53 protein-coding genes, 1 rRNA gene and 1 pseudogene (1 of these 55 cut by a window edge) are annotated in these 55354 nt (G+C 73.9%); 21 read left to right on the top strand and 34 right to left on the bottom strand.

The genetic code is table 11. From position 1 onward, the window contains the following. Nucleotides 1–1018: the 3' end of a DNA polymerase III subunit alpha gene (gene dnaE, locus ACZ3UD_RS09685; RefSeq protein WP_465584520.1), read on the top strand. 2549 nt of this gene lie to the left of the window's left edge; the window shows 1018 of its 3567 coding nt (coding positions 2550–3567); its start codon lies off the left edge, out of view; the stop codon is at nt 1016–1018. A gap of 87 nt (nt 1019–1105) precedes the next feature. On the opposite strand, the gene ACZ3UD_RS09680 is transcribed toward dnaE, so the two are convergent. Beyond that, the gene (locus ACZ3UD_RS09680; RefSeq protein ID WP_465585089.1) at nt 1106–2143 is read right to left on the bottom strand and encodes an aldo/keto reductase; all 1038 of its coding nucleotides are present in this window, start codon (nt 2141–2143) and stop codon (nt 1106–1108) included. 162 nt (nt 2144–2305) lie between these two features. Between ACZ3UD_RS09680 and ACZ3UD_RS09675 the strand changes: the two genes are divergently transcribed. Beyond that, complete coding sequence (locus ACZ3UD_RS09675) at nt 2306–2944, top strand: TetR/AcrR family transcriptional regulator (RefSeq protein ID WP_465584517.1); 639 nt, start codon at nt 2306–2308, stop codon at nt 2942–2944. 96 nt (nt 2945–3040) lie between these two features. On the opposite strand, the gene ACZ3UD_RS09670 is transcribed toward ACZ3UD_RS09675, so the two are convergent. The 3 genes from ACZ3UD_RS09670 to ACZ3UD_RS09660 form a co-directional block, all read right to left on the bottom strand. Further along, entirely contained in the window at nt 3041–3688 is a 648-nt protein-coding gene (locus ACZ3UD_RS09670; protein WP_465584514.1) for an SUKH-4 family immunity protein, read from the bottom strand. Nucleotides 3689–3886: 198 nt separating this feature from the next. Then, nucleotides 3887–4924, bottom strand: a complete 1038-nt coding sequence (locus ACZ3UD_RS09665) for a TerD family protein (protein WP_465584511.1) — start codon at nt 4922–4924, stop codon at nt 3887–3889. Nucleotides 4925–5050: 126 nt separating this feature from the next. Beyond that, a complete protein-coding gene (locus ACZ3UD_RS09660; RefSeq protein WP_465584508.1) occupies nt 5051–6235 on the bottom strand; it encodes a cytochrome P450 family protein in 1185 nt (394 codons plus the stop codon). Nucleotides 6236–6304: 69 nt separating this feature from the next. On the opposite strand from ACZ3UD_RS09660, the gene ACZ3UD_RS09655 reads away from it, so the two are divergent. After that, nucleotides 6305–7621 (top strand): pyroglutamyl-peptidase I, encoded by a 1317-nt coding sequence (locus ACZ3UD_RS09655; protein WP_465584505.1) that lies wholly within the window; start codon nt 6305–6307, stop codon nt 7619–7621. Between the two features lie 271 nt (nt 7622–7892). Here the strand turns inward: ACZ3UD_RS09655 and ACZ3UD_RS09650 are convergent, their stop codons facing one another. The 4 genes from ACZ3UD_RS09650 to ACZ3UD_RS09635 form a co-directional block, all read right to left on the bottom strand. Then, nucleotides 7893–8411 (bottom strand): inorganic diphosphatase, encoded by a 519-nt coding sequence (locus ACZ3UD_RS09650; protein WP_465584503.1) that lies wholly within the window; start codon nt 8409–8411, stop codon nt 7893–7895. A 155-nt stretch (nt 8412–8566) separates the two neighbouring features. Further along, nucleotides 8567–8992, bottom strand: coding sequence for a cupin domain-containing protein (locus tag ACZ3UD_RS09645; protein WP_465584500.1), 426 nt, complete (start codon nt 8990–8992; stop codon nt 8567–8569). A gap of 129 nt (nt 8993–9121) precedes the next feature. Further along, nucleotides 9122–9853, bottom strand: coding sequence for a Mut7-C RNAse domain-containing protein (locus ACZ3UD_RS09640; RefSeq protein ID WP_465584498.1), 732 nt, complete (start codon nt 9851–9853; stop codon nt 9122–9124). 82 nt (nt 9854–9935) lie between these two features. Further along, the gene (locus ACZ3UD_RS09635) at nt 9936–11195 is read right to left on the bottom strand and encodes an MFS transporter (protein ID WP_465584496.1); all 1260 of its coding nucleotides are present in this window, start codon (nt 11193–11195) and stop codon (nt 9936–9938) included. Between the two features lie 673 nt (nt 11196–11868). Between ACZ3UD_RS09635 and ACZ3UD_RS09630 the strand changes: the two genes are divergently transcribed. Continuing rightward, nucleotides 11869–13926, top strand: coding sequence for a xanthine dehydrogenase family protein molybdopterin-binding subunit (locus tag ACZ3UD_RS09630; RefSeq protein ID WP_465584493.1), 2058 nt, complete (start codon nt 11869–11871; stop codon nt 13924–13926). A 30-nt stretch (nt 13927–13956) separates the two neighbouring features. After that, nucleotides 13957–14421 (top strand): (2Fe-2S)-binding protein, encoded by a 465-nt coding sequence (locus tag ACZ3UD_RS09625; protein ID WP_465584490.1) that lies wholly within the window; start codon nt 13957–13959, stop codon nt 14419–14421. Between the two features lie 52 nt (nt 14422–14473). Here the strand turns inward: ACZ3UD_RS09625 and ACZ3UD_RS09620 are convergent, their stop codons facing one another. Both ACZ3UD_RS09620 and ACZ3UD_RS09615 read right to left on the bottom strand, forming a co-directional pair. Then, nucleotides 14474–14893 (bottom strand): hypothetical protein, encoded by a 420-nt coding sequence (locus tag ACZ3UD_RS09620; RefSeq protein ID WP_465584487.1) that lies wholly within the window; start codon nt 14891–14893, stop codon nt 14474–14476. Nucleotides 14894–15108: 215 nt separating this feature from the next. Beyond that, the gene (locus ACZ3UD_RS09615; RefSeq protein WP_465584484.1) at nt 15109–15507 is read right to left on the bottom strand and encodes a hypothetical protein; all 399 of its coding nucleotides are present in this window, start codon (nt 15505–15507) and stop codon (nt 15109–15111) included. A 266-nt stretch (nt 15508–15773) separates the two neighbouring features. Between ACZ3UD_RS09615 and ACZ3UD_RS09610 the strand changes: the two genes are divergently transcribed. Next, nucleotides 15774–17009, top strand: coding sequence for a hypothetical protein (locus ACZ3UD_RS09610; protein ID WP_465584482.1), 1236 nt, complete (start codon nt 15774–15776; stop codon nt 17007–17009). Between the two features lie 20 nt (nt 17010–17029). Here the strand turns inward: ACZ3UD_RS09610 and ACZ3UD_RS09605 are convergent, their stop codons facing one another. The 8 genes and pseudogenes from ACZ3UD_RS09605 to ACZ3UD_RS09570 form a co-directional block, all read right to left on the bottom strand. Further along, entirely contained in the window at nt 17030–17635 is a 606-nt protein-coding gene (locus tag ACZ3UD_RS09605) for a TIGR03086 family metal-binding protein (protein ID WP_465584479.1), read from the bottom strand. Between the two features lie 145 nt (nt 17636–17780). After that, complete coding sequence (locus ACZ3UD_RS09600; RefSeq protein ID WP_465584476.1) at nt 17781–18536, bottom strand: SDR family NAD(P)-dependent oxidoreductase; 756 nt, start codon at nt 18534–18536, stop codon at nt 17781–17783. A gap of 99 nt (nt 18537–18635) precedes the next feature. Then, on the bottom strand, nt 18636–18863 hold the full coding sequence (locus ACZ3UD_RS09595; RefSeq protein WP_465584473.1) for a hypothetical protein: 228 nt from the start codon (nt 18861–18863) through the stop codon (nt 18636–18638). A 173-nt stretch (nt 18864–19036) separates the two neighbouring features. Continuing rightward, a complete protein-coding gene (locus ACZ3UD_RS09590; RefSeq protein ID WP_465584471.1) occupies nt 19037–19786 on the bottom strand; it encodes a transglycosylase family protein in 750 nt (249 codons plus the stop codon). 554 nt (nt 19787–20340) lie between these two features. Further along, the gene (locus ACZ3UD_RS09585) at nt 20341–21009 is read right to left on the bottom strand and encodes a response regulator transcription factor (protein ID WP_465584468.1); all 669 of its coding nucleotides are present in this window, start codon (nt 21007–21009) and stop codon (nt 20341–20343) included. A 137-nt stretch (nt 21010–21146) separates the two neighbouring features. Beyond that, nucleotides 21147–22814 (bottom strand): sensor histidine kinase, encoded by a 1668-nt coding sequence (locus tag ACZ3UD_RS09580; protein ID WP_465584466.1) that lies wholly within the window; start codon nt 22812–22814, stop codon nt 21147–21149. A gap of 36 nt (nt 22815–22850) precedes the next feature. Beyond that, nucleotides 22851–25472 carry a SpoIIE family protein phosphatase gene (locus ACZ3UD_RS09575; RefSeq protein WP_465584447.1) on the bottom strand — a complete coding sequence of 874 codons (2622 nt, stop codon included), beginning with the start codon at nt 25470–25472 and terminating at the stop codon, nt 22851–22853. Nucleotides 25473–25606: 134 nt separating this feature from the next. After that, nucleotides 25607–26174, bottom strand: a pseudogene (locus ACZ3UD_RS09570) (Uma2 family endonuclease). 153 nt (nt 26175–26327) lie between these two features. On the opposite strand from ACZ3UD_RS09570, the gene ACZ3UD_RS09565 reads away from it, so the two are divergent. Both ACZ3UD_RS09565 and ACZ3UD_RS09560 read left to right on the top strand, forming a co-directional pair. After that, a complete protein-coding gene (locus ACZ3UD_RS09565) occupies nt 26328–27644 on the top strand; it encodes an outer membrane protein assembly factor BamB family protein (RefSeq protein WP_465584444.1) in 1317 nt (438 codons plus the stop codon). A 40-nt stretch (nt 27645–27684) separates the two neighbouring features. Further along, the gene (locus ACZ3UD_RS09560; protein WP_465584441.1) at nt 27685–28320 is read left to right on the top strand and encodes a nucleoside/nucleotide kinase family protein; all 636 of its coding nucleotides are present in this window, start codon (nt 27685–27687) and stop codon (nt 28318–28320) included. Nucleotides 28321–28366: 46 nt separating this feature from the next. Here ACZ3UD_RS09560 and ACZ3UD_RS09555 read toward each other — a convergent pair whose 3' ends face one another. Both ACZ3UD_RS09555 and ACZ3UD_RS09550 read right to left on the bottom strand, forming a co-directional pair. Further along, on the bottom strand, nt 28367–29173 hold the full coding sequence (locus ACZ3UD_RS09555; RefSeq protein WP_465584438.1) for a DNA-formamidopyrimidine glycosylase family protein: 807 nt from the start codon (nt 29171–29173) through the stop codon (nt 28367–28369). Nucleotides 29174–29240: 67 nt separating this feature from the next. Next, nucleotides 29241–29696: a universal stress protein gene (locus tag ACZ3UD_RS09550; RefSeq protein WP_465584435.1), complete on the bottom strand. Its 456-nt coding sequence runs from the start codon at nt 29694–29696 to the stop codon at nt 29241–29243. A gap of 75 nt (nt 29697–29771) precedes the next feature. Between ACZ3UD_RS09550 and ACZ3UD_RS09545 the strand changes: the two genes are divergently transcribed. Beyond that, nucleotides 29772–30062 carry a hypothetical protein gene (locus tag ACZ3UD_RS09545; protein ID WP_465584432.1) on the top strand — a complete coding sequence of 97 codons (291 nt, stop codon included), beginning with the start codon at nt 29772–29774 and terminating at the stop codon, nt 30060–30062. A gap of 1 nt (nt 30063) precedes the next feature. Here the strand turns inward: ACZ3UD_RS09545 and ACZ3UD_RS09540 are convergent, their stop codons facing one another. The 3 genes from ACZ3UD_RS09540 to ACZ3UD_RS09530 form a co-directional block, all read right to left on the bottom strand. After that, nucleotides 30064–31026, bottom strand: coding sequence for a zinc metalloprotease (locus ACZ3UD_RS09540; RefSeq protein ID WP_465584429.1), 963 nt, complete (start codon nt 31024–31026; stop codon nt 30064–30066). Between the two features lie 150 nt (nt 31027–31176). Continuing rightward, nucleotides 31177–31824 (bottom strand): AAA family ATPase, encoded by a 648-nt coding sequence (locus tag ACZ3UD_RS09535; protein WP_465584427.1) that lies wholly within the window; start codon nt 31822–31824, stop codon nt 31177–31179. A gap of 88 nt (nt 31825–31912) precedes the next feature. Beyond that, nucleotides 31913–32839, bottom strand: coding sequence for an LLM class F420-dependent oxidoreductase (locus tag ACZ3UD_RS09530; protein WP_465584424.1), 927 nt, complete (start codon nt 32837–32839; stop codon nt 31913–31915). A 141-nt stretch (nt 32840–32980) separates the two neighbouring features. Between ACZ3UD_RS09530 and ACZ3UD_RS09525 the strand changes: the two genes are divergently transcribed. Both ACZ3UD_RS09525 and ACZ3UD_RS09520 read left to right on the top strand, forming a co-directional pair. Then, nucleotides 32981–33334 carry a DUF6401 family natural product biosynthesis protein gene (locus tag ACZ3UD_RS09525; protein WP_465584421.1) on the top strand — a complete coding sequence of 118 codons (354 nt, stop codon included), beginning with the start codon at nt 32981–32983 and terminating at the stop codon, nt 33332–33334. 104 nt (nt 33335–33438) lie between these two features. Further along, on the top strand, nt 33439–34227 hold the full coding sequence (locus tag ACZ3UD_RS09520) for an alpha/beta hydrolase (protein WP_465584418.1): 789 nt from the start codon (nt 33439–33441) through the stop codon (nt 34225–34227). A 108-nt stretch (nt 34228–34335) separates the two neighbouring features. Here ACZ3UD_RS09520 and ACZ3UD_RS09515 read toward each other — a convergent pair whose 3' ends face one another. Both ACZ3UD_RS09515 and ACZ3UD_RS09510 read right to left on the bottom strand, forming a co-directional pair. After that, nucleotides 34336–35322 (bottom strand): ArsR/SmtB family transcription factor, encoded by a 987-nt coding sequence (locus tag ACZ3UD_RS09515; protein WP_465584415.1) that lies wholly within the window; start codon nt 35320–35322, stop codon nt 34336–34338. Between the two features lie 183 nt (nt 35323–35505). Then, the gene (locus ACZ3UD_RS09510) at nt 35506–36096 is read right to left on the bottom strand and encodes an isochorismatase family protein (protein ID WP_465584413.1); all 591 of its coding nucleotides are present in this window, start codon (nt 36094–36096) and stop codon (nt 35506–35508) included. 150 nt (nt 36097–36246) lie between these two features. Between ACZ3UD_RS09510 and ACZ3UD_RS09505 the strand changes: the two genes are divergently transcribed. Continuing rightward, entirely contained in the window at nt 36247–37290 is a 1044-nt protein-coding gene (locus ACZ3UD_RS09505) for a GlxA family transcriptional regulator (RefSeq protein ID WP_465584411.1), read from the top strand. On the opposite strand, the gene ACZ3UD_RS09500 is transcribed toward ACZ3UD_RS09505, so the two are convergent. Beyond that, complete coding sequence (locus ACZ3UD_RS09500) at nt 37265–38716, bottom strand: sensor histidine kinase (RefSeq protein WP_465585087.1); 1452 nt, start codon at nt 38714–38716, stop codon at nt 37265–37267. The genes ACZ3UD_RS09505 and ACZ3UD_RS09500 overlap by 26 nt on opposite strands. 62 nt (nt 38717–38778) lie before the next feature. Beyond that, complete coding sequence (locus ACZ3UD_RS09495; RefSeq protein ID WP_465584409.1) at nt 38779–39498, bottom strand: response regulator transcription factor; 720 nt, start codon at nt 39496–39498, stop codon at nt 38779–38781. Between the two features lie 232 nt (nt 39499–39730). On the opposite strand from ACZ3UD_RS09495, the gene ACZ3UD_RS09490 reads away from it, so the two are divergent. The 6 genes from ACZ3UD_RS09490 (at nt 39731) to ACZ3UD_RS09465 (ending at nt 44286) form a co-directional block, all read left to right on the top strand. Continuing rightward, entirely contained in the window at nt 39731–41098 is a 1368-nt protein-coding gene (locus ACZ3UD_RS09490; protein ID WP_465584406.1) for a ferredoxin reductase family protein, read from the top strand. A 51-nt stretch (nt 41099–41149) separates the two neighbouring features. Then, nucleotides 41150–41650: an FMN-binding protein gene (locus tag ACZ3UD_RS09485; RefSeq protein ID WP_465584403.1), complete on the top strand. Its 501-nt coding sequence runs from the start codon at nt 41150–41152 to the stop codon at nt 41648–41650. A 30-nt stretch (nt 41651–41680) separates the two neighbouring features. Continuing rightward, nucleotides 41681–42445, top strand: coding sequence for an FAD:protein FMN transferase (locus ACZ3UD_RS09480; RefSeq protein WP_465585085.1), 765 nt, complete (start codon nt 41681–41683; stop codon nt 42443–42445). A 164-nt stretch (nt 42446–42609) separates the two neighbouring features. Continuing rightward, nucleotides 42610–42765: a hypothetical protein gene (locus ACZ3UD_RS09475; protein ID WP_465584401.1), complete on the top strand. Its 156-nt coding sequence runs from the start codon at nt 42610–42612 to the stop codon at nt 42763–42765. Further along, nucleotides 42762–43382, top strand: a complete 621-nt coding sequence (locus ACZ3UD_RS09470) for a cysteine hydrolase family protein (RefSeq protein WP_465584399.1) — start codon at nt 42762–42764, stop codon at nt 43380–43382. The genes ACZ3UD_RS09475 and ACZ3UD_RS09470 overlap by 4 nt, the downstream gene beginning before the upstream one ends. A gap of 10 nt (nt 43383–43392) precedes the next feature. Next, nucleotides 43393–44286 carry an SAM-dependent methyltransferase gene (locus ACZ3UD_RS09465; protein WP_465584396.1) on the top strand — a complete coding sequence of 298 codons (894 nt, stop codon included), beginning with the start codon at nt 43393–43395 and terminating at the stop codon, nt 44284–44286. A 48-nt stretch (nt 44287–44334) separates the two neighbouring features. Here the strand turns inward: ACZ3UD_RS09465 and ACZ3UD_RS09460 are convergent, their stop codons facing one another. The 4 genes from ACZ3UD_RS09460 to ACZ3UD_RS09445 form a co-directional block, all read right to left on the bottom strand. Further along, nucleotides 44335–45348: a hypothetical protein gene (locus ACZ3UD_RS09460; RefSeq protein ID WP_465584394.1), complete on the bottom strand. Its 1014-nt coding sequence runs from the start codon at nt 45346–45348 to the stop codon at nt 44335–44337. 106 nt (nt 45349–45454) lie between these two features. Next, the gene (locus tag ACZ3UD_RS09455) at nt 45455–46876 is read right to left on the bottom strand and encodes a hypothetical protein (protein WP_465584391.1); all 1422 of its coding nucleotides are present in this window, start codon (nt 46874–46876) and stop codon (nt 45455–45457) included. Between the two features lie 181 nt (nt 46877–47057). Continuing rightward, entirely contained in the window at nt 47058–49571 is a 2514-nt protein-coding gene (locus ACZ3UD_RS09450; protein WP_465584389.1) for a DUF4132 domain-containing protein, read from the bottom strand. Then, nucleotides 49572–49967: a hypothetical protein gene (locus ACZ3UD_RS09445; RefSeq protein WP_465584387.1), complete on the bottom strand. Its 396-nt coding sequence runs from the start codon at nt 49965–49967 to the stop codon at nt 49572–49574. A 127-nt stretch (nt 49968–50094) separates the two neighbouring features. On the opposite strand from ACZ3UD_RS09445, the gene ACZ3UD_RS09440 reads away from it, so the two are divergent. Beyond that, nucleotides 50095–51678, top strand: coding sequence for a phytoene desaturase family protein (locus tag ACZ3UD_RS09440; protein ID WP_465584384.1), 1584 nt, complete (start codon nt 50095–50097; stop codon nt 51676–51678). A gap of 168 nt (nt 51679–51846) precedes the next feature. Continuing rightward, entirely contained in the window at nt 51847–52458 is a 612-nt protein-coding gene (locus ACZ3UD_RS09435; protein ID WP_465584382.1) for a TIGR03086 family metal-binding protein, read from the top strand. 68 nt (nt 52459–52526) lie between these two features. On the opposite strand, the gene ACZ3UD_RS09430 is transcribed toward ACZ3UD_RS09435, so the two are convergent. Next, nucleotides 52527–53237, bottom strand: coding sequence for a hypothetical protein (locus ACZ3UD_RS09430; RefSeq protein ID WP_465584379.1), 711 nt, complete (start codon nt 53235–53237; stop codon nt 52527–52529). A gap of 450 nt (nt 53238–53687) precedes the next feature. On the opposite strand from ACZ3UD_RS09430, the gene ACZ3UD_RS09425 reads away from it, so the two are divergent. Further along, nucleotides 53688–54347 (top strand): hypothetical protein, encoded by a 660-nt coding sequence (locus ACZ3UD_RS09425; RefSeq protein WP_465584377.1) that lies wholly within the window; start codon nt 53688–53690, stop codon nt 54345–54347. Between the two features lie 27 nt (nt 54348–54374). Here ACZ3UD_RS09425 and ACZ3UD_RS09420 read toward each other — a convergent pair whose 3' ends face one another. Together ACZ3UD_RS09420 and rrf are read right to left on the bottom strand one after the other, a co-directional pair. Beyond that, nucleotides 54375–55157 carry a phosphotransferase gene (locus ACZ3UD_RS09420; protein WP_465584374.1) on the bottom strand — a complete coding sequence of 261 codons (783 nt, stop codon included), beginning with the start codon at nt 55155–55157 and terminating at the stop codon, nt 54375–54377. A 105-nt stretch (nt 55158–55262) separates the two neighbouring features. Continuing rightward, nucleotides 55263–55354, bottom strand: a 5S ribosomal RNA gene (gene rrf / locus ACZ3UD_RS09415); the annotation flags it as partial.

Genomic DNA, 55354 nt, shown 5'->3' with positions numbered 1-55354 from the left:
CGCCGTCGGCAGCGACGTCCGCTTCGGCCTCAAGGCCGTGCGCAACGTCGGCGTCCCCGTCATCGAGTCGCTGGTGAAGACCCGCGCGGAGAAGGGCAAGTACACCTCCTTCGCCGACTTCCTCGACAAGGTCGAGCTGGTCGTCTGCAACAAGCGCACCGTCGACTCGCTGGTCAAGGCGGGCGCCTTCGACTCGCTCGGCCACACCCGGCTCTCCCTGAGCACCGTGCACGAGAGCGCCATCGACGCCGTCACCGGGGTGAAGAAGCAGCAAGCCATCGGCCAGGACGACCTGTTCGGCGCCCTCGACACGGGCGACGACGGCGGCCCCGGCATCGGGCTGGACTTCCAGCTCACCGACCAGGAGTGGCCCCGCCGCCAACTCCTCGCCCTGGAACGCGAGATGCTCGGCCTCTACGTCTCCAGCCACCCGCTCGACGGCGCCGAACACATCCTCTCCCAGAACCGCGATACCTCGATCGCCGAGCTCCTCGGCTCCGGCCGCTCCGAGGGCGAGGTCCGCCTCTCCGGCCTGATCACCGGCGTCGACCGGCGCATCAACAAGGCCGGCAACGCCTGGGCGATCATCACCCTCGCCGACCGCGACGGCTCGGTCGAGGTGCTGTTCTTCCCCGCGACCTACAACCTGATGGCCGAGCAGATGATCGAGGACAACGTGATCTCGGTCCGCGGCCGTCTCAACGAACGCGACGGCTCGCTGAGCGTCTTCGGCCAGGAGATCACCACCCTCGACGTCTCCTCCGCCGAACTCGGCACCAAACCACCGGTCCAGATCACCGTCCCGGCCTCCCGGATCACCCCCGAGACGGTCGCCGAACTCAAACTCGCCCTCCGGGCCCACCCCGGCGACGTCCCGGTCCGGCTCCTCACCACCAACTGGGACAAGAACACCCTCTACGAGCTCGGCTACCTGGTGAACCCCGACAACGGGCTCGCCTCGGACATCAAGACCCTCCTCGGGAACCGCGCCTGGGCGGGCTCGATCGTCCGGACGTGAGCCGCTCCGGCTCACGTCCATCCAGCTTCGCGACGCTCAAGCGTGAACTGCTCTACGGCTCACGCCGACTGACCAGATTTTCGCAGGTCAGCCAGCCATCGGCGGATTCAGCCGGGCGAAGCCCTCTTGACGGCGGTACGGAAAGTACGGGTACGGCGCGGTGCGGGCGCTCGCCGCGTCCAGCCGGGCGACCTGCTCCGACGTCAGCGACCAGCCGACCGCGCCGAGGTTCTGCCGCAGCTGCTCCTCGTTGCGGGCGCCGATGATGACGGAGGACACGGTCGGGCGGCGCAACAGCCAGTTGATCGCGACCTGCGGGACGGTGCGGCCAGTCTCGGCGGCGACCTCGACGAGCGCGTCGACCACCCGGTAGAGCAGTTCGTCCTCGACCGGCGGGCCGTAGTCGGCGGTGCCGTGCAGCCGGCTGCCGGCCGGGAGGGGATGTCCGCGGCGGATCCGGCCGGTGAGGCGGCCCCAGCCGAGCGGGCTCCAGACCAGGGCGCCGACGCCCTCCTCCTGGGCGAGCGGCATCAGCTCCCATTCGTAGTCGCGGCCGACCAGGGAGTAGTAGACCTGGTGGGCGGCGTAGCGGGGGCGGCCGTACCGGTCCGCGAGGGCGAGGGACTTCATCAGCTGCCAGCCGGAGAAGTTGGAGACGCCGGTGTAGCGGATCTTGCCCGCGCGGACCAGATCCTCCAGGGCGGCCAGCACCTCCTCGATCGGGGTGCCGGCGTCGTAGGCGTGCAGCTGGAAGAGGTCCAGGTAGTCGGTGCGGAGGCGGCGCAGCGCGTCGTCCACGGACCGGGTGAGCCGGGCGCGGGAGGTGCCGGCGTCCTGTGGGCCGTCGCCGAGCGGCAGTCCGGCCTTGGTGGAGATCAGTACCTGGTCGCGGCGGCCGCGGACGGCCCGGCCGAGCACCTCCTCGGAGGCGCCGTCCGAGTAGACGTCGGCGGTGTCGAAGAGGGTGACCCCGGCGTCGATGGCGATGTCGAGCAGGCGGCGGGCTTCCTGGACGTCGGTGGTGCCCCAGGCCCCGAACAGCGGGCCGCGACCGCCGAAGGTTCCGGTGCCGAGGCTGAGCGCGGGGACCTTGAGTCCGGACGCGCCGAGCCGGCGCCACTCCATGTCGGTGCTGCCGCCCATGCCGGTGGTGGCCGCTTCCGTGCCGGCCGTGTTCACGCTTGCCATGACAGTACTCCCCTCGAAGCCCCTAATGGGACTACCGTTCCGTTAGGATGCCTCGAAGCTAGCAGACTCCACCCAGCTAATGGAACAGGAATCCCGTTAATGGCTGCCGAACCCGTCGACCCCGTCGAGTCCTCCACACCCGGCACGCTCCGCCCCGGCGGCCGGACCGCCCGGGTGCGCGCCGCCGTCCTGCGGGCCGCCGAGGACGCCCTGGTCGAGCACGGCTTCGCCGGCCTCGACCTCGGCGACATCGCCCAGCGGGCCGAGGTCGGCCGCACCACCGTCTACCGCCGCTGGGGCAGCACCACCGCCCTGGTCGCCGACCTGCTCGCCGGCATGGCCGAGCAGTCGCTGCCGCGCACCCGCAGCGGCACGCTCGCCGAGGACCTGCGGGCCAACGCGCGCCTGGTCCAGCGCACCCTGGCCGACCCCCGGCAGGGCGCGCTGTTCCGCGCGGTGATCGTGGCGGCGAACGGCGACCCGGGGACGGCCGAGGCCCTGCAGCTGTTCTACCGGCGGCGGGTCGAGGAGTGGGCGCCGTGTGTCACCGAGGCCGTCGAACGCGGCGAACTCCCGCCGGACACCGATCCGTTGGAGGTGATCCGGGCCGTCTCGGCACCGCTCTACTACCGGATGCTCACCACCGCCGAGCCGCTCGACGAGTCCGCCGCCGACCGCGCCGCGGCCGCCGCCGAGGCCGCCTCCCGGGCCGGGGCGTACCGGCGGCAGGGCGGCTGAGGCACCCGGGAACATCCTGGAACGCCGGGGATCCCCGGGAACGCCGACGGCCGCACGACGCGCTTGCGTCGTGCGGCCGTTCGGGCCCGGGACCGGTCAGTCCTCGTCGAACTCCTCGTACTCCTCGCGCAGGTTCTCCAGCAGCCCCACCCAGAGGTCCGACTTGTCCGGGCCCTGGCCCAACTGCGCCACCAGTGCCTCGAATTCGTCCAGCGCCGCCTGCGCGTCGCCGTTGACGATCCGCTCCTCGAAGCCGGCCAGCAGCCCCAGCGCGCCGATCACCTCGGGCAGCGAGTCGGCCGCCCAGCCGCCGTGGCCCCGCCCGGTGGTCCAGCCGTCCGAGTTGTAGATCTCGACGACGCCGCACTCGGCGTCGACCATCAGGTGCCAGTCGTCGAACTTGCCGACGCAGTAGGCCAGGCCCGCCGGGGAGTCGTCCTCGGGGTCGCGGGCGTACAACTCGCCGGTGTCCGCCTCCCACATGCCGCGCTCGGGCAGGTCCGCCGAGTCGTAGCCGACGAAGTCCAGCTCGACGGCCGGGATGCCGACCTCTGCCAGGAACGCCCGGGCCGCACCCGACTCCAGCCCCTCGGGCAGCGTCTCGGGCCGCCACAGCGTGCCCTCGCCGAAGCAGGACTCCAGCCAGGCCGCCGTGGGGTTCCTCGCGGCGGCCAGCAGCTCGGCGTGCGGCCCGTCGGCCACGTCCCCGGCATCGGTGGCGGCGGTCGCGTCGGTCGCGGTCATCGGTACATCTCCCCCGGTCAGAGCGGCGCAAGGGCCCCATTCAAGCGCACCGCACCGAGAGCAGGTGTCACCGGGTCAGCTCCTCCGGAACGGACAGGACGGACGGGACGGCCAGGGCGCCTACGACGGGAGGAGCCGGCCGGAACCGACACAGCGGTTCCGGCCGGTCGGAGGACGATCGTCCGGGAGAACGATCTCCTAGAAGAACGAGTCGTCATCGTCCTCGTAGTAGTTGTTGACGACCACGTGGGGCTCGTCGTCGCTCAGCGCCTCGTTGAGCAGCATGCCGCCGACCAGGCCGGCCGCGCCCGCGCCGATCATCGCACCGGTGCCGAAGCGCCGGCCCTGGTCCTGCTGGCCGGGCACCTGCGGGTGGCCCTGCTGCGCGGGCTGGACCTGCTGGACCTGCTGCGGGTAGCCGGCCTGCGGCGGGGTGTAGAAGGGCGGGACGGTGGTCTGCACCCGCTGGGCGCAGGCGGCGCAGGCCTCGACCTGGCGCGGCACGCCCCACTGCGGCTGCCACAGCACGGCGGTCGAGCCGTAGCCGTGCGAGGGGTCGAAGAAACACGTCACCGGGGAACTCCCTGTTGCTGGCTGGGTCTTCGGAACGGCGGGCGCCACGGCGGGGACGGCAGGGACGGGAGCCGGGGCGGGCGTCGGCACGGCGGCGGGTGCGGGCTGGAGCACGTCGACGCCGAAGTCCGTGGCGATGCCCGCGAGCCCCGCGGCGTACCCCTGCCCGACGGCGCGGAACTTCCAGTCCGCGCCGTGCCGGTAGAGCTCGCCGAACACCATCGCCGTCTCGCTGCCCGCCTCCGGCCGCACGTCGTAGCGGGCCACCTCGGTGCCGCCGTCCGCGTCGCTGAGCCGGATGTACGCACCGCGGACCTGCCCGAAGGTCTGCCGCCGCTGCGCCGCGTCGTAGATCGCCACCGAGAAGACGATCTTCTCCACGTCAGCGGCGACCTCGGCGAGCCGGACCTCGATCCGCTCGCGGTCGTCACCGCCGCCGGCACCGCCCTGGTGGCGGACCGATCCGTCCGGGCTCTGCAGGTTGTTGAAGAAGACGAAGTGCTGGTCCGTGAGGACCTTCCCGGACGCCCCGCAGAGCAGCGCGCTGGCGTCCAGGTCGTACCCGCCGCCGGCCGTCCAGCCGAGGCCCACCCGGACCACCCGCAGCCCGGGGGCCTGCTTGCCCAGGGAGACGTTGCCGCCCTTCGTCAGGGCCACACTCATGGGGTTTCCTCCGCCACCGTCCGAAACACGCTGTTCGACCACGACAACGCTGTAGAGATCGAGCCGGTTCCCGGCCGTCGCGTCAAGGCCGTGTCAGCGCCGAGCCGGTACCCGCCGGTGCCGCGGTCAGTACCGCACCGGGAGCTCCAGCAGGCCACGGGCCCGCATGGTGGGCCGGTGGCGCAGCTGCCCGACCGGGACGTCCAGGGCGAGGTCGGGGAAGCGGCGCAGCAGCGCGGTCAGCGCGAGGGAGGTCTCCATCCGGGCCAGCGGGGCGCCCAGGCAGTAGTGGATGCCGTGGCCGAGGGCGAGGTGGCCGTTCTCCCGGCGGCGCAGGTCGAGCCGGTCGGGGTCGGTGAACTGCTCGGGGTCGCGGTTGGCGGAGGCGAGCGAGAGCAGCACGGTCTCCCCGGCCGGGACGGTGACGTCGCCGATGGTGACGTCCTCGCGCGGGAAGCGGCGGATGGACAGCGGGGCGGGGCCGTCGAAGCGGGCGAACTCCTCGACGGCGCTGGCGATCAGCTCGGGCTCGGCGCGCAGGGCGGCGAGCTGCTCGGGGTGGGTGAGCAGGGCGAGGACGGCGTTGGCGATCAGGTGGACGGTGTTCTCGTAGCCGGCGAAGAGGATCAGGAAGGCGAGCGAGGTCAGCTCGTCCTCGCTCAGGCGGTCCTGTTCGTCGCGGACCGCGATCAGGTCCGAGAGCAGGTCGTCGGCCGGTTCGGTGCGCTTGCGCTCGATCAGACCGGTGAAGAAGCCGAGCATCGACTTCACGGCGGTCCGGGCCTGCTCGGGGCGGGCCGGGTCCGGGGTGATCAGGGTGTCGGTCCAGGAACGGAAGTCGAGCCGGTCGTCCTCGGGGACGCCGAGCAGGTCGCAGATGACCGTGATCGGCAGCGGCGCGGCGTAGTTGGCCAGCAGGTCGGTGCGACCCAACGGCTCGATGGTGTCGAGGAGCTGCTCGGCGACCCGCTCGATCGGCGCGTGCAGGGCGCTGACCCGGCGCGGGGTGAAGGCCCGCGAGACCAGGCGGCGGATCCGGGTGTGGTCCGGCGGGTCCATGTTGAGCAGGTTGGCGTCCAGCGCGGGCGGCAACGAGAAGCCCTTGTAGTTCCCGGGCGCGGCGTGCGCCTTGTCGAGGGCGAGCCTGGGGTCGGCGAGCGCCTGGCGGACGTCCGGGTAGCGGGTCACCAGCCAGACGGGCAGCCCGTCCGGACCGACGATCCGTCGGACGGGCGCCTCGGCGCGCAGCTTGACGTAGGCGCCGTACGGATCGGCGATCAGGGACTTCACGGTCGGGTCGAGGGGTGTCACCCGCCCAGCCTACGGGTACCGGACAGGCGCTCTGGCGGGGCGTCAGCCCGGCACTTATTGTCGGTGGACATGACACAGCTTCGCCGTGCCACCAGACGTACCGCCGGCTGCTACGCCGACCGTGCCGGACGCGCCGTCGGCCGTGCCGCCACCCTGACCGCCGCCCTCGCCGGGACGCTCGCCGCCCTCCTGGCTCCGGCCACCGCCCACGCCGAACGGGCCGGCTGCCGGTCCGTCGCCACCGCGCCCGTGGACGCCGAACAGGCCCGCCTCCAGGACGCCCGGACCGCCGCCTTCACCGAGCACTCCGGCTTCGACGAGCTGCTCGCCGGCTTCCCCGCCGCGCTCTGCGCCGCCCGGAACGCCCACCGCGCCGAGCGGGTGGTGGACGCCTGGGGCCGGGCGCTCTGGCAGGCCGGCGTCGACCGCGCCCAGGGCCGCCGGCCGGGCGGCGCACTGCCCGCCCGCGACGACCGGCCGCTGTACTGGACCAGGCTCGCCATGACCGTCCAACTCACGCGCTGGCAACCGAAGTTCGACATCGACCACGCCGACCTGCGGGCCCGCTTCGAGGACGCCTCGCGCGGCCTGGACGACGGCTTCAGCAGCGACCCCGGCATCCGGCGGATCTTCGTCAGCGGCTTCGACCCGTACGGCCTGGACACCGAACCGCGCCGCGCCAACCCCTCCGGCGCGGCCGTCCTGCACCTGCACGGACAGCGGATCACCCTCGCCGACGGCAGCACCGCCGAGGTCCGGGCCGTCGTCCTGCCGGTGCGCTACGACGACTTCGACGACGGCATCGTGGAACGCGCATTCGGCCCGCACCTGGTGCCCGGCGCCCAGTCAGCCGACCTGATCACCAGCATCAGCCAGGGCTACCCCGGCAAGTTCACCCTGGAGGCCTGGGCCGGCCGCGCCCGCTCCGCCGACCCGGCCACCGACAACGTGGGCGCCCTCTCCGGCGGCACCAGCGACCACCCGGTCGACGCCCCGGGCCTGGCCGACGGCCCCCAGTTCATCCACACCACCCTGCCCACCGACGCCATGACGGCCGTCCAGCAGCCCTACCCGGTCCTGCTCAACACCCCCGTCACCGAGATCCCCGAGGGCGCCACCACCCCCGTCACCCGCCCCGACGGCCCCACCCCCGGCTCCCGCGCCGTCGCCGGAGGCGGTGGAGGCTACCTCTCCAACGAGGTCGCCTACCGCTCCAACCGCCTCCGCCTCGACCTCGCCCCCGACCTCCCCGGCGGCCACCTGCACACCCCGGTCCTCACCGGACTCCCGGCGGACCAGGCGCAGGTCACCTCGCCGGAGTTCGAGCGGAACGAGGCGGCGATCTCCGACCAGGTCGAGGCGATCCTGCGCAGCGCCCGGCTCTGAGGAGCGGCGGCGCGGCGGGAGCGTACCCGGCTCCGAGGCTCCCGGTTCCCGCCCCGCCCGGCCCGCCGGATCGCGGCGGGCCGGGCGGGGCGCGTCGCGTACGGGGCCTCGCATACGACACCACGGCACCGGCCGCACCCGCCGCGCGGCTGCGGCGAGCCTGCGGACGCGTCGGGCCACTGCCGGCCGGCCGGGTACGACGGCAAGACCCACCGCATCACACGGGACGGCCGCGTACTGGTCGGGTCCGGCTGGCAGCCCGGCCCGTCGTTCACCGGCGACACGCCGGGTAGGTGAAGCGTGTCCCCGCCGCCCGGGCGACCGACTGTGCGATCTCCCCGTACGCCGCCTCGCGCCCGGCCCAGTGCGAGCCCTCGACCGACTTGCCGTGTTCGAGGTCCTTGTACACCCGGAAGAAGTGGGCGATCTCCAGCAGGTCGAACTCCGTCAGGTCGTCGACGTCCCGCAGGTCGGCGTAGCGCGGGTCGCGGGCCGGGACGCAGAGCACCTTCTGGTCCGGGCCGCGTTCGTCCCGCATCACCGACATGCCGACCGCCCGGCAGGTGAGCACACAGCCGGGGACGGCCGGCTCGCCGCCAAGGACCACGGCGTCCAGCGGTTCGCCGTCGCCGCCGAGGGTGCTCTCGACGTAGCCGAAGTCGGTGGGGTACCGGGTGGCGGTGAACAGGGTGCGGTCGAGGCGGATGCGGCCCGCGTCGAAGTCCATCACGTACTTGTTCCGGGACCCCTGGGGGATCTCGATCACGACCTCGAACTCCGCGAACTCCACCGTCGCCTCCTCCTCTGATCCTGGAGAGATTGTCCGACGTCAGGGCCGGGACGGCGGGATCGGCTGCGTCGACACCACCGGCCGGGTCCGTTGGCGTCGGCCCTGCCCGGCCCGGCGTTCCCCGGCCCGGCGTTGCCCGGCTCAGCGGCCCCGCCTCACCGGCCCGTCGCCTTCCAAGGGCCTTCCTCGGGCCGCGCCTCGGTGTCCGTGCCCGGCCACGGTGGCATGGTGACGGCCGTGATCCGCAGCGGACCGTCGCCGTCCGCGTCGGCCCGGAACTGGAAGGAGGTGCCCAGCGGGATCGACACCGCCGTCCCGGGCGCGAGCCGGACGGTCTCCTCCCGGCCGTCCTGGCGCCGCCACAGCTCGCCGCTGCCCGCGGTGACCTGCCACAGCTCCTGCACGGTCGCGTGCGACACCGCTTGGCTGACCTGTCCGGGGGCGAGTGCGAAGACCGCGAGGCTGCCCTGCCCGTCCAGGACCAGCAGCGGGCGGACCTCGGCCCCGTCCGGGGCCGTCACCACGGGGACATCATCGACCTCGGCGGCCTCGAAGGGTTGGTGCACTGGCTGATCGCTCATCCGACGACCCGGCCTCTCTCCTCGTGCCAGAGTCCCTGGGCTCGTCCCCCACCACCGATGAGACCACGGCCGTCCGAGGGCCCGCCATACCCACTGGCGCGTACCCGCCCCTGCGGGGACCCCAGGTCGCTACCCCGGGACGCCCCCGAACTCCTGCACGGCGTCGGTGACGATGGCCTCCAGCCGGGCGTGGTGGGCGCCGCGCCAGTAGGCCTGTCCGCAGTCCTCGCACTGGGCGAAGGCGTCGTAGGAGCGCTCGGTGCCGTCCCGGAGCTGCTCGCGCACCGAGGTCTTGGTGACCGTGCGCAGCGTGCCGTTGCAGGTGGTGCAGCGGCTCCAGGGGGCGAGCGGCGGGGCGAAGCGGGAGAGCACGTCGCGCAGCTGCTCGGCGGGGCGGTGGCTGTAGACGTAGGCGCCGGCCCAGAGTTCGCGGCGGTGCAGCAGGCCGCGGTCGCGGGAGAGCATGACGCGCTGCTCGGCGGCGGAGCGGGCGGCCAGGGCGGCGTCGCCGATGTCCGGGTTCTCGTAGGCGGCGTCGACGCCGAGCAGGCGCAGTCGGCGGGCGAGGGTGCCGAGGTGGACGTCCAGCAGGAAGCGCGGCGGGGTGGGCGAGGGCTGCGGCCTGGTCACGGCTTCGACGGTGACGTGCTCGGCGTCGGCTGGGACGTACGAGTCGGGGACGGGCCGTCCGTCCACCAGCAGGGCGCCTACCTCGGTGCGCGGGATGCCCAGGGACTCGACCACGTGGCCGAGGGTGGAGGTGCCGTCGGTGCGCAGCGCGGTGCGGCCGGCCCGCCGGGGCGCGGAGACGAAGAGGCGCAGCTCAGGGGCGAAGTCGAGCCAGATCTGGGGCTTGTCCACGCGGCCAGCATGCCAGCGCGCGGTGGGCGGGGGCCAGCGGTTTCCGGGCGCCCGGCCGTTCTCCGGGCGCCCCGTCCTCCGGCTACCCCTGCGTGGCCGCGAGCGTCGGGGCGGCCACGGGCCGACGGTCGCTCGCCGCCCAGCGGGCGACCGGGCCCATCGCGTAGCCGGCGGCGAGGAACACCCCGCCGAAGACCAGCCAGCCCGCGAGCCCGCCGTCCAGCAGCAGGGTGGTGAGCAGCAGCGGTCCGAGGGTGCGGGAGACGGCGACGCCGGTGCCGAAGAAGCCCTGGTACTGGCCGATCCGCTCCGGCGGCGCGAGGTCGAAGCCGAGCTGCCAGGAGCCGGCCGACTGCCGCATCTCGCCGGCCACCTGCAGCACGGCCCCGCCCACCAACAGCGCGCCGACCGCCCACACCGGGACGTCCAGCGCGGACAGCCCACAGACCACGCAGGACAGGAGCAGCAGCACTCCGGCCGCCCGGACGGCTCGCACCGCCGAGTCCAGCCCGGTGACGTCGCGCGCCGCCCGGACCTGGAAGAACAGCACCGCCCCGGTGTTGAGCACGAACAGACCCGAGCCGAGCCAGCCCAGCCCGGGGGCCCGCTGGGCAATCCACAGCGGGAGGATCAGGCTGAGCAGCGGCATCCGGAGCAGCAGCACGGTGTTGACCAGGGCGACGGCGGCGTAGCGGCGGTCGTGCAGCACAGCCAGGCGCGGGCCGGTGCCCGACTCCGCTTCCGCGGGCGGGACTTCGGGCAGCCGGCGGAGCAGCAGCGCACCGGCCAGGAGACCGAGCACGGTGACGACGAAGGCGCCGAGGTAGGCGGTCCGGGTGCCGAGGGTGAGCGCGATACCGCCGATGGCGGCGCCAACCGCCAGTCCGCCGTTGAGGGTTGACTGGAGGTGGGCGAGCAGTCCGGTCCGTTCGGCGCGCGGCACCAGGCCGGCGACCAGCGCCTGCCGGGCGGCGGTGAGTCCGGACTGAGCGGTGGCGTACAGACAGACGGCGAGCAGGAACGGCAGGTAGGAGCGGATCGCCAGGAAGGCGGCGACCACGGCCGCCGCGCCGAGCGCGAGCGCCACCGCCGTGCGGCGCGGGCCCCGACGGTCGGCGACGTGCCCGAGCGGGACGCCCGCCACCGAGCCGATCGCCCAGCCGACGGCGAGGCCGATGCCGAGGGCCGTCGCCGACATGCCGACGACGCGGGTGAAGTAGAGCGCGGAGCAGGTGTAGTAGGCGCCGTCGCCCACCGCGCTCGCCAACTGGGCGGCGGCAAGGGTGCGCTGGGGCCCGGCGGGGGGCAGCAGGGCGGACCTGGCGACGCTCTGATTCGGCACTTCTCTCCTGTCGGACGGATGGCGCGCGGGCCGGACGTTCACATCCGCTCGGGGCGCCTCTCAGCGGGGCACCGCCCAGCCTAGGAAACAAGTGGACCGTCCGACAGGTCCATTGATCTTGAATTTTCCTGGTCCAATTGCGCGCTTCGCCGCACCATCGGGCGAGCGGTGAACTCCCGTACGACAGCGACCTGTTGACACTGACAGGCGCTTCAACCGCGCCGCGCCCGGGCCCGCCCGCGCGGCCGAAGCGCCGTCCGTACCCGCTCCGACTCCCCCGCCCCAAGCGGACGGAGCACCTCCACCACCCGACCGGAGGGACAAGATTGGCCGTGTTGACCCGTCAGTAAGGCCCTCCTATGCTCAACGGCGTTCGCGATCCGGCACCGGGGCCGGGGACGTCCGTGCCCGCCCGATCCGGCGCCGTCTCCCGCTCGAAGGGTTTCCTCCCATCAGCACCTCCATCGCGCCCTCGGACTCCGCCAACCCTGGCGAGGCAGCCGAACCGGCCGCCGCCGAGGCCACCGGTCGGCGCCGATTCCTCACCTACCTGCTGGCCGCGCCGACCCTCACCGTCGCCGCCCGGCTCGGCCTGGACGCCACCGCACCCGCCTCCGCCCAGGCCGCCGTACAGGCCGCCGCGGCCGCCCAGGACGCCGCCGCGCCGCCGCAGTTGCTCGGCCTGCCGGGCATCCCGGACGTCCTCGATCTCGGTGACGCGATGATCCTCGCCGGGCTGCCCACCTCGCACCTGCTGGTGCTCGAAATCACTCCCGCCGGGCGTGCCGCGCTCCACCTGCCGCGCCTGGAGGTCGGCCAGGGCCTCACCACCGCGATCGCCATGCTGGTCGCCGAGGAACTCGACGCCGAGCTCACCGACGTGGACGTCCCGCTCTCCGACGGCCGCCCCGAACTGCTCTTCAACCAGCTGACCGGCGGCTCCAACTCGGTGCGATCGCTGTACGACCCGGTGCGCGCCGCGGCGGCCGCCGCCCGCGCCCGGCTGGTGACCGCCGCCGCCAACCGCTGGAACGTTCCGGCGACCACCCTGCGCACCGCCGACTCCGCCGTCCTCGCCCCCGACGGCCGCCGCCTCGGCTACGGCGAACTCGCCGCCGACGCCGCCGCGGTGGTGCTGCCCGCCGTGCCCGGCACGCCCAAGCCAGCCGACCAGCGGCGCCTGGTCGGCACGCCCACCGGACGGATCGACGCCCGCGACATTGTCACCGGACGCGCCAAGTACGCCGGAGACCTTCAGATCCCGGGCGCCGCGCCGACCGTGGTCGCCCGCCCGACCACCATCAACGGCACCCTCAAGTCCCTGGACGCCTCGGTCGCCCGCGCCATGCCCGGGGTGCTCGCCGTGGTGCAGATCCCCAGCGGCGTCGCCGTCCTCGCCGAGACCTTCGACCAGGCGCTCAAGGCCCGCGACGCCCTGCGCACCACCTGGAACCCGGGTCCGGTCGCCGACCTGTCCACCGCCGACATCCAGGCCCGACTACGCGCCGCGCACGCGCCGTTCCTGCTGCCGCCGCTGCTCACCCCGTACCTGGACGGCGAGTTCGACTTCGCCTTCGTCAACCACGCCCCGATGGAGGTGCTGACCGCCGTCGCCGACGTGCGGCCGGGCCGCGCGGAGCTGTGGTTCGCCGCGCAGAGCCCGATCATCGCCCAGCAGACCATCGCCGCCGAACTCGGCCTGCCACAGAACGCCGTCACCGTCCACGTGGTGCGCGGCGGCGGCTCCTTCGGGCGCCGGCTGTTCTTCGACGCCGCCCTGGAGGCAGCCCAGATCTCCAAGGCCGCCGGCCGCCCGGTCAAGCTGATGTGGACCCGCAACGACGACATGCGCCACGGCCGGATGCGCCCCGCCAGCCACCACCGGATCCGCGCCACCTACGGCCTCGGCCAGGTGCTCACCTGGGAGCACCGCGCCGCCACCGTCCGCACCGACCTCTCGCACGGCCTCGGCGAGGCGCTCACCGGGGCCGGTTTCAACCTCTCGCTGGCCGGGCTCAGCCTCGCCCAGGCCTTCTTCCTGCTCACCGAGAAGAACCCGTACAACGTCGGCATCCCCACCCAGCTGCTCGCCGAACTGCCGCTGGCCATGCACACCGGCAGCTGGCGCTCGGTCTACTCCGGCATGGTCCGGGTCGCCGACGAGATCATGATGGACGAACTCGCCCGCCGGATGGGCCAGGACGAGGTCGCCTTCCGCCGAGCCCGGGTGCGCGACGCCGCCGGACAGGCCGTCCTGGACACCGTCGCCAAGGCCGGCAACTGGGGCCGCCCGATGCCGGCCGGCCAGGCCCAAGGCGTCGGCTACCACGACGAGAACGGCGGCCGGGTCGCCTACCTGGTCGAACTGGACGCCTCCGACCGGGCCAACCCCCGCGTCACCAAGGCGGTGGTCGCCGCCGACGTCGGCCAGGTCATCAACCCCCGTGGCCTGGAAGCCCAGTTGAACGGCGCGCTGATCGACGGCATCTCGGTCATCCTGCAGGCGGGCAACCACATCGACAACGGCGCGGTACGGGAGGGCAGTTACGCCGACTTCCACTACGCCCGACAGCGGAACACCCCGCCCGTGGTCGAGATCCACCTGATGCCGCCGAGCGGAGCCCCGGGCGGCGCGGGCGAGTTGGGCGTCCCGGCGGCCTCGGCCGCCGTCGCCAACGCCTACGCGCGCGCGACCGGCACCAGCCCGCGCTCCTTCCCCATCAACTTCTGATCACCCAGAGCCCGAGGATCACAACTCCCCATGCCCACCCACACCTTCGTCCTCAACGGGCAGCCCGTCACCGTCGAGGCCCCGGACGACATGCCGCTGCTCTGGGTGCTGCGCGACAAGCTCGGCGTCACCGGCCCCAAGTACGGCTGCGGGGTGGGCGTCTGCCGGGCTTGCACCAGCCACCTCGACGGCCAGGAGTTCCAGCCCTGCACCCGCTCCGTCAAGGACTGCGAGGGCCACACCGTCACCACCATCGAGGGCCTCGCCGACGGCGACACCCTGCACCCGGTCCAGGAGGCCTGGATCGAATGCGACGTCGCCCAGTGCGGCTTCTGCCAGCCCGGCCAGATCATGACGGCGGTCGCCCTGCTGCGCCGCACGCCCAACCCCACCGACGCGGACATCGACCAGATCCAGAACATCTGCCGCTGCGGCAGCTACCCGCGCATCCGCGAGGCGATCAAGCGCGCGGCGGCGGCCCAGCAGACGCGCTGACGCGGGTGTGCCCCGCCCGACGGACGGGCGGGGCACACCGGGTCAGCGCAGATCAGCAATGGGGCACGTAGCCCATGTGGAAGTTCCAGTTGCCGTCGGTGTAGGCACCGTACGTGTAGGCCACCGAGGTGCCCGACGACGGCCAGTAGCCGTAGCCGGCGGAGTAGACCTGGACCACCCGGTACCAGACGTCGCCCTGGTTGTTGATGTTCTCGCCCGTGGTCCAACACACCATGTTGACCGCGTCGCCCGACCACGAGTACGAGTACAGGTCACCGGCCACCTTGCCCGACCACGAGTACGGCTGCGAGTAGACGCCCACGCCGTGACCGGTCGGGTGGTTGTTGAGGTAGTACCAGCCGACGGCGTTGGCATCGCCCGCCGACAGGCCGACCCCGGCCGCCGCCAGCGCCACCGCGGCCACCGCGGTGCCGCCCCGGCGCCCGATCTTCTTGAGGATGCCCTTGACCATGCCGATTCTCCTGTCGGGTCGAACCGCTTCGGTGCCGTCCCGTTGACCTCGACGGCGGAGCCATCTGACCCGATCACCCCCGGTGTTCGGTACCTCCTGACAGGAACTGACAACAGCTGACACCGTCGGCCGAGCGCCCCGAACGGCCTTCTGACGGCCGACAACGCGAAGTGCCCCCGTCCGGCGGACGGGGGCACTTGCGGTTCAGCGGGACCTCAGCACTGCGGAACAACGCCCTGGTGCCACATGAGGCCACCGTCCACGGAGGAGGCGTAGACGTAGCCGTTCCCGAACCAGGTTTGGCCGGTGTAGGCGTAGTGCGCGGCATCCACCCGGTACCACACGTTGCCCTGGTTGTTGATGTCCTCACCCGTGGTCCAGCAGACCACGTCGACGGAGTCCCCGTAGTGCAGGTCTCCCGTGACCTTCCACGACTTGGTGGTCGGCTGCGCGTAGACGCCCACCGCCTGGCCGATGACCGGGCCGCCGATGGTGACCCACCCATAGGCGGACGCCTCGCCCGCCGAGAGGCCGACCCCGGCCGCCGCCAGCGCCACCGTGGTCACCACGGTCGCCCCGCGCCGTCCGATCCTGCCGAACAGGCTCTTGACCATGTCGATTCTCCCTTCCTGTCGAACCGTTGCGCCGTCCCGCCGCGTGACGTCGACGGCGGTGCCAGCTGACCTCACGGGCGGTGGTGTTCGATACGGGCCGCCGAGATCTGACAACAGCTGCCACGGGCGGCTGGCCACCCCGAACGCGCCATCCCCCAAGGAAAGTTGCCAGACCTCTGATCGTCGCTGTCATGCGCCGCTATGATCCGTACGCAACAAGCAAGCAGCGCCACCAAGGGATCTGACATCTGACAGCAGGGGGCGTCATGGCGGAGCACGAACGTGACCCGCGACCCGGGCAAAGGGCAGCCTCACCCACCGCCGCCGAGAGCTTCGCGGGCGAGCTGCGCACCCTCCGGCTGGACGCCGGCCAGCCCTCGTTCCGCACCATGGCCAAGAGGGCCGGCTCGATCTCGCACACCACGCTCTACGAGGCCGCCTGCGGCTCACGGCTCCCGTCCTGGGCCACCACCAGGGCCTTCGTCCAGGCCTGCGGCGGCAACGAGGAGGAGTGGCAGCGCCGTTGGAGCGCGGCGGTCAGCGGGGAGCCGCCCACCGACCCCGTGCTGCCCGTACCTGCGGTGACGTCGAACCCGGAACCGACGCCGTCCCGTCCCCCGGCCATGCCGGCCATGCCGTCGGTGCCGTCGGTACCGTCCGTGCCCTCGTTACCGCCGGCCGTACCGCACCCGCACCGCCGTCGGATCTGGACCCACGCGCTCAGCCTGCTGGTCGGCCTGCTGCTCGGCGTCCTCGGCACGCTGGGCCTGCTCGCGATCCGCGCGCCCGCCGCCCAGCCCGACGCGCAGAACTGTCCGTCCGCCGAGCCGGACACCCCCGACCCGCAGCCGACGCCCGCACCGGACGGCGCGACCCCGAGCACCGAGACCCGGTCCTGGATCGCCCGGACCGCCTACGACCAACAGGCCGTCTCCAGTGCGCGACTCGCGCTCCCCGTACGCGTCGCGGTCACCCCGGGGGACACCCTGGTCGTCGCGATGATGCTCACCGGCACCTGCCCCGGCCCGGTCAAGGTCACCGACAGTCGCGGCGACCGATTCCAGATCCTCGGAGACGTGACCGACTCGCTGCGCCACCGGGTGCTCGTCCTCGCCGCCTTCGGCGCCACCGCGCTGACCACGGCCGACTCGATCCGCGCCGACTACCCGCGCGCCGGCGAGTACCACGTGACCGTGGACGAGTTCCGGGGCGTCACCACCGTCCGGGCCGTCACCCGCGCCTCCGGCGACGCCGGTGGCACCACCTTCACCACCACGGCAACCGCCACCACCTGCGACCCGGGCGACCTCCTGGTGAGCACGGTCGGCAGCAACACCGGCACCGCCCCCGAGTTCGGCACCGGCTGGACCACCCTGCCGGTCCTCCAGCTCTCGTCCTACCGCCTCACCACCGCGCACCGGATCGCGGCCGACGCCGAGCACTGCATCGCCGCCGGCCGAACCACCTCCCAGTGGGGCGCCGTCCTGGCCGTCCTGCACTGACCCGGGGTCGCGGCCGGCCGTCACGAACCGGAGCCCGCCCAGGGGCCGCGGCCGAAGAAGGCGGCGAGCCGGTCGTACGGCGGGGCGTCCGCGGGGGCGGGGACCTCGGGGCCGAAGGGCTGGTGGTCGGACTCCTCTCCGCGGTACTCGGGTTTGAGCGCGCCGCGGGCCCAGGTGAGGGCGGCAGCCGAGACCTCGTGGTCCAGACCGTCCGTGGACTGGCCGGTGGCTCTGGCCAAGTCCCAGGCGTGGACCGCGAATTCGGCGACCTGCTGGTCCACCGGGAAGCGCGCCGGGAGGGCGCCGACGCCGGGGACCTCAACCGTCCCGGTGAGGTCGCCGGCCGCGCGCCAGGCCTCGACCAGCCGCTCCGCGCCGGCCTCGAAGGCGTGCAGCCAGTCCTCTTCCACCCGTTCGAACGGCTGCGACCAGTCCGGCTGCCCGCCCTGCGCCCGGACGGTGAACTGCCGCAGGTCGAACAGCAGATGGCTGATCAGGTCGCCGACATCCCAGGAGCGGCAGGGGGTCGGGTGCCCGGCCAGCTCGACGCCGGCGCCGTCGATCAGACCGGCGGTCTGCGCGAGGGCCCGGGCGAGCAGCTCGATCGGGTCGTCCACGGCGGTCATGGCACACCTCTCGGTCGGGAAGGGGGCACGGGTGGTCGTGCCGGGTGATCGTAAGCGCGTGCGCCGACGACCGCCCGGCACGACACCGGCCCCTGACCGGTCCCCTCAGCGACCCTGACCGACCCTGACCGACCCCGACCGACCGTCAGGCCGCGAACCCGCCGTCCACCGCGAGCTCCGCGCCGCTGACGTACCGGCCCTCGTCGCCGACCAGGTAGGCGACGGCGGCCGCCACCTCCGCCGCCGTGCCGTAGCGGCCGAGCGCGGTGAAGCCGCGCTGGAAGTCGGCGGACTCGCCGTCGGCCGGGTTCATGTCGGTGTCGATCGGGCCCGGGTGGACCAGGTTGGCGGTGATCCCGCGCGGACCGAGTTCCCTGGCCAGCGCCTTGGTGAGACCGATCAGCGCGGCCTTGCTAGTCGCGTAGAGCGTGCTGCCAGAGAAGGCGACGCGCTGCGCGATGCAGCTGCCGATGCCGACGATCCGTCCCCCGTCCGCCAGGTGGGCGGCCGCCGCCTGCGCGAACAGGTAGGGCGCCCGGACGTTCACGTCCAGCACCCGGTCGATCTCGTCCAGCGTCATCTCCTCGATCGGCCCTCCGGCGCCGACGCCCGCGTTGTTCACCAGGATGTCAAGCCGGCCGAACCGCTCGGCGACCGCCGCCACCGCGGCACGCACCGCCTCCGGGTCGGCGCTGTCCGCCCGGACGGCCCATCCGGTCCGGCCCATCGCACTGATCTTCGCGACCACCTCCTCGGCCCGGTCGGCCGCGCCCTGGTAGGTCAGCGCCACGTCGGCACCGTCCTCGGCCAGCCGCAGCGCGACCGCCGCTCCGATCCCCCGGCTGCCGCCGGTCACCAGGGCCACCTTGCCGTCGAGCGCCGCCGTACCGTTCATCGTCATATCTACAGAACTCCTTGTTCCGGTCTCGGACATGAAGCAATCCTGGACCGAAGCCCAGCCCGACTCCGGCGGTATTCAGACGTTGCGTTAAACGTTCAACTACGATTCCGTGCGCCCCCGGTAGTACGATCCGACCGCCGGCCGCCCGGTCCGGTTCGGCCCGGCCGACGGGTCGGCGCCCGCATGGTCGAAGGACGGTTCGACCGGCCGCCCGCCGTCGGGGAGCAGCAGGTGTCGCCGCGCCCGGTACTCGAACCCGGCCGCCCGCAGCGCGGCCACCACGGTGCTGGCCGTGAGCTCACTGTCGCTGATGAGTCGAACCATCATTCGACCCCACCGGCGCGGGAATCCGGCCCGAGAAGTCCGACGCGGCAACCCACGACGGGATCCCACGACGGGGAGCCCGACGCACGGACCCGGCGCGCGGAAGCCGCGAACGCGCCGAGCGGCCACCCCGCGCAGGGGTGGCCGCTCAGGCGGCGTCAGGACGCGGGAGGGCGTCAGACGGTCAGGGTCTGCCCCGGGAAGATCAGGTCCGGGTCGCCGCCGATGGTGCGGGCGTTCTTGCTGTACAGGCCGTCGGTGTCGACGCCGAACTTGGCGGCGATGTCGCTCAGCGTGTCACCGCTGCGAACGGTGTAGCTGCCACCGGAGGTGTTCTTCTCCGCGACCGGCGCGGACTGGGCCGGCTTGGCGGACGGCTGGCCCTTGGCGGCCTTCGACGCCTGCTTGGCCTTGGGCGCGGCCGACTGGGCGGCCTTCGGGGCCGCGGCGGGCTTCTCGGCCCGCTGGACGGGCTTGGCTGCGGCGGCGCCGCTGTCCGCCGAGGTGTCGACGGCCGCCGGGGCGCCACCCTTGCTCAGGCCCGCCTTCTGCGAGCAGACGGGCCAGGCGCCCGGCCCCTGCGAGGCGAGCACCTTCTCGGCGACGGCGATCTGCTGCGCCTTGGACGCGTGGTTGGCCTGGGGGGCGTACGCGGTCCCGCCGTACGCGGCCCAGGTGGACGGGGTGAACTGCAGTCCGCCGTGGAAGCCGTTGCCGGTGCTGATGCTCCAGTTGCCGCCGCTCTCGCACTGGGCGACGGCGTCCCAGGCGGAGGTGGTCGCGGCAGAGGCCGAGGTGGCCGTGACGAGGCCGGCCACCGGCAGGGCCGCGACGGCGGCACCCGCGACGACCGCCATCCGTACGCGGTTGCGCTTGGTGCTGGCGGTGGTGTCGGTGGCAGCGGCGGTCTCGTGACGGGAAGTCATGAAATTCCTCTCGACAAGCCCCGGGCGGGCAGCCGGAACCAGGCCCGGGACATGGGCCGGTCGGTCGCGCTTGCCTCACTCGTCGGGCGGCCGAGCACGTGTCGGACGTGCCGTACCGCCCCGGCCACCTCCGCTCGCCGACGGCCTGTTCGAGCCGGTCTCGTCGGCGGGCACCGCCCTCGCGCCGTGGGTCAGTCGGCGGGCAGTGCGTCGGGGTGAACCCGGGTGGCGCTCGTTGCGCCGCCAAGAAAGCTAGGGGCATGTCCGGGGCGCAGCAAGCAATTCTTGGTCATCGCAGGTCAGTTGACCGTTACCGGCGGTATCGATCAAGAAACTGCGCCCGACTCGACCGGGTTTGACCGCATTTTCGGAATGAAACGATCAATTTCCGTGCCCTCACTCACATCTGTCCAGCCGTGAACTCGGGCACACCGTCCACCCACCGCAATCGTGAATTGACGCGCAGTCACCGAGGAATTCGGAGTTCCCCGTTCGGCGACCCGGTCGGGTGGGATCCGCCACACCCGTCACCCGTCGTACCCGTGCGAACGCGCTCAGCTGCGACCGTCGAGCTCGGCGTCCCGCGCCAGCAGCGCCGCCTGGACCCGGTTCTCGCAGCCCAGCTTGGCCAGGATCCGGCTGACGTACGTCTTCACCGTCGCCTCGCTCATGTGGATCCGCGCCCCCGCGTCGGCGTTGGACAGGCCCTCGCCGAGCAGCGCCAGCACCTCCAGCTCGCGTTCGGTGAGCACCTCCAGCCGGCGCCGGGCCTGCGCGCTGCGGGCGGCCACCGAGCCGCTGCGGCCGGAGGCCAGCGAGTCGACGATGTGCCGGGTGGCCGCCGGGGAGAGGAAGGCGTTGCCGCTGGCCGCCGCCCGGACAGCCTGGATCAGCTCGTTCGGGGCGGTGTCCTTGAGCAGGAATCCGGCGCCGCCCGCGGTCACGGCGCGCAGGACGTTCTCGCGCTCCCCGAAGGTGGTGAGGATGATCGCCCGTGCGCCGGGTGCGACCCTCGCCAGCTCCCCGAGCGCCGTCAGCCCGTCCATCACCGGCATCTGGATGTCCAGCAGCACCACGTCCACCCGGTGCGCCCGGGCCAGCTCCAGTGCCTCCCGGCCGTCGACGGCCTCCGCGACCACCTCGATGTCGTCGGCCGAACCCAGGATCATCCTGATCCCGGCCCGGATGAGCGGCTCGTCGTCGGCGACGAGGACTCGGATCACTGGTGGTCATTCCCCTCGAACGGTGCTGCGCCTGCGGCACCATCCTCACATCCCGGTCGAACGCGCACCCCAGCCGGGCCCCGCCCCGGCCGGACCCCCGCCCGGGCGCCGGACGCCTGGGCCCCGGGGCCAGGCGGTCAGTTCTTGCTGACGTACTCCACCTTGTCCACCAGCACCCCGCCCTTGAAGCAGAACCGCGCCACGTGGCTCTCCGACCAGGACTCGTCCGAGTCGCCCTTCGCCAGCGAGTACCAACGGCACTGCGAGCCCTCCGGCCGGGTCGGTCCGTCGTGTTCGAAGCCTGAGGTGAAGAAGTCGTTGCCGGGCGGCAGTTGGCGCATCACCTCGGCCCTCGACTCACCCGGCCGGATCTGGTCGTAGACCGACATCTGCACCGTCGAGTCGGTGGTGCCGCGGACGAAGGCCATCACGCCCCAGACCACCAGGCCCACCACGACCAGCGTCACCGCACCGACCCCGGCCGCGCATCCGATCGCCGGGCTGCGCCGCCCGTCGCCCGTCCCGTCGGCCGGCGGCAGGCCGTCGAGGACCCAGTCCTCCTCGCCGACCAGGGCGGCGGCCCCCTCGCTCTCCGCCCCCTCGTACGGGAGGACGGCCGCCAGGCGGAAGCCTTCCTCGGGCGTCGTCCCGGCGTGCACCATTCCGCCGACCAGCCGGGCGCGCTCCCGCAGCCCGGTCAGCCCCTGCCCGCCGCTGACGACCGACCCCGTGCCGGCGCGCGCGCCGACGAGCTCCGGCGCGCGGGGGTTGGTGACCTCGACCACCAGCGCGTCCGGCTCGTACCGGAGCGCGACGGCGATCGGCGCGCCGGGGGCGTGTTTGTGCGCGTTGGTCAGCGCCTCCTGCACGATCCGATACGCCGCGTTGTCGACCACGGCCGCCAGCGGGCGCCGCTCGCCCTCGGTCGAGTAGCCCACCTCCGTCCCGGCCGCCCGGGAGGACTCCACCAGCTCCACGATCCCGTCCACCCCGCCGCGGACCGGCGCCGCGCACTGCGCCCCGACCGTCGGCGGCACCGCCGTCGACTCGTCGTGCAACACCCCGACCACCTCGCGCAGTTCGCGCATCGCCGCGACCGCCGCCTGCCTCAGCACGCCGACCGCCTCCCGCTGCCGGTCGGTGAGGGTGCGGTCCACCTCCAGCGCGCCCGAGTGCACGGAGATCAGCGCGAGCTGGTGGCCCAGGCTGTCGTGCATGTCCTGGGCGATCCGGTGCCGCTCGCGCAGCCGCGCCTGGTGCACCACCATGACCCGCTCGCGCACCAGCTGGTCGTTGCGCTCGCGCAGCGCGTCCAGCAGGGCGCGGCGCTGCGCCCGGTAGCGGCCGTAGAGCGCGGGCAGGACGACGAAGACCAGGAACATACCGAGCGACAGTCCGATGATCAGCTTGGGCGAGGCCAGGGCGCCGTCCTTCAGCGTCCCGGTCACGGTGAACAGCAGATAGCTCAGTACGAAGGAGCCGAGCAGCCGCCCGACCCGGCGGATCCGCGCCCCGGCGGCCCAGCCCGCGCAGACCAGCATCGGCAAGGGCCCGAGCGACCAGCCGGTCATCGCGCCGGCCAGCACCAGCACGGTGGCCGGGAACCCCCGCCGCAGCACCCACAGCACCGCGACGGCGATCCCGAAGGGGACCGCCAGACCGGTACGGCTGACCACCTCCAGCAGGCCGGCGACCACACCCATGAACAGGGCCTGCACCGCCTCGCCCACCACCCGCCGCCGGGGCCAGGGCCCGGGCAACGCCGTCCGTACCGCCCTCGACCAGGCCCGCGCGATTGCTTCCACCCATCGAGGCTAACCGTGCGGTCACCGCGCCCGCGGTCACCGTTCGTCGCCCTTCGCACCGACGAAAGTCGCCGGTCCGCAGGCGGTGAGCAGCAGCGCCACGTCGTCCACCCGCCCGGTCGAGCCGACCTCGCGCAGCAGCCGCTCGGCCAGCTCCTCCATTTCCTCCCCGGCCCGGCCGTGCTCCAGTGCGGCGCGCAGCCGGTCCACCCCCTGGTCGATCGCCAGCGCCGGGTCCTCCACCAGTCCGTCCGTGTAGAGGGCGAGCAGCGAGCCGGGCCGCAGCCGCAACTCGCTGACCGGGTACGCCGCCTCCTCGTCCACGCCCAGCAACGGCCCGCCGGGGACGTACAGCGCCTCGGCCCGCCCGTCCGCGTGGCGCAGCACCGGCGGCAGGTGCCCGGCGCGGGCGATCCGGGCGGTGCCGTCGGCGGGGGTGAGGCGGACCAGGCAGCAGCTGGCGAGCAGCCCGGGGTCGAGGTCCAGCAGCAGCCGGTTGGTGCGGGCGAGCACCTGGTCGGGCGGCTCGCCGCCGCTGGCGAAGGCGCGCACGGCGCTGCGCAGCTGGCCCATCGCGGCGGCGGCCCCGACGCTGTGGCCCTCGACGTCGCCGATCACCAGGGTGAGGTCCGCGCCGGTGACGATCGCGTCGTACCAGTCGCCGCCGATCTCCATGCCCTGGGTGCCGGGCAGGTAGCGGGCGGTGATCCGGATGCCGGGCACCTGCGGGAGGCGGTGCGGCAGCAGGCCCTGCTGCAGGCCGCGGGCCAGGGCGAACTCGGCGTCGTAGAGCCGGGCGCGCTCCAGGGCCTGGGCGATGAAGCCGCTGAGGCCGGTGAGCAGGCCGCGCTCCTCGGCGGTGAACGGGTGCGGAAGGTCGAAGCCGAGGATGCAGCTGCCGACCGGGCGCCCGGAGGCGATCAGCGGCAGGAAGGCCCAGGCGCCCATTTCGTCCAGGGCCAGACCGGGGTAGGTGGTGGCGAGTTCGCGCACCGACTCGAAGAAGATCGGGGTGCCGGTGCTGAGCGTCTCGGCGCCGGGCACGCGGGCGTCGAGCGGGGTGCCCTCGAAGCCGTCCAGGAAGCCGTCCGGGTAGCCGAACTGGGAGACCAGGTGCAGGCGCTGCTCGCGCACCCCGTAGATGGCGAGCTCCTGGCCGCCGAAGGCCGGGAGGATCTCCTCGGCCACCGCCCGGCACACGTCGCGCACGGTGACCGCCTCGGTGAGCGCGCTGGCGAGCTGGAGCAGGTGGTGGGTGCCGCCCACGGTGGTCGTGGGCGGCGGCGGGGCGGCGGGCGGTTCGGCCGCGCCCGGCGGGGCCTCGGCGGCGACCACCCGGCCGGTGACGCCGTGGGTGTCGGGGTAGAGCGAGAAGGCAAGCCAACCGTCCGGCGGGCGGGCGGCGAGGAAGGCGGTGGGCTGCTGGGAGATCAGGGCCGCGCGGTAGCGGTTCTCGTAGACGGGGTCGGTGAGCCAGGGCAGCGCCTCCCAGAGGTGGTGGCCGACCAGCTCCTCCCGGCTCGCCCGCAGCAGCGGCTCGCTGGCGCGGTTGGCGTAGGTGATCAGGCCGTCCGGGTCGAGCGAGAAGACGCCCTCGCGCAGCCGCTCGACAGCGGCCGCGGCGGCGGTGAGGGTCCGGACGTCCAGGACGGCGCCGACCAGGTGGGTCCGGCCGTCGACGATCGCGCCGGGCACCCGGGCCCACAGCTCCACCGGGTACGGGCGGTCGTTCGGCCCGAGCACCCGCACCCGGGCGGCCAGCACCTCGCCGCGCTCCAGGGCGGTGCGGGCGGCGGTCCGGAGCTCGGGCAGGTCCCCGGGGGCGATCCGGCGGGTCAGACAGCTCACCGTGCCGTCGAACTCGCCAGGCGCGAAGCCGAAGATCTCCCGGAACACCGCGTCGGCGGCGAGCGCGCCGGTGGCCGTGTTCCAGTCGAACAGCCCGACCCTCGTGCTGGGCACCGCCGGTGGCGGAAGCTCCACCACGGCGGCGTCCCCGGCCGGCTCGACCGGCTGCCCGGACCCGGCCAACTTGGCAAGCCCGGAGGCGAGTCGGGAGGCTATGGCGTCCAGCTGACCGGCCGCCTGCTCCGGCACGCCCTCGTCCGAGGCCGGCCACAGCACGCTGAGCACCCCGAACCGGTCCCCGCCGTACCCCACCGGCACACAGGCCGAGACGAAGTCGTACGGCAGGCCGACCGCGAGCTGCGGGAAGCGCCGCATGGTGTCCTCGGTGTCGGCCAACGCGATGGTCCGGCCGGTCCGGAAGCAGACCGCGACCGGCAGCGGCCCGGCGGCGGCGACCCGCCGGAACGAGCTCATGATCGACAGCGGCACCCCCGCGAGGGTGCACAGCACCAGCGACCGGCGGTCCCGCGAACGCAGGTACGCCATCGCCCCGTACGCCCCGGTGGACCCCAGCACCCGGCGGACGGCCTCCGCCAGCAGCTTGTCCCGCTCGCGGACCGCCTCCGGGGCCGACTCCAGGACCGCCTCCGGGGCCGACTCCAGGACCGCCTCCGGGGCCGACTCCCGGACCGCCCCCGGCACCGCGCCCGAGCCCGCATTCGGAGCCGTGTCCAGGACCGGTTCCGGCAGGGTTTCCGGGACCGCCTCGCGGACCGGCTCAGCGGCCCCGGTCGCATGCGGATGGCGCATGCTCCCTTGCTACGTCCGCCCCGGAACCGTGTCAAGGCGAGCCCCCACCGCCCCGGGCCGCCCGTCGACCTCACGCGCACCGGCCCGGACGCCCCGCACCGACCTCGCGAGCCATTCGCCGGGAGGATGACGCCCTACAGCTCGGTGAGGTCGACCTCCACCGGGTACGGCGCCACGGCCTTGACCAGCCCGGTGAACAGCTCGCCCGCCCGTTTACGACCGGCTCCCCGGGTCCAGCACAAACGTGTGGACGATCGGCACCCGGCCGGCCGCCTGCTCGACCCGCCAGTAGAAGGGGATGCCGGCCTTGGCGTACTGGTCGAACTCGACCACCCGGTCGGTGCTCTCCGAGCCCGGCGAGACGACCTCGACCAACAGCAGCACATTGCTCGGTCTAGCCGGGTTCTCGTGGACGGCGTCCCTGCGGTAGACCACCACGTCGGGCCGACGGTTGTCGAGCGGCACGTCCTGCAGCCGCACGTCGAAGTCGATGTCGGCGTTCCAGTCCTCGCCGCCCGCCTGGTCCAGAGCATTCGCCAGGAACCGCGCGAGCCGGTTGTGGAGGATGGAGGCGCTCGGACTCACAACCACCATCCCGTCAACGATCTCTACGCCCGCACACTGTTCCTCGGTCCAGGAGTCGTACTCCTCACTGGAGATCTGCCGGTGCATCCACTCGGGTGCGATCATCTCGGCCGTCACGGCGTACCTCCCCCGGTCTCCCGCGCGGGCCTGTGCCGTGCCACAGCCTGGCTAGTACGTCCACCGCCACTGCCGCGGATGGTTCGGGGACTGTTCGATATCCTCCCGGCGAGTGGCGGCGCCGAGGCCGCCGGGGGTGGAAGCGAGAGCGGGATGCAGTCGCCGTCGTCCGAGGGGGCCGCCCGGGAGCAGTCGTGGCAGTGGGACGGGGAGGCGGACGGCGCGGCCGAGGCGCCCGGGGACGTGATCGGCGCGGGCGGGGACGGGCCCCGGCCGAGTCGGCGCGGGCTGCTGTTCGGGGCCGGGGTGCTGGCGGCCGGCGGGGCGGCGTGGGCGTTCGCGCGCTCGGGCTCCGACCGGCCGGCGCCGGAGCCGACGAACCCGCCGCCGACCGCGCTGTCCGGGCCGACCCCGCTGTGGACGTACCGGGGCGCGCAAGCCATGACCCCCGAACGGCTGATCACCCCGCCGGGCCGCCCGGTGTTCCTGTCCAAGGCCGGGCTGCAGGTGCTCGACCCGGCCGACGGCGGCCCCCGGCGGCTGCTGGTCTTCGACCCGCCGCCGCCCCCGAACTGGCCGAGCGACCTCGACGTGCCTGCCGGGAAGGTCGCGGTCGGGCGCGAATACCTCTATTCGGCCACCTCCCGGGGCCACCTGGACGCCCACCACCTCACCGACCCCACCGCTGACTGGAGCGTCCCGCTGCCCGATGAGCTACCGGGCGATCTCCTGCTCAGCTGCATGGACGCCGGCGTCCTCTACGGCTGCGCCTGGGGCTGGCCCGGCGCGGACGGCACCGTGCCGAGCAGCCGGGTCTTCGCCCTTCAGCTCGAAGAACGCACCCTGCTCTGGTCCGTCACCGGAGACCACCAGGAGCAGCCGGTCGCCCCCGCCACCAGGGGCACTGCCCACCTGCTGGCCTGCACCCGCTCCCTGGGCGACCGCGCCGAGCTGGTGGTCCGGGACGCCGCCACCGGCCGCGAGCTGTGGACCGCCCCAGGCGCCGAAGGCCTGCGCTGGTGCGCCGCCGACGAGGAGGGCTTCCTCGTCCCGGACGGCAACGGCGGCGTGCGCCTGCTGGGCCCCGGCGGCGAGCCGCGCTGGACCCACTCCCCCGCCCGGGGCGAGTCCTGGCGGGCGTTGCCGCCCGTCCCGGACGGCGTCCGGGTGTTCGTCCCGCGCGACAACGGTCTCGTCACCTGCCACGACGCGGGCACCGGCGCGGTGCTCTGGTCCTACCGCCTGCCGTTCCTGCTGGACCGACGCAGCCGTCCGCTGGTCGTCGGCGGCACGCTGTACGTCCCGGGCCCGGCGGCGGGTGGGGTCAGCGCGATCGACACCGCGACCGGCGTGCCGACGTGGACCTTCCGCGACTCCGGCCCGGGCCGGGACGTCTGGACGGTCGCCGCCGACGGAAACCACCTCTACGCCGGCCACGACGACATCCTGCACGCCCTCCCGCTGTCCTAAGGCCTGTCCGGCGGACGGGACGACGCGGCAGGATGGCCTGATGCAGGTACGCCCGATCTCCCCCGACAAGCTGGCCGAACTGCTCGCCGACCGCATCACCGCGCTTCCCGGCGCCGGCGAGCGCTGGCTGCGGGTCGCCGTGGACGGCGCCGGGCCCGCCCGGCCCGAGGTGCTGGCCGACGCCCTGGTGGAGCCGTTGCGGCTGCGCGGCCGCCCCGCGCTGCGCGTGTCCGCGTCGGACTTCCTGCGCCCGGCCTCGATCCGGCTGGAGTACGGCCACCACGACGCGGACGCCTTCCACGACCTCTGGCTGGACGACGGCGCCCTGCTGCGCGAGGTGCTGGACCCGCTGGAGCCGGGCGGCAGCGGCCGGGTGCTGCCCTCGCTGCGCGACCCGGTCACCGACCGCTCCACCCGCGCCCCGTACACCCAACTCCCGCCCGGAGGCGTGCTGGTGCTGGACGGCGCGTTGCTGCTCGGCCGCTGGCTGCCGCTGGAGCTGACCGTCCATCTGGCGCTCACCCCGGCCGCGCTGGCCCGCCGCACCCCCGCCGACCAGCAGTGGACGCTGCCCGCCTTCGCCCGCTACGAGGCGGAGACCGGGCCCGCCGACTCCGCCGACGTCACCGTGCGGGTGGACGACCCGCGACACCCCGCCCTGGTCGAGCGGCCGTAGGTCCCGACCGGCGGATTTCGCCGCGGACCCGGCGGGGATCCGCCGGTCAGGCCCTGCCCGCCGGGGCCGGGCCGCGCTGGCAGTAGGGGCACCAGAACACCATCCGGTCCCGTGGGGGTTCGCCCTGACGTCCCGACCGGACGGGCGTGACGCAGCGCGGGCAGGGCCGTCCGGCCCGGCCGTACACCCAGTGCTGGTAGCCGGGCCGGGTGTCGCCGGTGGTGATGTGGCCGGGGCGCAGCTTGTTGGCCTCCAGCATCTGCCGGGCGCGTTCCACCAGCCGGTCGGGATGCGGGAGTTCGCCGATCGCGGTCCACGGCGTCAGGCCGGCCGTGAAGCACAGCTCGTTGGCGTAGACGTTGCCGATCCCGGCCAGGTTGCGCTGGTCGAGCAGGGCCTCGACGAGCGGACGGCCGGGGTGGGCGAGGAGTCGGCGGACGGCCTCGACCGGATCCCAGTCGGGGCCGAGCAGGTCGGGGCCGAGGTGTCCGACGGCCCGCTGCTCGTCGGTGGTGCGCAGCAGCTCGACGACGGGCAGGCGGTAGCCGACGGCGGTGCCCCGCTCGGTGTCGAGCACGGCGCGGATCTGCCGGGCCGGGCCGCCGGTCCAGCGCTCGCCGGGGCGGTAGACCTCCCAGCGGCCGTCCATCCGCAGGTGGGTGTGCAGGGTGAGGCCGCCTTCGAGGCGGGTGAGCAGGTGTTTGCCGCGCGGGCGGACCTCCAGCACCCGACGGCCGGCGAGGGTCGCGGTGGCGTGCGCGGGCACCCGCAGCTCGGCGCTGGTCAGCAGCTGCCCGGCGAGGGCCTCGTGCAGCCGGGCCGCCACGCGGTAGATGGAGTCACCTTCTGGCATGACTCCATTCTGGTCCGTGTGGCGGCCCGGCGGCGTGCCATCCCTGGCTGCCGGCCGGCCCTGGGCGCTACTCGGACTCGGCCGCGACCTGGCCCTCGCGGACCACGACCACCGGGCAGGGTGCGTGCTCGGTGAGGTGGCGGCTGACCGAGCCGAGCAGTACGCCGGAGAAGCCACCGAGGCCGCGGCTGCCGACGACCAGCAGCGCGGCGCCCTTGGCGGCCTGGAGCAGGGCCCCGGCCGCGTTGCCGGGCATCACCCTCTCGCTGATCCGCACGCCCGGGTCGTCGCCGACCACCTTGGCGACGCTCTCGGAGAGGGTCTTGCCGGCGAGCTCCTCCGGGTTGTAGACCTCGGCCGGCACGCTCGTCCCGCCCCAGCCGTAGAAGGCCGGGTACTCCCAGGCGGCGATCGCGTCGATGGTCCCGCCGACGGCCTTGGCGTAGTCGACCGCCCAGCGCAGCGCCTGCTCCGAGGCGGGCGAGCCGTCCACACCGACGACGATCCGGGGGTTGGCAGTCATGCCGTGTCTCCTTCGGTTGCTCCTGCTCGGCACCAACCAGCCAAACATAGGTCAAATCAGACAAATGGTTGGTAGTTGCCGCGCCGCATGCGGCCGGGCCAGGCGCCGGTAGCAGCCCTCGGCGCCCAGGAAGCCGCCCCGCTGGAGCGCCGGCCGGCCAAGCGGCTGGCGGTCGGCGCCGACGAGATGACGCCGGGCGACCGGGTCGGCCGGCGCCAGGACTTCCCGGACGCCCTGGTCCCGGTACTGCCGGCCCCCGAGGAGCGCCCGGCCGCCTGGCGGAGGGCCTCGGCCGAGGACCACCGGGTGTACGGGTTCCGCGCCGCCGGCGGCCGGACGCCGCTCTACCTCGACGCCTTCTGCTGACTCAACTGCGGTAGACAGCCCAGGAGTTCGCCATCCGCTGGGCCTGGCCCGGGGTGAACTGGCTCATGCAGGAGTCGTAGCTGTAGTCCATGAAGTTGTGGATCGGGTCGAGCCCGGAGCCCGGGCAGCTGTGGCGGCCCTCGGGGCAGCCGTAGCCGGGCGTGCGCTCGGGCGGGGTGTCGTCCACGTAGTCGCCCGGGGGCAGGCAGCCACCCTGGAAGGTGTGGAAGAGGCCGAGCCAGTGGCCGGTCTCGTGGGTGGCGGTGTTGCCCTCGTTGTAGTGGGTGGCGGGCCCGCCGGGCAGGGAGTCGTCGAGGACGACCACGCCGTCGTCGGTGGGGTTCGAGCGGTAGACGTTCGGGAAGGTCGACCAGCCGAGCAGGGACTGTCCGAGGTGGGCGGTGTAGAGGTTGAGGGTGCCCTGGTCGCCCTTGCGCAGGGCGGTCTTCATCGCCTGCTCGGTGGCGGCGCCCGGGGTCATGCCGTTGTACCAGGCGGCGTTGTCGGTCCAGTCGGTGCCGACCAGCTCGAAGTGGAACTGGGTGGGGGTGTTGCCCGCGCCCTGGCCGCCGTAGGTGGCGTTGAGGTGGTCGATCTGGGCGGCGACGACGCCCTGGTCCAGCCGCCCGGCGTCCCCGGCGTGGATCACGTGAACATACACCGGGACGGTGGTCGGGACGGCGGCGAGCGGGACGTGGGCGGAGCCGAGCTTGGCGAGCCGGTCGTCCAGGTCCGTCTGCATCGCCCGGGCCTCGGCGGCGCTGACGGCGTTCGGGTCCTTCCCCGCCCGGCTGTCGGCCGGCTTGCGGGCGGCGGCGTCGGTGCCGTCGCAGACCGCGGCGGCGGCCACCGCATGGTGCGGGGCCGGGGCCGCGAGCTGGCTCAGTCCGGCGGCGGCGACCAGCGCGGCGGCGCAGGGGAACAGGCGGGGGGCACGCGAGCGCGCCCGGGCAGTACGGCGCATCAGCGCTCCTGACGAGAAAGGAAGGTGACCGGGGGTCGCCCGCGCCACGCGCCCGCCCGTCGGCGACCGGCCGCCGACCACCGGGCGCCGACCACCGGGCGCAGCCGGTGACAAGGCCCACCGGCGGTGCCCGGCGCGGATTCGCCGAGACTACGACGCCGCGAAGTCGATCTCCCGCAGGGCGCGCGCGGCGGCCCGGTCGAGTACCACGGCCGACGCACAGCCCGCCGGCGGCCGCCCGGCCCCCAGCAGCAGCCGGCGCAGCCGCTCGGCGGCGGCCCGGTGCCGGGCGAAGGCGTAGCGGGAGACGCAGCGTCCGCGCCGCCGCTGGCCCGCCCGGGCCTCGGCCGGGTCGACGTCGAGCAGTAGCAGGTGCACCCGGCGGCCCTGCCGGGCGGCGGCACGGGTGAGCCAGGCCCGGACGAAGGGGAGCGTGCCGCAGTCGTGCACGGCGAGCGGCCCGCCGTCCAGGACGGCGCGGCGCAGTCGCCGGTAGTGGGCGAGCCGGGCGAGCGGGCGGTAGAACGCGTACGGGAGGCGGCCGGGCAGCCGGGCCGCGTACTCCTCGCGGACCTGCTGGGAGTCGACCAGCGGGGCGCGGACGCTGCGGCGCATCAGGGTGCTCTTGCCGCTGCCGGGCAGTCCGGTGACCACCAGCAGGTCACCGGCGGGGTAGTGCAGGGCGGCCGGGCCCGGGCCGCGAAGCTCGTGCAGGCCGGCCCGGATCGCCCGGCCGTCGGCGGTGCGGGGCGGCAGCACCGTGGGCACCGCCGCCCGCGCTGTTCGTGTCCCGGCCACCGGCCCTCCCCCCACCGTTTCCTGGTTCCTCCCCAGGAGCATGGCGCATTCCCAAGAACCAGTAAAGATCCGTGGTCAGAGGGGTACCTCAGCCCAGCTGCGGGGCGACCCGGGAGGCGATCAGCTCCAGGTGGTCCAGGTCGGCCAGGTCGAGCACCTGGAGGTAGACCCGCTCGCTGCCGACCGCCGCGTACCGGCCGATCTTCTCCGCGACCTCGTCCGGAGTGCCGGCCAGGCCGTTGGCCTTCAGCTCGTCGACCTCGCGGCCGATCACGGCGGCCCGGCGGGCCACCTCGGCGTCGTCCCGGCCGACGCAGACGACCAGGGCGTTGGAGTAGACCAGCTCGTCGGCCGGGCGCCCGGCCCGCTCGGCGGCCTCGCGGACCCGGCCGAACTGGGCGGCGGTGTCCTCCACCGAGGCGAACGGCAGGTTGAACTCGTCGGCGAAGCGGGCGGCCAGTGCCGGGGTGCGCTTCGGGCCGTAACCGCCGACCAGCACCGGGATGCGCTCCTGGGCGGGCTTGGGCAGCGCGGGCGAGTCGGTGAGGGTGTAGTACTCGCCGGAGAAGTCGAAGGTGTCGCCGAGCTCGGTCTTCCACAGCCCGGTGATGATCTCCAGCTGCTCCTCCAGCCGCCCGAACTTCTCCTTGGGGAAGGGGATGCCGTAGGCGGTGTGCTCGGCCTCGTACCAGCCGGCGCCGAGGCCGAACTCGACCCGGCCACCGCTCATCGCGTCCACCTGGGCGACCTGGATCGCGGTGACGCCCGGCAGCCGGAACGTGGCGGCGGTCATCAGGGTGCCGAGCCGGATGGTGCTGGTCTCGCGGGCGAGGCCGGCCAGGGTGATCCAGGCGTCGGTGGGGCCGGGCAGGCCGTCGGCGTCGCCCATCTTCAGGTAGTGGTCGGAGCGGAAGAAGGCGCTGAAGACGCCGAGGTCCTCGGCGGTGCGGGCGACCTTCAGGAGGGTGTCGTAGCTCGCGCCCTGCTGGGGCTCGGTGAAGATGCGGAGATCCATGCGGGCCATTCTGGTGCAGACCACCCGGCCGTGAGCGCAGGGAACCGGCCATGCACGGAACGTTCCGAAGGTGGCCAAGGTCTCAGCACGGAACCGTCACGGGTCGGCTTGCCCACTCGCCGGTTCGCCTACCTTGGACGGATGTTCGCGACCCCCGACGAATCGTTCCGGCCCTCCCCCGACGGGCCGGCCGACTGCCCGCTTCCCGGCATCGTGGCCTCCTTCACGCCCCGGCTGGCCGAGTTCGCCTTCGAGCCCGGCTTCGTCGCGGCGGTCGACCAGCACGCGGCGATGCTGCGGGAGCTGCTGTACGCGCAGGGGCCGGAGCTGGCGCCCCTGCCCCTGAACCGTGCGGAACTGGCGGACTACGCGCTGGGCTTCCTGGACGCGCTGGCCGAGATCGGCTGGCGGGAGCCGGTGGGCTACGACTACGCCGTCACCCGGCTGACCGCGATCTGCTGGCTGGTGCGCGAGCAGGGCCTGCTGGAGGGCTGAGCTCCGCTACCGGTTCTGAGCGCGCCCGGTTGTCCGGGATGCTTCCGTCGGGTGACCGCTCCGGCCGTCCGCACGCGTACAGTGACGGTCCGGAGGAACGGGCCATGTGGCGGGACGGTGCGCAGGTGATCGGAAGCGGTACGGACAGCCGTGTGGCCGCGCACCGGGTGCTGCAATGGCGGGTGCGGCCTTCCGGGGCCCGGGCCGCCGTTCTCGTCCTGCACGGGGGCGAGGAGCACAACCTCGCCCGGCCGGGCCGCCTCAACCTGCCGCTGCTGCGGATGCGCGGCTTCCTCCGCTCGCTGGGCCGGGACACCGCGGGCGCCGGGATCGCCGTCGGCACCGTCCGCTACCGCCACCGCGGCTGGAACGGCGAACGCGCCGACGCCGCCCGGGACGCCCTGGCCGCCCTCGACGAGGCGGCCGCGCTGCTCGGCCCGGTGCCGACCGTCCTGATCGGCCACTCCATGGGTGGCCGCGCCGCCCTGCGGGCCGGCGGCCACCCCTCCGTCACCGGCCTGGTCGCCCTCGCCCCCTGGTGCCCCGCCGAGGACCCCTGCGACCACCTGGCAGGCCGCGACGTCCTGCTGCTGCACGGCGACCGCGACACCGTCACCCCGCCCGCCGACACCCACGCCTTCGCCGCCCGCAGCCGCGCCGCCGGCGCCCGCGTCTGCGGCTACACCGTCACCGGCAGCGGCCACGCGATGCTCCAGCGCCTTCCCGACTGGCACCGCGCCACCACGCGCCTGACCACCGCGCTACTGGGCCTGCGCCCCCTCCCGGCCGAGACCGCCTCGGCGCTGGCGCTGCCGATCACCTCACGGGAGGCGCTGACACTGCCGCTGCCCCGGCAGCCCCGGGTCGCGCCGAACCTGCCGGCGAACGTCTGAGGCCGCCGCCCCGGCGCGGTGGCCACCTGTGCGGGTGAACCGTAAGCGGGTGAGCGCGTACCCGGGTGCACCCCTGTACGGATGCGGGTGCGGAACGCCCGAGGGGTGCTAGGAAGCGGCCGGGGGCGCGGGGAGGCGGCCGGCCAGGAGGGCGTGGCCGAGCGGGGTGGGCCGGTGGGTGACGGTGCGGCCGTCGCGCTCCTTGGCGGTGAGGCCGGATTCGGCGAGGACCGTGGCGTGTTCGCTCGCGGAGGCGGTGGAAATGCCGAGCAGGGCGGCCAAGTCCTTGGTGGAGCACGGGCCGTGGTCGGCGATCGCCTCCAGGGCGGCGGCCCGGGTCTGGCCGAGCAGGGCCGTGAGGGTGCGGCTGGGGGTGGGTTCGGCTTCGGCGAGCAAGGGGCCGTTGATCCTGGCGGGGTACAGGAGGACGGGCTGCTGCCCCGGGTCCTCGAAGCGGGCGATGACGGGGCGGCGGACGCCGAACACGCAGGGCTGGAGCAGCAGTCCGCGACCGTCCAGCCGCAGGTCGTGCCGACAGCCGCCGACCAGTGGGAGGGTGAGCACCGGGCTGCGCCAGGAGATCGCCGGGTGCAGCGAGCGCAGCACCTGGTCCGGCTCGGTGATCCTGCGGCGAAGGCCGTGCTCGGTGGTGACGATGGTCTCGATCTGTCGCCGGTAGGGGTCGATCGCCCGGGTCTGGTACTCGGCGGTGACGTTGCCGAGCAGCTTCCTGGCCCGTCGGTCCCCCGCCGCCACACCCCGGGCGAAGGCGCTCAACTGCCGTTCCCCGCCGACCGATCGCAGGTGCTCGCGGAGCGGCTCCTCGGGCGCCTCGGCGGTGGCGCTCTCGGTCGCGCCGGGGTCGCGGCGGACGGTGAGGAACTCCGGGATCGAGGAGCGGGTGTAGAGGTCGAAGAGCAGCGCGGTGCGCGGGTTCCAGGAGGCCCGCAGCCGGTCCCGCCAGGGCTTGAAGCGCGGATCGCGGTGCCCGCTGACCAGGGCGTGCACGCTCAGTGACAGCTCCATCGACATGTCCGGACGCGCGGCCACCCGGAGGCGTTCCAGGTCTTCCCTACCGAAGAGGATTCGCAGCACGGTGCTGATCGTCGTCCCGGAACCGCCCGGGCCGCAAGACAGTTCGGCGAGATCCGAATCGTTTGCGGGTGGTTCGGGACCCGGCCAGGCTCGTAGGGGGCGCCCGGGAGACGGACCGGACGTCCGCCGGGGAGCGGGCCCGGGGCGCGGGGGTGCGCGCCCGGGCCCGCTCCCCGGCTCGGGTCAGGCCAGCTCGGCCGCCGACTCCACCACCACCCCGTACAGGTCCCCGATCGTGGCCAGGGCGCTCCGGTGGACCTGATCGGCGGTCAGCTCCGCGCCGGCGGAGGGCAGCGGGCGGGTCGCGCTGGCGTCGGCGACGACGGTGGGGCGGTTGCCGCGCAGGAAGGCACCGGCGGTGGTGAAGGCGACGCACATGTGGGTCATGAACCCGGCGATCACCACGTCCTGGTGGCCGACCGCGTCGACCAGCGCGCCCAGCTCGGTGCCGACGAAGGCGTCCGGGGCCTGCTTGACCACCACCCGCTCGCCCTCCGCCGGGGCGACGGCCGGGTGGATCTGCCCGATCTCGGCGCGGATGTCGTACGGGGTGCCCTCGCCGCCGTCGTTGATGACGTGGATGACGGTGGCGCCGGCCGCCCGGGCGCGGTCGAGCAGGTCGGCGGCCGCGTCGAGGGCCGGCCGCCAGCCGGTCAGCTCCATCACGCCGCGGGTGTAGGTGTTCTGGTAGTCGATCAGGATCAGGGTCGCGGCGCCGAGCGCGGCGGGCTTCTCATCGAGGCCGGTGAGCGTGCGCAGGGTCGTCGTGGGCATGGCTGTACCGCCTTCGTCGGGTTCGGGATCGGGGCAGGTCACGCCGGCTGCGGCCTGCCGCTGGAACGCTACGGGCGGACTCCACATGGCGGCAATGTCACCTAACATGCAGATTCCGACATGCAGTTTCCGACATCGAGGGGGCCTGTCGTGGATACTGCGGACACCGCGCAGCGGCTGATCGTCATCGTCCTGTTCGAGGGCGTCGACCTGCTGGACGTCACCGGGCCGCCGGAGGTGTTCTCGCTGGTCCGGCGGGAGACCGAGGACGCGACCGGCTACCGGGTGGTGCTGGCCGCCGAGGGCCTGGAGCCGGTCACCACCGCCGCCGGGGTGCGCATCCTGCCCGACCTCACCTTCGGCCAGGCCGCCGAGGGCGGCATCGACACCCTGCTGGTGCCCGGATCGGTCGAGGTCGACGACGAAGGCCGGGTCCGGGCGCTCACCGACCCGGCGGTGGTCGAGCACGTCCGCCGGCTGGCCCCGCGGGCGCGCCGGGTCGCGTCCGTCTGCGTCGGCGCGCACCTGCTGGCCGCCGCCGGGCTGCTGGACGGCAGACGGGCGACCACCCACTGGTCGACCGCGGGCCAACTCGCCGCCGAGTACCCGCGGATCGAGGTCGACGCCGACCCGATCTTCATCCGCGACGGCGGGGTGTGGACCGGCGCGGGCATCAGCGCCTGCCTGGACCTCTCACTCGCCCTGGTCGCCGAGGACTTCGGCGAGGAACTCGCCCTGCGGGTCGCCCGGCAGCTCGTGATGTACCTCAAACGCCCGAGCGGCCAGAGCCAGTTCAGCGTCCCGCTGGAGCCGGTCTCCGCCACCCGGCGGATCGAGGAGCTGCGCCACCACATCCGGCGCCACCTCTCCGGGCGGCTCACCGTGCCGGATCTCGCCGCCCACGCGCACGTCAGCGAACGGCAGTTGATCCGGATCTTCAAGACCGAGCTGGGCACCACCCCGAGCGCCTACATCGAGTCGGCCCGGGTCGAACTCGCCCGCCACCGGCTGGAGTCCACCGACGACACCCTCGAACGCGTCGCCACCGCCTGCGGGTTCGGTACCACGGACACCCTGGTGCGCGCCTTCCGCCGCCGGCTGGACACCACGCCGACGGACTACCGCCAGCGCTTCCGTACGGTCACACCGGTCACACCGGTCACGCCGGTCACGCCCCCGGCAGCCGGACGGTGAACGACGTACGGCCGGGCCGGCTCACCACCGTCACCGTACCGCCGTGCGCCTGGACGACGGCGTGGACGATGGCCAGGCCGAGCCCGGTCGAGCCGGTGGCGCGCGAGCGGGCGCGGTCGCCCCGGACGAAGCGTTCGAAGACCCGGTCCAGCAGCTCCGGGGCGATCCCCGGGCCCTCGTCGGTGACGGTCAACTCGACGTGACCGTCGGCCGGTTCGAGGCTCAGCTCGACCCCGGTGCCGGGCGGGGTGTGGGTACGGGCGTTGGCCAGCAGGTTCGCCACCACCTGGCTCAGCCGGTGCTCGTCCCCGGACACCAGCACCGGTTCCTCGGGCAGGACGAGGCGCCAGCGGTGTCCGGGACCGGCCGCCCGGGCGTCGGCGACGGCGTTGAGCGCGACCCGGGTGAGGTCCACCTCCGCCTCGGCCAGCGGGCGCCCGGCGTCCAGGCGGGCGAGCAGCAGCAGGTCCTCGACGATCGCGCCCATCCGCAGCGCCTCGGCGTCGATCCGCTCCAGCGAGTGCCGCACCGGCGCGGGCACGTCCCCGGGGTGGCGCAGCGCCAGCTCGGCGTGGCCGCGCACGGTCGCCACCGGGGTGCGCAGCTCGTGGCTGGCGTCGGCGGCGAAGGCGCGCAGCCGCTCCTCCACCGCGTGCCGGCGGGCGAGGGCGTCGCCGACGTGCCCGAGCATCCGGTTGAGCGCCGCCCCGACCCGGCCGACCTCGGTGCGCGGGTCGTCGTCCGGTACCCGCTCGGCCAGCATCACCGCGCCGCTGGCCAGCGGCAGGGCGCTCACCCGCTCGGCCATGCCCACCACCCGCCGCAGCGGGCGCAGCGACCAGCCGACCCACACCGCCCCGGCGGCGCCGGCCCCGGCGACCGCGACCGCGAAGACGGTCAGCTCCAGGGTCTCCAACCGCTCCACAGTGTCCTCGGCCGGGCGCAGCGGCAGCCCGCTGACCAGCACGTCGCCGTCCCGGCCCGCCACCGCGCGGACCCGGTAGCGGCCCAGCGTCCGGCCGAGGTCGAGGGTGCCGGCCGGGCCGCCGACCGGCAGGGCGGCCAGGGCGTGCTGCTGGGCGGGCGAGAAGGCGACCCGGTCGTCCTCGTCGTCGGGGTTGTCGGCGTCGTCGGCGTCCCCGTCGACCACACCGGCGGCGGTGACCCGGCCGTCCAGCAGCCGCACGCCCAGGGTGCCGGGGGTCTGTGCCCGGGTGTCGGGGCCGGTGCCCGTGCCGGTGTGCTCCAGGCTCGCGGCGTAGCGGCCGCCGGCCTCGGTGAGCTGCTGGTCCAGGCGGTCGACCAGGAAGTGGCGCAGGAAGGCCGCGGTGGCCAGGCCGACGGCGGCGCAGGTGACCACCAGCAGCACCAGCAGGCCGGCGATCAGTCGGGCGCGCAGGGTGCGGGGCAGGAGCTTCCGGGCCAGGTTCACGGCGCGGGTCACGGCGCGGGTCACGGCGCGGGTCACGGCGCGGGTCACGGCGCGGTTCACGGCGCGGCCTTGATCAGGTAGCCCGCGCCGCGCACGGTGTGGATCATCGGGCTGCGGCCCGCGTCCAGCTTCTTGCGCAGATAGCTGATGTACAGCTCCACGATGTGCGCCTGCCCGCCGAAGTCGTACGACCACACCGCGTCCAGGATCTGCGCCTTGCTGAGCACCTGCCGGGGGTGGCGCATCAGGTGGGCGAGCAGCGCGTACTCGGTCGGGCTGAGCTCGACGGTCTCGCCGCCCCGGGTCACCTCGCGGGCCCGTTCGTCCAGCACCAGGTCGCCGAGCACCAGGGCGTGCGCGGGCACCGGGCGCGGCCCGGTGGGCGGGGCGGCGCGGCGCAGCAGCCCGCGCAGCCGCACCACCACCTCTGCCAGGCTGAACGGTTTGGTCACGTAGTCGTCGCCACCCGCCGCGATGCCCGCGATCCGCTCCTCGACGGCGTCCCGGGCGGTGAGGAAGAGCACCCGCACCTCGGGCTGCCCGGCGTGGACGCGGCGCAGCACCTCCAGGCCGTCGAGGTCGGGCAGCATCATGTCGAGCACCACGGCGTGCGGACGCCATCGGGCCGCCGCCGCCACGGCCTCCAGACCGGTGGTCGCGCCGCGGGCCTGCCAGCCCTCGTAGCGGACGGCGCCGCAGACCACCTCGACCACGTCCGGTTCGTCGTCGACGACCAGGACGCGCCAGTCCGGGCGGTCGGTGGCGGTGTCGTCCATGGGGCTCCTCTGGTCGGCGGTGGGCGCCGTTCATCCTGGCCTGCCGCGATGAGAAACCCGTGAGACCGCCGAGATCGGTTCGTGAGCCTCCGTATCGACTCTGACCTGCGGCGATGGTGTCACCGGCGGGTGTCGCAACGGCTCCGGTTCAGAGGTGGCTCAGAGCTTGCGGTGCGATCGTGGACCGCCTCGGCGGGGCCGCGCCACCGCCGGGAGCTGAGGAGGATCCCCGATGACCACTGCCACCGTGCCGAAGTCCCGGCCGAGCGCCGCCGGCCCGCGCCACCGGGGGGCGCCGCGCCCGCCGCTCGCCCTGCCGCCGCGCGCGGCGCTCGGCCTGATCGCCACCGGGGCGCTCGGCGTGCTCAGGTTGTGGTGGGTGAACACGCCGGAGGTGGTCGGCGCGGCCGGCTGGCTGACCGGCGCCGGGCGGATCACCGGACTGCTCGCCGGATACGCGGCGCCGGTGCTGCTCCTGCTGATGGCCCGGCTGCCGCCGGTGGAGCGCGGGGTCGGCGCCGACCGGCTGGCCCGCTGGCACGCCTTCGGCGGCCGGTGGCTGGTGTCCCTGGTCACGGTGCACCTGCTGACCGTCATCTGGGGCTACGCGCTCACCGACGGGCGCGGCCTGGTCGACGAGGGCGTGGAGATCGTCTTCCACTACCCCGACATGCTCAAGGCGAGCTTCGGCACCCTGCTGATGCTCGGCACCGGCGCCGTATCCGCCCGGGCCGCGCGCCGCCGCCTCTCCTACGAGACCTGGTACTACCTGCACCTGGCGACCTACCTCGCGGTGGCGCTGGCCTTCGCGCACCAGCTGACCACCGGCGCCGACCTGGGCGGCGGGCCCGGCCAGGCCGCCTGGTACGCGCTCTACTTCGGGACGGCGGCACTGGTCGGCTGGTTCCGCCTGCTGTGGCCCTGGCTGCTCGACTGGCGGCACGGGCTGCGGGTCGCCGAGGTACGGCCGGAGGGCCCCGGCGTGGTCTCGCTGTTCCTGTCCGGCCGGCGGCTGGACGAACTCCGGGCCGAGCCGGGCCAGTTCTTCCGGCTCCAGTTCCAGGCGCCCGGGCTGCGCTGGGCCGCCAACCCGTACTCGCTGTCCGCGCCGCCGCACCCGGGGTTCCTGCGGTTCACGGTCAAGGACCTCGGCGGGCACAGCGCGGCCGTCGCCGGGCTGCGCCCGGGCACCCGGGTACGGGCCGAGGGGCCGTACGGGGCGTTCACCGGGCGGCAGCAGCGCCGGCGCCGGGTGCTGCTGCTCGGTGCCGGCGTCGGGATCACGCCGCTGCGGGCGCTGTTCGAGACGCTGCCTGGCCAGGTCACGCTGGTCCAGCGGGCCCGGCGCGCGGAGGACGTGCTGTTCCGGGCCGAGCTGGCCGAGGTCGCCCGGCAGCGCGGCGCGGCGGTGCACGAGCTGCTCGGCACGCGGGAGCAGGTCGGGGACCTCGGGGCGGCGCTCGGCCGGCTCGTCCCGGACCTGGCCGAGCACGAGGTGTACCTGTGCGGGCCGGAGGCTCTCGCCGAGGAGGCCGTACGCGCCCTGCGGGCCGCCGGCGTGCGGCCGGGGCGCATCCACCACGAGTCCTTCGCCTTCTGAATCCCGCCTTCTGAATCCGCTGACGTTCGTTCCTGAGGAGTTGTTCCGCTCATGCGTCGAGCCATCGTCACCAGTGCCGCGACCGCCGCCGGGGTGGTGCTGCTGCTCTCGCTCAAACCGCACCAGGCGGCCGGGCCCGCGCCGGTGATCAGCTCGGGAGCGGGTTCCTCCGGATCCAACTCCGGTTCCGCCTCCGACTCCGGGTCCGGGTCCGGGTCCGCCGGTGTTTCCTCGGCCCCCTCGGCCGCGCCCGCGCCGGCCACCTCCGGCGGCAGCACCCGGAAGGTCAGCGGGGACACCGTGAACACCCGGTACGGCCCGGTGCAGGTGCAGGTCACGCTCGCCGGCGGCCGGATCACCACCGTCGACGTGGTCAAGTACCCCAACGAGGAACGCCGGGACCGGGAGATCAACAGCAGTGCCCTGCCCGTGCTCAACCAGGAGGCGATCTCCGCGCAGAGCGCCCAGATCGACGTGGTCAGCGGCGCGACCTACACCAGCGACGGCTACGTCCGCTCGCTGCAGAGCGCGCTCGACCGGGCGAAGAGCTGAGGCCCGGTGCTGCGCCACGCCGAGCCCGTAATGGGCACCGTGTTCTCGATCGCCGTCCGCGACCCGGGCCCGGACACGCCCGGAGCGCTGCGGCGGATCGTCGAGCGGCTGCACCGGATCGACGCGGTGTTCTCGACGTACCGGCCGGAGAGCCGGATCAGCCGGCTCGGGCGCGGTGAACTGGCCCTCGCGGACTGCGATCCGGAGGTCCGCACGGTGCTCGCCGCCTGCCGCGAGGTGGCGGCCGAGACCGACGGCTACTTCACCGAGCGGCCCGGCGGGCGACTCGACCCCAGCGGCTGGGTCAAGGGCTGGGCGGTCGAGGAGGCGGCCGCGCTGCTGCGCGCGTCCGGCGCCCGGCAGTACTGCGTCAGCGGCGGCGGGGACGTGCAGACCTCCGGCGGTCCGTGGCGGATCGGCATCGCCGACCCACGGCAGGACTCCACGGCCCCGGGCCGGCTCGTCGCCGTACTGAGCGGCCGCGACCTCGCGGTGGCCACCTCCGGCACCGCCGAGCGCGGCGCCCACATCCTCGACCCGCACACCGGCCGCCCCGCGGACGGACTCGCCTCGCTCACCCTGGTCGGCGCCCCGGGCACCGGCATCGCCCGCACCGACGCCTGGGCCACCGCCGCCTTCGCCATGGGCCCCGACCGCGCGCTGGCCTGGGCCGCCCGACGGCCCGGCATCGAGGCGCTGGCCGTGCTGCCGGACGGGACGAAGCGCTGGACGCCCGGCCTGCCGCAGCACCTCCCGCCGTCCGGTCCGGCCGACTGGCAGCTCGCGGCGCGCTGACCCGCCCGTCCAACGGCCGTATCGATGCACCGACTTCACTCCATCAGGTGAACCCCGCGATCATGCCTCGCCCGTCGCTCCACCATGGTCAATAGTGGGAGACCGATCGGGTACGGAACGCCCGGTCCTACCACACCCGAGCCGAGCTGGATCGAGGAGGCCATGTGACACCCGTCGTCGCACGCGCGGTCGGCCGGGGAACGGGCGCGCCCGCGACCGCCTTCGGGCGCGCCGCGCACCGGATCGCCGTCGTGGACGCCGCCCGCGACGCGCTCGCGAACCGCGCCCCGGTCGGCGCGCTGCCGGGCCCGGGCGCATGAGTGCCCCCGCGGGCGCCCCGACCGGCCGTACCGCACTGGTCGTCGTCGACCTGCAGAACGACTTTTGCGCCGGCCCGGTGGCCGCCGCCCGCTACCCCGGCGACCCGACCCGGCTCGCCACCGTCGCCGCCAACACCGCCCGGGCCGTCGAGGCGGCTCGGGCGCACGGCACCGAGGTGGTCTTCGTCCGCTTCATCGGCGATCCGGTCCACCAGGGCGCGAGTTGGCGCCACCGCGACGCCGTGCTCGGCAAACGGCCCAAATGTCTGGACGGCAGCTGGGGCGCCGAGTTCCACGCCGTGACCCCGGCTCCGGAGGAGGCGGTGTTCACCAAGGCGGCCTGCTTCGACGCCTTCCTGAGCGAGGGCTTCGAGGCGCACCTCGTCCGCGGCGGGCTCCAACACCTCGTGCTGGCCGGAGTGTTCGCGGACGTCTGTGTGGACAGCACCGCCCGGACCGCCTTCCAGAAGGGCTTCCACGTCACGCTGCTCACGGACTGCACGGCGGCGCTGCACCTGCCGGACGAGGCGATCCTGGACTTCATGCGCCGGGTCTACGGCGCCCGCGTCACCACGCACGACCGACTCGCCGTCTGGACACGGCATCCCGAGACCTGAGGAGCAGCCCATGGGTGTTGGCGTAGACGCGATCACCAATGTGAACGAGGACGTAGCACTCACCGCCCTCCTGGTCGCCGCCGCCCGCGCGATCGAGACCCACCGGCCCGACGCCCTCGTCCGGGACGAGTACGCCGAGCACTTCGTCCGTGCCGCCCCCGCCTCCGCGCGGTGGCCCGTCCACCCCCGGGACGTCCCGGACGGCGACGCCGATCCGCTCTGGGGCCGGCTCGGCCGCTACTTCGCTCTGCGGACCCGGGCGTTGGACGACCAGCTGCTGCGCGCCGTCCAACTCGGCGCCCGCCAGGTGGTCCTGCTCGGGGCCGGCCTGGACACCCGCGCGTACCGGCTGGACTGGCCGCCCGACTGCGCCCTCTACGAGGTCGACCGCCCTGCGGTGCTGGCCTTCAAGCAACGGGTGCTCGACGGCCTCGACGCCCGGCCTCGGGCACCGCGCCGGGTGACGGTCGAAGCCGACTTCCGCACCGACTGGGCCGCCGCCCTCACCGCCGCCGGGTTCCACCCGGACCAACCGACCGCCTGGCTCGCCGAGGGTCTGCTCCTGCACCTGCCCAGCGCGGTCGAACGCGACCTCTTCGCCGTCGTCGACCAACTCAGTTGCTCCGGCAGCACCTTGGCCTACGAGGCCGAGATCGGCGTGGAGCCGGCAGCGGTACGCGACAACCCCGTCCACACCGCCACCCGCGAACGCACCGGCGTCGACCTGCTCGCCCTCTTCGATGCCGGTCCCCGCCCCGACACCCCCGCCGACCTCACCGCCCGCGGCTGGTCCACCACCGCCCACACCCCCTTCGAGTTCACCCGCCACTACGGCCGCGGCCCGCTCCCCGAACCGGACGGCACCCTGGCGGCCAACCGCTGGGTCTTCGCCATCCGCCCCTGACCGCTGAGGCCTTACGCCCCTTACGCCCCTTACGCCCCCTGCACCTTGCTACGCACGCTCCTGCTGCGCCGCCCGCCAGGCCTCCCGCGCCACCAGCGGCGCCAGGTACGACCAGCGCCGCGAACCGTCCGGACACACCCCGCCCTCGACCAGCGCCGACACCGCCCGGCGGGTGAACGGCAGCCACACCGCCATGTCGTGCTCGAAGGTGCTGTGGCAGGCCTCGCGCCGCCGGTCGATCTCGGCGGCGTCGAGCCGCGCCCGGACGGTGGCGACCAGCGTGTAGCAGGAGGCCGGCTCGCTCCAGCCCAACCAGCCGATCACCGGCGACTTGACGTCCCCTGGCAGCAGGCCCAACTCCTCCTCCAGCGCCCGGTGAACCAGCGCGTAGAAGTCCTCGGCCGCCCCCGGCTCGTCCCGGTACTTCATCGTCTCGTTGATCCCGACCGTCCACTGCGCCGGAAAGGTGTTGACGGCCAGTGAACGCCGGAGCAGCAGCAGCCTCCCGGCCCGGTCCCGCACGGCCACGCAGGCACTCACCATGGTCGGCGGCGCGACGGCGACGAACGCGGTGAGGCCCTGCCCCAGCGCCTCCCGCAGCAGCCGGCCGGCCTCCGGGTCCTCCCGCCCCAGCCGGGTGGTGGCCATGCACTGCGCGTAGTCGCTCTCGGCGATGCCCACCTCGCACACCCGGGCCGCACTGTGCTCACCGTGGTCGACCGTCAGCCGCGCGATGTACGCCGTACGCCCCGCCGCGCCGGCCGCCCGCTGCCGCGCCACCTCGTCGGCCCAGCCCGTGCGATCCAGCGCATGTGGGCGCTGCAGCCGCCCCTCGTACCCGGTCACCAGCGTCCCCGGCGTCAACGGCCGCGCGCCCGACCAGGTGATCAGCGACACCAGCCCGTCCGCCGCCACGTCATGCGCCCGCGCCCCCGCCGTCAGACTGCCCTGCCGCACTCGCGCCAACGGAACCCGGGACCCGCCGAACTTCGCGAAGTCGTACACCAGGTTGGTCACCACCCCGAGCAGCAGCGCTCCCCCGATTCCCAGCAGCCACTTCACGCGGTCCCCCAACTCTCGCGCCTGACCGTCCCATTGTGGCGGCTCTGGTACTCGGGCGGAAACCCTCTGGGGGGCGTCGGCCTCCGGTCAGGAGACGTCACAGGCCTTACGGCAGGGTCACCCCGACCGTCGCGGCCCAGATGTTGTCGTTCGAGGCCGTGGGCGCGACGGCGCTGCCCCAGGCCAGTACCAGCCGGGTGGGCGACAGCGCGGAGAAGCCGAAGGTGTCCCCGGGCCACACCGCGCTGGTCCCGAAGCCCTGCGAGACCTGGACCGGGGCGGACAGCCACCCCTTCGTCGTCGAGAAGGTCCGCAGGTACTGGGCGTAGCCGCGCGGATCACTGCTCGACAGCCAACCCACGTACACGATCCCGGGCGGCCCGGCGACCACCTGCATGATGTGGGGGACGTTCAGGGTGTCCGCGGGCACCCGCACCGGCGCGGACCAGGTCGCACCGTGGTCCTGCGAGTACGACAGCCATCCGGTGTCGCTGTTCGACCCCTGGGTGTCCCAGGTCGCGTACAGCGTGCCGTCCGGGCCGAGCGCCTCGCTGCCGTCGATCCACCACTCGCCGTTGTTCATCGTCCCGGCGTCGGCGCCGATCCGCACCGGCTGCGACCAGGTCGCGCCGCCGTCGGTGGAGCGGGTCGCGTACGTGTAGGCGACGGTCAGGTCGTCGGTCGGGACGTTGGTCACGACGTAGCCCTGGTAGAGCACGTCGATCGAGCCGTCCGACTCGACCACGACGGGCGCGCTGTCGGCGCCGCTGTTCGGGTAGCCGGGGCTGATGTGCGACATCGGGCTCCAGGTCCGGCCGCCGTCGGTGGACTTCTGCATCACCGCGTTGACGTCGCCGGTGGCGAAGGCGCAACTGCCGCTCGGGGCGCAGATGAAGGTCACCGCCGCCGCGCTCGGCCCGTAGTCCCAGGTCAGGTACAACGTCCCGTCCGGACCGGCGGTGATGAAGTCCCGGTCGCCCCAGTTGTTGGCGTCCGGCGGAGTGATCGCGCCCGCCGTCTTGAAGCTGGCGCCGTGGTCGGTGCTGACATCGACGACGGGGTAGGTCAGACCGGAGCGGGAGACCATGAACGCCACGTAGACCGTGCCGTCCGGCGCGACGGTGATCGCCGGGTCCCAGCTGCGGCTGCCCTTCTGTCCGACGCTGCCCGGCAGCGTGACCGCCGTGCCGAAGGCCGATCCGCCGTCCAGCGAGCCCGCGAATCCGATGCCCTTGCAGCCGATCCAGGTGTCATAGACGGCGTTCACGGCCGGGTCAACGGCCTGGATGGTCTCGGCGTTCTGCCCCGTGCACAAGGCCGAGATGTTCACGGGGGTGCTGATCGCGTACGACGCGGTCAGCCCGGCGGGAGAGGTCTGGCGTTCGGTCGGCTGGACGGGCTGGGCGGGGATTCGGTTGTCGGCCGGCGCTGCCTGCGCCGGTCCCACCGCGAGGGCGAGGGCAGTGGCCCCGGCACAGAGGCCGGCTATCAGGGATCTGAGCGTGGCGCGACGTGGACGTGCGTGCACGGCTGATCTCCTCCGGATGGAAGCGAGTTGAGGGTAGCGGGCCGTCGGCACCGCCGTTGCCTCCGGCCCCCGGACGGGATTCCCGCAACTGCCGCTTCCGAAGCCCCCTGCCCACGGGCCCCTGCCGAACCCCGCCGCACGGCGCATCGTCCGGTCGGCGGGGCCCGCTCGCGTCAAGTGGTCAGCGCGAGGCGATCTGGCTGGTGATGGTCGGATCGGTGATCGCGCCGTCACGGGCCAGCAGCAGCGCCTTGCTGAGGATGACCGCCAGCATGTGGTCACCCTCGAACGGCAGTTGAGGCTGTCCGTCGGCCGGCCCGTCGGTGCCGGGCACGATGCACAGATAGGTGTCGTTCGGCGACATCAGGATGTTGCCCGAGCCCAGGTGGATCCGGTACGTCCGCAGCTCGCCGCGGACCTCAAGGAAGCGCCCGTCCACCGTGCAGCGCTCCCCCACCGCGAGCCGGGGCAGCAGCCGGGCCAGCAACTCGCCGCGCTCACGGGCGCTCTGCGACAGCTCGCCGAAACTGTACGACTGCCAGTAGTCGCGGTACCGGCCCTCCGGTCCGCCGTCCGACCAGGTCGGGTCGTTGCCGACGCTGGTCACGCCCACGAACAGGTCGACGTCACGCAGCACTTCGCTCAGTACCAGCGGTGGCACCTCGGTGAGCGGTACCGGCTCGACGAGTTGCAGTCCGGGCCGCATCACCGGACCGTACCGGCCGCTGCCCGTGTGGGTGAGGCTCTCCGGCGCGTCGATCGGGTAGAAGCGCACCTGGTCGGTACCCAGGTGGGCGAAGGTCTCCCCCCAGTCGGCATCCATGCCGTGCACCCGGAACTCGGCGCGCAGCCCCCACTCGGGCAGCAGCCGCTTCGGGGCGGCGAAGGAGTTGTCCACCGCGAGTTGCAGCTGACTGTGCCAGCCCCGGGCGGTGGCCAAGGCGTGGAACCGGTGCTGGCGCAGGACGTGCGCGGCGAAGCGGTTGGAGTACACCCGGGTGTGCTCCTCGGCGGCGGTGAGCAGGTACACCTCCCGGTGCGCCTGCTTGAACGGCTGGACGAGGCCATGGCGTTCCAGCACGGCGCGCCAGGCGAGCACGCTCTCGGGCGGGCAGGCGACCGGGTGCCACAGCTCGACGGAGACGTCCGCGGCGGGCGCGAGTTCGTCGCCGGTCACGGTGCGCAGGGCGCCGTCCAGCCAGGCACAGGCGGTGCCGTCCACGGTCCAGATCAGCCGGCGGGCCAGGGTGCCGACCAGCGGGTGGTCCAGGACACGCTGCCGCCAGGGGCCGTACCGCCAGCTGCGTCGCGCCAGGAACTGCCGGTCCAGCCGCTCGGACTGGGCGGTCAGCATCTTCTCCAGGTCCTTGACCGAGGCCTTGAACTCCTTGAGCTGATCAGCGTGTTCACGGCGCACCGCGGCGGGCGGGGTCTTCACCGCACGGCCGGCCTCGTTGTACCAGGCCTGACGGACCCGGGAGCCCTCCACCACCAGCTCCACCCGGGCCTCGCCGAACCGCTCGACGCGCCCGCCGACTTCGGTCAAGCCGTAGGAGGGGACGGCGAGTTCCTCGATCTCGGCCCGGCTGAGGCCGAGCGCGGCGGCCCGGTCCCGGAGCGCCTTGTCCAGTTCCTTGACGGTGCCCTTGTACGTCACCCGGGTGGTGAGGACGGCCAGTTGGGCGAGGCCGTCCTCGCCGTCCAGACGGGCGAGGGAGTGCACGGCGGCGTTGGCCACCTTGGGCGCCCGGGGGCCGATGCGCGGTGCCTTGCGCAGCGCGGACTCGACCAGCCGGGCCAGCACCCGGGCGCTGTCGGGATGAGCCGGGGTCAGGGCCAGCAGCAGGGCGAGTCCGCGCAGCGCGTCCAGGTTGTGGGGGTCGAACTGGTCGGCTCCCTCGCCGCTCGGCTGCGCGACCAGGTCGAGGGTGCGCGGACGACCGACCAGCGAAAGCCATTCGGTGATCCGCTCGCGGGCCCGCTCGGGGCCGACCGCGTCGATCAGGGCGCGCCCGGTCCGTTCCCAACGGGCGTTCGGCTTCGGGGACTTGACCTGGAGCGCATGCTTGACCAGGTCCATCCACGGCCGGCCGTTGCTCCCGGGGGAACCGGGCTCGTCAAGGGCGGCCAGGACCTGGTCGGCCCAGGCCTCGCCGGGGCTGAGCAGCGGCTCGGGCAGCGCGGCCGCGAGGTCGATGACGAGGCTGTAGTGGGGCCGGACCATCAGCGCCGACCGGCGCACGGCGGCGACCACCGCACCGTCGACCGGGCGGCCGGCCGCGAGCTCGTCGCTGATCAGGCGCTCGGCCTCGTGCAGCTCGGTGAGGTGCCACTGGCGGCCCATCAGGTGGAGCCTGTCCTCGCGAAGCTCGCGGGCCGGCCCCTGCGGAAAGCCCTGGGAGACCATCGAGGCCAGCCTGATCAGCGCGCTGCGCTGCTGTGTCGCCTTCTCGGTCTGCACGGGCCGCCAGAGCATCAGCATCCAGTGCATCAGGCTCGCCACCAGCGCGCCCCGGGTGTTGCGGTGCAGCTCCAGCACCCGCTCGCGGACGGGCACCACGCGCTCGGCGGACCAGTCGCCCCCGACGGCGGTGTCGACCTCCATCAGCGCGCTGCCGATCCCGTCCACGTGCCCGGTGTCGAGCGCGTCGAGCAGCCGCCTGACGGCGGGGTCGAGCAGATCGGTCGTTGTCATTCAGCCACCTACCAGCGGAACAAGTTTCAGGAAGCACACCTCGGTGTCGGTGCGCAGGTCCAACTCGGCGTCCAGCTCCTCGACCTGGCGGTCGCCGACGAGCACCAGGAAGCCGTTGCGGCCGAACGCCTCGACCGCGCTCAGGAACTGCCGCTCGGGGTCGACCGCGTGGTCCGGCGCCCGCAGCTGGTACCCGTTCAGGGTCCGTTCGGCCTCGGTCGGCTGCACCAGGCCGTGGAACGCCTCGGGGCGGCGGGCGTTGTGCTCGGCCGCCTCCTGGAGCACCCGGCGGCGGATCAGCTCGCGCAGCGTCAACCGCTCCTCGGCGACGGGCAGCCGCCATGCGTCCCGTCGCAGCCCCGATGTCGTCTCGTCGACGAAGGTCACTGTCGCCATGGCGCAGACCCTAGCCAGCGGCACCGACAGCCGGCCCGGCGGGACGGGTCCGACGGGACAGGTCCGGCGGGCGGCCGCCCCGTGCGGGGCTGTTCCCCACCCCGGCGAAACGCCGTAGCGTGTCCGCATGAACACCCACCCGTCCTCCCGGTACGACGCCGTGATCGTCGGCGGCGGACACAACGGCCTGGTCGCGGCCGCCTACCTGGCGCGCGCCGGGCGGCGGGTGCTGGTCCTCGAACGACTGCCCGAGGTGGGCGGGGCCGCGGTCTCCGCCCAGGCGTTCCCGGGCGTGGACGCCCGGCTGTCCCGCTACTCCTACCTGGTCAGCCTGCTACCGCGGAAGGTGTTCCGGGACCTCGGGCTGCGGCTCGACCTGCGACGGCGCCGGATCGCCTCGTACACCCCCACCGTTCGGGACGGGAAGCCCACCGGACTGCTGGTGGACGCCACCGACCCCGGCCGCACCCGGGACTCGTTCCGGGCGCTGACCGGCACCGACCGGGAGTGGCAGGCCTGGCAGCGTTTCTACGGGATGACCGGCCAGGTCGCCGAACGGGTGTTCCCGACGCTCACCGAACCGCTGCCCTCACGCGCCGAACTGCGCCGACGGATCGGGAACGAGACCGCCTGGACGGATCTGTTCGAGCGACCGCTCGGCGAGGCCGTCGAGCGGACCTTCGCCGACGACCTGGTGCGCGGGGTGGTCCTGACGGACGCACTGATCGGCACCTTCACCCACGCCCACGACCCCTCGCTCCGACAGAACCGCTGCTTCCTCTACCACGTGATCGGCAACGGGACGGGCGACTGGGACGTCCCGGTCGGTGGGATGGGCGCGGTGACCGGTGCACTGGCCGAGGCGGCGCTGGCGGCCGGCGCGGAGATCCGGACCGGCTGCGAGGCCACCGCGATCGCCACCGACGGCCGCGGCGACGCCGAGGTGTCCTACCGGCACCGGGACGGCGAGGCGACGGCGGCGGCGCGCCGGGTGCTGGTGAACGCCGCGCCGGCCGCCCTGGCCCGGCTGCTGGGCGAGGAGCCGGGGCCCGCGCCGGAGGGCGCCCAGCTGAAGGTCAACATGGTGCTGCGCCGCCTGCCGCGCCTACGGGACACCACCGCGGACCCGCGCGAGGCCTTCGCCGGGACCTTCCACATCGCCGAGGGCTACCGCCAGTTGGAGACCGCGTACACCGAGGCGCGGGCCGGCCGGATGCCCTCCGCGCCGCCGTCGGAGATCTACTGCCACACCCTCACCGACCCGTCGATCCTCGGGCCGGAGGCCCTCCGGCAGGGGCTCCAGACGCTCACCCTGTTCGGCCTGCACATGCCCGCCCGGCTGTTCGGCGACCCTGCGGCCAAGGAACGCGCGCTGGCCGCGAGCCTGGCACAGCTGGACGCGGTGCTGGCCGAGCCGATCGTCGACTGCCTGGCCACGGACGCCGACGGCCGGCCCTGCGTCGAGGCCAGGACCCCGCCGGAGCTGGAGCGGGAGATCGGCCTGCCGGGCGGCCACATCTTCCACCGCGACCTCGCCTTCCCGTTCGCCGTCGAGGACGAGGACCCGCGCAGCGCCGCCGCCCGCTGGGGCGTGGCGACCGCCCACCCGAACGTCCTGCTGTGCGGCGCGGGGGCCGTCCGGGGTGGCGGGGTCAGCGGCATCCCGGGGCACAACGCGGCGCAGGCCGTCCTGGCGGACCCGGACCGCTGACGGGCCGGGCGGCCACCCGCCGGTCACCGACGGCGATCGCCCGGTGGCCGTCCGGCCCTCGCAGGCGGTCCGGCCGGCCTTCGCGCGCGGCCCGGCCTCGGGAAACCTGGCAGGTCACTCCCAGTAGCGATTTACTGAGAGTGAGCAGGGCAGGAGGGAGGCCTTCCGATGGAATGTCCGCACCCGCCCGGGTTCCACGCCGAGGTCCGTGAACGCTACATCGCCGCCGCGGCGGAGGTGACCCGCCTGGTCCGGGCCGTCCCCGAGGACCGGTGGACGGCCCCCACTCCCTGCCGGGACTGGGACGTCCGCGCCCTGGTGAACCACCTCGCCGCGCAACACCTCTGGGTCTGCCAGGCGGTGGCCGGCTACACCCCCGAGGCGATCGGCCACCGCTTCGGCGGCGACGTCCTGGGACGCAACCCCGTCGGCGTGTGGGCCATGGCCGCCGACACCGCCGTCCGCGCGCTCCACCAGCCCGGCGTCCCCGACCGCCTGGTGCACCTGCCCTACGGCCTGCGCGACGTCGGCGGGTACGCCCGCGAACTGACCGCCGAAACCGTCGTCCACGGCTGGGACCTGGCCCGGGCCCTCGGCGAGGACGGCCGAATGCCGCCCGGCGCCGCCCGCTACGCCCTCGCGGAGTTCCAGGGCTACCGCAACCTGGTCGGCACCGGCCTGTTCGACCCCCCGCTCACCACACCCCCCGGCGCCGACGCCCAGCACCGACTGCTCGCCCTCACCGGCCGCGACCCGTACTGGTCCGCCGAACGGATCTGAGGACGGACCAACGAGACCCTCCCCGCGCCCCGGTGTGGACGGGGCGCGGGGAGGGGCCGGGCTGGTTGTCAGGCGCGGGCGAGCAGCCAGCCGCCGAGACCGTCGCAGGCGCCGGCGTTGTAGCTGGTGGAGCGGAAGCCGGGCGGGACGGGCGAGCCCGGGCAGGACCACAGGCCCGCGCGGGCGGTGTTGTGGCGCCAGGAGCCGGCGCCGTCGCAGCCGTACGTGGTGTGACCGGTGATCACGTAACCCGCCACCACCGGGGAACCCGAGCAGGTCCAGATCCCGTCGTGGGGCAGGTTGTGCTGCCAGCTTCCGATGCCGCCGCAACCGGCCCGCAGGTGGTTGCTGATCACGTACCCGGGCACGACCGGCGAACCGGAACAGGTCCATATCCCGTCGTGGACGAGGCTGTGGCGCCACGCGCCGATGCCCCGGCAGCCGTAGGTGGTGTGGTCGGTGATCACGTAACCGGCGACCACCGGGGAGCCGGAGCAGGTCCAGATCCCGTCCTTCGCCGGCTGCTGGTACCAGGAGCCGTACCCGCCACATCCCTTGCTGTCGTAGTCGGTGATGACGTTCCCGGCCGCGACCGGCTGTCCGGAGCACGCCCACTTGCCCGAACCGCCCCACGCGGGCTTGGCCTCCGCCACGGACATCCCGGAGACCGTACCGCCCAGGACGACGGCCGCGACCAGCGCGAACGCCGCCGCGGCCGCCCCGATTCCCCTGCCGACGACCGCGGCCGTCGCACGCCTCAACAGCTGATGAACACTCATAACTCGGGTACTCCAGTCGAGTTGGTAGTCGCGAAGCGTTCCGACCGCCGGGCTTCCGGCGGCGGAACGGGAGTCACCCTAGCGTGGTGAAGGCGTAAGGATTCAGTGGAGATCCCAGGAAATCGACGGCGGGGATCAGCTTGTCCGAAAGCCGCCATGACGGTCCGTCGCGCCACCTCGCCGTGGCAGAGATGGAGCAGGCCGGCGCCGCACGAGCATCCGGCGCCGACAGGCACCTGCGAGCGGAGCCGTCCGGTGTCGCGGGACGGCCGCCCTGTCCTCCGCCGCGGCCACGGGGCCTCCCCGGCCTCCCCCGGCCGGTCGCCGCGCCACCGCGCCCGGCGGCCGCGAACCCCCAGTCCCGAGGTGTGACGTGCCCCTGTCTAGTTCGTTCGCTTCCCTGTGTGGTGGGATGTGTGCCCACGGGGTGACGAGTGCTGGTGGGGGTGTGTGGTGCGGAGTGGACGGCTGCTGGGGCTGGACGGGGACGCGGCGCGACTGGTCGCGGTGGGGCTGGTCCGGCTGGGGGCTCGGGAATGGCTGGGCGCCACCGGCGGGGCACCGGCCTGGGTGGGCGGTCTACGGGCGGCCTCGTTCGCGGATGCGTGGGTGTCGTTCGGCGACGCGCCGGCGCCCGGGCTGCGGGTGCCCGCGCCGGCCGTGCTGCGGGCCGTCGCGGAACAGGCCGCCGAGCTGGTCCTCCGGACCTGTGGGGACGACGGGCCGGCGGCGCTGGAGTGGCTCGGGCAGCGTTCGGCCGAGGCCCGCGAGCAGGCGCACCGCGAGGGCGTGGCGCACCCGGCCGAGCCCTGCGCGCTGACCCTGGTGTGGCACGGGGTGCAGGCGCTGGCAGCCGAGGACGGGCCGTCCCACGGCAGGCGCATCGAGGAGCGCGGCGCGGCGTACGTGCGGGAGCGGCACCGCCGCCAGGACACCCTCGCGCTCGTGCTGTGCTGCGCGCGGATCGCCGCCGCCGCGCTGGTGGACCTGGGCGAGGGCGACCCTGAGCGGGTGGACGGGTGGCTGGAGGACGACGCGGCGCGCGCCATGCCGCGCGGCGGGCCCGCGCCGCTGTGGGTGCCGGGGCGGCCCGCGCAGCCGACCGGCTGAACCCTGGCCGCCGGAAGACGCCGTTGTTCAGCCGTCCGAGCCGTCCAGGAGGAGGACCGCGCGGTTCGCGCGGAGCCAGGCACGCTCGGCCGCCATCTCCGCCGCGTCACCGCGGGCGAGGAAGCTTGCCCACGGCTCCTGGCCGCCCCCGCCGAGCTGTTCGATGCGCTCGGCCTCGCGGGACTGGACGGCGTCCAGCGCATCGAGCACGGCGGCCGGCTGCGCGCCGTAGGCGGCGCAGAGGGCGTCGAGGCGGCTACGCAGGGTGTGCTCGCCGACGATCGCGGCTCTTCGCTGCTGATCGGCGGGCCGCAGCGGCACCGCGTACCAGGCGAGCTGCGCGAGGTCGTCGAGGGCGTGGCCGGGTGCTGCGAAATCCCAGTCGATGAAGCCGACCAGCCGGTCGCCGTCCCAGATGGAGTTCCACGGGCCCAGGTCGCCGTGCCGGATGACCATGCCGGGCCGCCACTCGTCCTCCTGGCCCTGCCAGCGCGCGTCGGCCGGTGGCCGGAAGTCCCGGACGGCCTCGTGGTACTCGCGCAGCCAGTGCCCCAACTCGCTGATTCCGCCGGTCGAGCGCAGAGCCTGCGGCCAGGGCGAGAACGCGGGTTCGCCGTGCAGCAGGGAGAGCACCTCATCGGTGCCGTCGATGCCGTGGAGTCGCGGGGCCCGGGCGAAACCCACCGTTTCCAGGTGGGTCAGCAAGGCGTGCACCGCCGGCGTCCACTCGCCGACCGGCCGGCGGATCGTTTCGCCGGCCCGCCGTACCGTGGTCACGCTGCCCTTGTCCGTGGCGCCGTCCTCGATCATCGGGTCAGCCTAGCCGTACGTCCCGGTCAGCGTGCCGGGAGTTGAAGCCCTCTCGACGCGAAAAGGCCCCATCCGGAAACCGGGTGGGGCCTTCTCTGAATGATTGTTCGGCGGCGTCCTACTCTCCCACAGGGTCCCCCCTGCAGTACCATCGGCGCTGTGAGGCTTAGCTTCCGGGTTCGGAATGTAACCGGGCG

The organism is Kitasatospora sp. NPDC023118, assembly GCF_055560875.1.
Note: the sequence above shows the minus strand (reverse complement) of the source record. Positions and strands in the feature narration are given on the sequence as shown.

Excerpts from the sequence above, each read along its gene's own strand:
- ACZ3UD_RS09420 (WP_465584374.1), bottom strand. The coding sequence starts at position 55,157 with ATGATCGAGGACGGCGCCACGGACAAGGGCAGCGTGACCACGGTACGG.
- ACZ3UD_RS09655 (WP_465584505.1), top strand. The coding sequence starts at position 6,305 with ATGACACAGCTTCGCCGTGCCACCAGACGTACCGCCGGCTGCTACGCC.
- ACZ3UD_RS09615 (WP_465584484.1), bottom strand. The coding sequence starts at position 15,507 with ATGGTCAAGAGCCTGTTCGGCAGGATCGGACGGCGCGGGGCGACCGTG.
- ACZ3UD_RS09520 (WP_465584418.1), top strand. The coding sequence starts at position 33,439 with ATGTGGCGGGACGGTGCGCAGGTGATCGGAAGCGGTACGGACAGCCGT.
- ACZ3UD_RS09490 (WP_465584406.1), top strand. The coding sequence starts at position 39,731 with ATGACCACTGCCACCGTGCCGAAGTCCCGGCCGAGCGCCGCCGGCCCG.
- ACZ3UD_RS09680 (WP_465585089.1), bottom strand. The coding sequence starts at position 2,143 with ATGGAGTGGCGCCGGCTCGGCGCGTCCGGACTCAAGGTCCCCGCGCTC.
- ACZ3UD_RS09495 (WP_465584409.1), bottom strand. The coding sequence starts at position 39,498 with ATGGACGACACCGCCACCGACCGCCCGGACTGGCGCGTCCTGGTCGTC.
- ACZ3UD_RS09530 (WP_465584424.1), bottom strand. The coding sequence starts at position 32,839 with ATGGATCTCCGCATCTTCACCGAGCCCCAGCAGGGCGCGAGCTACGAC.
- ACZ3UD_RS09645 (WP_465584500.1), bottom strand. The coding sequence starts at position 8,992 with ATGAGCGATCAGCCAGTGCACCAACCCTTCGAGGCCGCCGAGGTCGAT.
- ACZ3UD_RS09525 (WP_465584421.1), top strand. The coding sequence starts at position 32,981 with ATGTTCGCGACCCCCGACGAATCGTTCCGGCCCTCCCCCGACGGGCCG.
- ACZ3UD_RS09555 (WP_465584438.1), bottom strand. The coding sequence starts at position 29,173 with ATGCCAGAAGGTGACTCCATCTACCGCGTGGCGGCCCGGCTGCACGAG.
- ACZ3UD_RS09620 (WP_465584487.1), bottom strand. The coding sequence starts at position 14,893 with ATGGTCAAGGGCATCCTCAAGAAGATCGGGCGCCGGGGCGGCACCGCG.
- ACZ3UD_RS09450 (WP_465584389.1), bottom strand. The coding sequence starts at position 49,571 with ATGACAACGACCGATCTGCTCGACCCCGCCGTCAGGCGGCTGCTCGAC.
- ACZ3UD_RS09590 (WP_465584471.1), bottom strand. The coding sequence starts at position 19,786 with ATGACTTCCCGTCACGAGACCGCCGCTGCCACCGACACCACCGCCAGC.
- ACZ3UD_RS09445 (WP_465584387.1), bottom strand. The coding sequence starts at position 49,967 with ATGGCGACAGTGACCTTCGTCGACGAGACGACATCGGGGCTGCGACGG.
- ACZ3UD_RS09675 (WP_465584517.1), top strand. The coding sequence starts at position 2,306 with ATGGCTGCCGAACCCGTCGACCCCGTCGAGTCCTCCACACCCGGCACG.
- ACZ3UD_RS09595 (WP_465584473.1), bottom strand. The coding sequence starts at position 18,863 with ATGATGGTTCGACTCATCAGCGACAGTGAGCTCACGGCCAGCACCGTG.
- ACZ3UD_RS09610 (WP_465584482.1), top strand. The coding sequence starts at position 15,774 with ATGGCGGAGCACGAACGTGACCCGCGACCCGGGCAAAGGGCAGCCTCA.
- ACZ3UD_RS09430 (WP_465584379.1), bottom strand. The coding sequence starts at position 53,237 with ATGAGTGTTCATCAGCTGTTGAGGCGTGCGACGGCCGCGGTCGTCGGC.
- ACZ3UD_RS09565 (WP_465584444.1), top strand. The coding sequence starts at position 26,328 with ATGCAGTCGCCGTCGTCCGAGGGGGCCGCCCGGGAGCAGTCGTGGCAG.
- ACZ3UD_RS09600 (WP_465584476.1), bottom strand. The coding sequence starts at position 18,536 with ATGACGATGAACGGTACGGCGGCGCTCGACGGCAAGGTGGCCCTGGTG.
- ACZ3UD_RS09470 (WP_465584399.1), top strand. The coding sequence starts at position 42,762 with ATGAGTGCCCCCGCGGGCGCCCCGACCGGCCGTACCGCACTGGTCGTC.
- ACZ3UD_RS09465 (WP_465584396.1), top strand. The coding sequence starts at position 43,393 with ATGGGTGTTGGCGTAGACGCGATCACCAATGTGAACGAGGACGTAGCA.
- ACZ3UD_RS09480 (WP_465585085.1), top strand. The coding sequence starts at position 41,681 with ATGGGCACCGTGTTCTCGATCGCCGTCCGCGACCCGGGCCCGGACACG.
- ACZ3UD_RS09605 (WP_465584479.1), bottom strand. The coding sequence starts at position 17,635 with ATGACCGCCGTGGACGACCCGATCGAGCTGCTCGCCCGGGCCCTCGCG.
- ACZ3UD_RS09485 (WP_465584403.1), top strand. The coding sequence starts at position 41,150 with ATGCGTCGAGCCATCGTCACCAGTGCCGCGACCGCCGCCGGGGTGGTG.
- ACZ3UD_RS09625 (WP_465584490.1), top strand. The coding sequence starts at position 13,957 with ATGCCCACCCACACCTTCGTCCTCAACGGGCAGCCCGTCACCGTCGAG.
- ACZ3UD_RS09560 (WP_465584441.1), top strand. The coding sequence starts at position 27,685 with ATGCAGGTACGCCCGATCTCCCCCGACAAGCTGGCCGAACTGCTCGCC.
- ACZ3UD_RS09665 (WP_465584511.1), bottom strand. The coding sequence starts at position 4,924 with ATGAGTGTGGCCCTGACGAAGGGCGGCAACGTCTCCCTGGGCAAGCAG.
- ACZ3UD_RS09510 (WP_465584413.1), bottom strand. The coding sequence starts at position 36,096 with ATGCCCACGACGACCCTGCGCACGCTCACCGGCCTCGATGAGAAGCCC.
- ACZ3UD_RS09440 (WP_465584384.1), top strand. The coding sequence starts at position 50,095 with ATGAACACCCACCCGTCCTCCCGGTACGACGCCGTGATCGTCGGCGGC.
- ACZ3UD_RS09575 (WP_465584447.1), bottom strand. The coding sequence starts at position 25,472 with ATGCGCCATCCGCATGCGACCGGGGCCGCTGAGCCGGTCCGCGAGGCG.
- ACZ3UD_RS09435 (WP_465584382.1), top strand. The coding sequence starts at position 51,847 with ATGGAATGTCCGCACCCGCCCGGGTTCCACGCCGAGGTCCGTGAACGC.
- ACZ3UD_RS09550 (WP_465584435.1), bottom strand. The coding sequence starts at position 29,696 with ATGACTGCCAACCCCCGGATCGTCGTCGGTGTGGACGGCTCGCCCGCC.
- ACZ3UD_RS09540 (WP_465584429.1), bottom strand. The coding sequence starts at position 31,026 with ATGCGCCGTACTGCCCGGGCGCGCTCGCGTGCCCCCCGCCTGTTCCCC.
- ACZ3UD_RS09670 (WP_465584514.1), bottom strand. The coding sequence starts at position 3,688 with ATGACCGCGACCGACGCGACCGCCGCCACCGATGCCGGGGACGTGGCC.